This window comes from Streptomyces sp. NPDC038707 (assembly GCF_040636485.1).
Lineage (GTDB): Bacteria > Actinomycetota > Actinomycetes > Streptomycetales > Streptomycetaceae > Streptomyces.
Map to the genome: position 1 here is coordinate 54,722 of NZ_JBEZUP010000009.1, position 56,883 is coordinate 111,604.

The 56,883-nt window shown below is 73.9% G+C and carries 49 protein-coding genes and 1 pseudogene (2 of these 50 only partly in view); 26 read left to right on the forward strand and 24 right to left on the reverse strand.

All coding sequences use genetic code 11. From position 1 onward, the window contains the following. On the forward strand, window positions 1-185 hold the final stretch of the coding sequence (gene fabF, locus AB0E62_RS14740; protein ID WP_362192359.1) for a beta-ketoacyl-ACP synthase II. Its footprint begins 1,078 nt before the window's first position; only the last 185 of its 1,263 coding nucleotides appear in the window; the start codon falls outside the window, past its left edge; the stop codon is at window positions 183-185. A 96-nt stretch (window positions 186-281) separates the two neighbouring features. On the opposite strand, the gene AB0E62_RS14745 is transcribed toward fabF, so the two are convergent. Then, window positions 282-776 (reverse strand): DUF3145 domain-containing protein, encoded by a 495-nt coding sequence (locus AB0E62_RS14745; protein ID WP_362192361.1) that lies wholly within the window; start codon window positions 774-776, stop codon window positions 282-284. 257 nt (window positions 777-1,033) lie between these two features. Between AB0E62_RS14745 and AB0E62_RS14750 the strand changes: the two genes are divergently transcribed. Both AB0E62_RS14750 and AB0E62_RS14755 read left to right on the forward strand, forming a co-directional pair. Further along, entirely contained in the window at window positions 1,034-1,918 is an 885-nt protein-coding gene (locus AB0E62_RS14750; RefSeq protein ID WP_362192363.1) for an SGNH/GDSL hydrolase family protein, read from the forward strand. A gap of 15 nt (window positions 1,919-1,933) precedes the next feature. After that, entirely contained in the window at window positions 1,934-2,914 is a 981-nt protein-coding gene (locus tag AB0E62_RS14755) for an aldose epimerase family protein (RefSeq protein ID WP_362192365.1), read from the forward strand. An 88-nt stretch (window positions 2,915-3,002) separates the two neighbouring features. On the opposite strand, the pseudogene AB0E62_RS14760 reads toward AB0E62_RS14755, so the two are convergent. From AB0E62_RS14760 to AB0E62_RS14775, 4 genes and pseudogenes are all read right to left on the reverse strand, one after another. Continuing rightward, window positions 3,003-3,164 (reverse strand): annotated as a pseudogene (locus AB0E62_RS14760) (fibronectin type III-like domain-contianing protein); the annotation flags it as partial. 163 nt (window positions 3,165-3,327) lie between these two features. After that, on the reverse strand, window positions 3,328-3,942 hold the full coding sequence (locus tag AB0E62_RS14765; RefSeq protein ID WP_362192367.1) for a LysE family transporter: 615 nt from the start codon (window positions 3,940-3,942) through the stop codon (window positions 3,328-3,330). Further along, window positions 3,939-4,745: an EI24 domain-containing protein gene (locus AB0E62_RS14770; protein ID WP_362192369.1), complete on the reverse strand. Its 807-nt coding sequence runs from the start codon at window positions 4,743-4,745 to the stop codon at window positions 3,939-3,941. The genes AB0E62_RS14765 and AB0E62_RS14770 overlap by 4 nt, the downstream gene beginning before the upstream one ends. 38 nt (window positions 4,746-4,783) lie before the next feature. Beyond that, the gene (locus AB0E62_RS14775) at window positions 4,784-5,221 is read right to left on the reverse strand and encodes a MarR family transcriptional regulator (protein ID WP_362192371.1); all 438 of its coding nucleotides are present in this window, start codon (window positions 5,219-5,221) and stop codon (window positions 4,784-4,786) included. Window positions 5,222-5,312: 91 nt separating this feature from the next. Between AB0E62_RS14775 and AB0E62_RS14780 the strand changes: the two genes are divergently transcribed. Next, a complete protein-coding gene (locus tag AB0E62_RS14780) occupies window positions 5,313-6,347 on the forward strand; it encodes an NADP-dependent oxidoreductase (RefSeq protein WP_362192373.1) in 1,035 nt (344 codons plus the stop codon). A gap of 95 nt (window positions 6,348-6,442) precedes the next feature. Continuing rightward, a complete protein-coding gene (locus AB0E62_RS14785) occupies window positions 6,443-6,862 on the forward strand; it encodes an organic hydroperoxide resistance protein (RefSeq protein WP_362192375.1) in 420 nt (139 codons plus the stop codon). A gap of 70 nt (window positions 6,863-6,932) precedes the next feature. Here AB0E62_RS14785 and AB0E62_RS14790 read toward each other — a convergent pair whose 3' ends face one another. Beyond that, window positions 6,933-7,448: a hypothetical protein gene (locus tag AB0E62_RS14790; protein ID WP_362192377.1), complete on the reverse strand. Its 516-nt coding sequence runs from the start codon at window positions 7,446-7,448 to the stop codon at window positions 6,933-6,935. Window positions 7,449-7,490: 42 nt separating this feature from the next. Here AB0E62_RS14790 and AB0E62_RS14795 point away from each other — a divergent pair, with 42 nt between their 5' ends. The 9 genes from AB0E62_RS14795 (at window position 7,491) to cutA (ending at window position 17,442) form a co-directional block, all read left to right on the forward strand. Then, window positions 7,491-7,817 (forward strand): hypothetical protein, encoded by a 327-nt coding sequence (locus AB0E62_RS14795; protein ID WP_362192379.1) that lies wholly within the window; start codon window positions 7,491-7,493, stop codon window positions 7,815-7,817. Window positions 7,818-8,574: 757 nt separating this feature from the next. After that, entirely contained in the window at window positions 8,575-9,738 is a 1,164-nt protein-coding gene (locus AB0E62_RS14800) for a mandelate racemase/muconate lactonizing enzyme family protein (protein WP_362192381.1), read from the forward strand. Continuing rightward, window positions 9,735-10,739 (forward strand): alcohol dehydrogenase catalytic domain-containing protein, encoded by a 1,005-nt coding sequence (locus tag AB0E62_RS14805; protein WP_362192383.1) that lies wholly within the window; start codon window positions 9,735-9,737, stop codon window positions 10,737-10,739. The genes AB0E62_RS14800 and AB0E62_RS14805 overlap by 4 nt, the downstream gene beginning before the upstream one ends. A 111-nt stretch (window positions 10,740-10,850) precedes the next feature. Continuing rightward, window positions 10,851-11,852: a hypothetical protein gene (locus tag AB0E62_RS14810; protein ID WP_362192385.1), complete on the forward strand. Its 1,002-nt coding sequence runs from the start codon at window positions 10,851-10,853 to the stop codon at window positions 11,850-11,852. A 5-nt stretch (window positions 11,853-11,857) separates the two neighbouring features. Continuing rightward, window positions 11,858-12,967, forward strand: coding sequence for a multiple monosaccharide ABC transporter substrate-binding protein (gene chvE / locus AB0E62_RS14815; RefSeq protein ID WP_362192387.1), 1,110 nt, complete (start codon window positions 11,858-11,860; stop codon window positions 12,965-12,967). 34 nt (window positions 12,968-13,001) lie between these two features. Beyond that, window positions 13,002-14,552 carry a multiple monosaccharide ABC transporter ATP-binding protein gene (mmsA, locus tag AB0E62_RS14820; protein WP_362192389.1) on the forward strand — a complete coding sequence of 517 codons (1,551 nt, stop codon included), beginning with the start codon at window positions 13,002-13,004 and terminating at the stop codon, window positions 14,550-14,552. Then, complete coding sequence (gene mmsB, locus AB0E62_RS14825; RefSeq protein ID WP_362192391.1) at window positions 14,549-15,790, forward strand: multiple monosaccharide ABC transporter permease; 1,242 nt, start codon at window positions 14,549-14,551, stop codon at window positions 15,788-15,790. Before mmsA ends, mmsB begins: the two co-directional genes overlap by 4 nt. A gap of 25 nt (window positions 15,791-15,815) precedes the next feature. After that, complete coding sequence (locus AB0E62_RS14830) at window positions 15,816-16,964, forward strand: aldose epimerase family protein (protein WP_362192393.1); 1,149 nt, start codon at window positions 15,816-15,818, stop codon at window positions 16,962-16,964. Window positions 16,965-17,109: 145 nt separating this feature from the next. Beyond that, window positions 17,110-17,442 carry a divalent-cation tolerance protein CutA gene (gene cutA / locus AB0E62_RS14835; RefSeq protein ID WP_362192395.1) on the forward strand — a complete coding sequence of 111 codons (333 nt, stop codon included), beginning with the start codon at window positions 17,110-17,112 and terminating at the stop codon, window positions 17,440-17,442. Window positions 17,443-17,537: 95 nt separating this feature from the next. On the opposite strand, the gene AB0E62_RS14840 is transcribed toward cutA, so the two are convergent. The 3 genes from AB0E62_RS14840 to AB0E62_RS14850 all read right to left on the reverse strand — a co-directional run bounded on the left by AB0E62_RS14840 (window position 17,538) and on the right by AB0E62_RS14850 (window position 19,633). After that, window positions 17,538-18,494: an arabinan endo-1,5-alpha-L-arabinosidase gene (locus AB0E62_RS14840; protein ID WP_362192397.1), complete on the reverse strand. Its 957-nt coding sequence runs from the start codon at window positions 18,492-18,494 to the stop codon at window positions 17,538-17,540. A gap of 373 nt (window positions 18,495-18,867) precedes the next feature. Further along, complete coding sequence (locus AB0E62_RS14845; RefSeq protein ID WP_362192399.1) at window positions 18,868-19,098, reverse strand: hypothetical protein; 231 nt, start codon at window positions 19,096-19,098, stop codon at window positions 18,868-18,870. A gap of 76 nt (window positions 19,099-19,174) precedes the next feature. Further along, window positions 19,175-19,633 carry an Rrf2 family transcriptional regulator gene (locus AB0E62_RS14850; protein ID WP_362192401.1) on the reverse strand — a complete coding sequence of 153 codons (459 nt, stop codon included), beginning with the start codon at window positions 19,631-19,633 and terminating at the stop codon, window positions 19,175-19,177. Between the two features lie 75 nt (window positions 19,634-19,708). On the opposite strand from AB0E62_RS14850, the gene AB0E62_RS14855 reads away from it, so the two are divergent. Continuing rightward, on the forward strand, window positions 19,709-22,657 hold the full coding sequence (locus AB0E62_RS14855; protein ID WP_362192403.1) for a beta-galactosidase: 2,949 nt from the start codon (window positions 19,709-19,711) through the stop codon (window positions 22,655-22,657). Here the strand turns inward: AB0E62_RS14855 and AB0E62_RS14860 are convergent, their stop codons facing one another. From AB0E62_RS14860 to AB0E62_RS14880, 5 genes are read right to left on the reverse strand one after another with little or no spacing between them, the layout of a single operon-like run. Beyond that, window positions 22,658-24,178, reverse strand: a complete 1,521-nt coding sequence (locus tag AB0E62_RS14860) for an alpha-N-arabinofuranosidase (protein WP_362192405.1) — start codon at window positions 24,176-24,178, stop codon at window positions 22,658-22,660. 14 nt (window positions 24,179-24,192) lie between these two features. Further along, window positions 24,193-25,155: an arabinan endo-1,5-alpha-L-arabinosidase gene (locus tag AB0E62_RS14865; protein ID WP_362192407.1), complete on the reverse strand. Its 963-nt coding sequence runs from the start codon at window positions 25,153-25,155 to the stop codon at window positions 24,193-24,195. A 17-nt stretch (window positions 25,156-25,172) separates the two neighbouring features. Then, window positions 25,173-26,012, reverse strand: coding sequence for a carbohydrate ABC transporter permease (locus AB0E62_RS14870; protein WP_362192409.1), 840 nt, complete (start codon window positions 26,010-26,012; stop codon window positions 25,173-25,175). After that, window positions 26,009-26,956 (reverse strand): sugar ABC transporter permease, encoded by a 948-nt coding sequence (locus AB0E62_RS14875; protein ID WP_362192411.1) that lies wholly within the window; start codon window positions 26,954-26,956, stop codon window positions 26,009-26,011. Before AB0E62_RS14875 ends, AB0E62_RS14870 begins: the two co-directional genes overlap by 4 nt. Next, window positions 26,953-28,311, reverse strand: a complete 1,359-nt coding sequence (locus tag AB0E62_RS14880; protein WP_362192413.1) for an extracellular solute-binding protein — start codon at window positions 28,309-28,311, stop codon at window positions 26,953-26,955. Before AB0E62_RS14880 ends, AB0E62_RS14875 begins: the two co-directional genes overlap by 4 nt. A 214-nt stretch (window positions 28,312-28,525) precedes the next feature. Here AB0E62_RS14880 and AB0E62_RS14885 point away from each other — a divergent pair, with 214 nt between their 5' ends. Together AB0E62_RS14885 and AB0E62_RS14890 are read left to right on the forward strand one after the other, a co-directional pair. Continuing rightward, entirely contained in the window at window positions 28,526-29,188 is a 663-nt protein-coding gene (locus tag AB0E62_RS14885; RefSeq protein ID WP_362192415.1) for a toxin-antitoxin system, toxin component family protein, read from the forward strand. Continuing rightward, window positions 29,185-30,390 (forward strand): MAB_1171c family putative transporter, encoded by a 1,206-nt coding sequence (locus tag AB0E62_RS14890; protein WP_362192417.1) that lies wholly within the window; start codon window positions 29,185-29,187, stop codon window positions 30,388-30,390. The genes AB0E62_RS14885 and AB0E62_RS14890 overlap by 4 nt, the downstream gene beginning before the upstream one ends. An 11-nt stretch (window positions 30,391-30,401) precedes the next feature. On the opposite strand, the gene AB0E62_RS14895 is transcribed toward AB0E62_RS14890, so the two are convergent. Next, window positions 30,402-31,247 (reverse strand): SMP-30/gluconolactonase/LRE family protein, encoded by an 846-nt coding sequence (locus tag AB0E62_RS14895; protein WP_362192419.1) that lies wholly within the window; start codon window positions 31,245-31,247, stop codon window positions 30,402-30,404. Beyond that, window positions 31,244-32,017: an IclR family transcriptional regulator gene (locus AB0E62_RS14900; protein ID WP_362192421.1), complete on the reverse strand. Its 774-nt coding sequence runs from the start codon at window positions 32,015-32,017 to the stop codon at window positions 31,244-31,246. Before AB0E62_RS14900 ends, AB0E62_RS14895 begins: the two co-directional genes overlap by 4 nt. Window positions 32,018-32,166: 149 nt before the next feature. Between AB0E62_RS14900 and AB0E62_RS14905 the strand changes: the two genes are divergently transcribed. Further along, the gene (locus tag AB0E62_RS14905) at window positions 32,167-32,724 is read left to right on the forward strand and encodes a hypothetical protein (protein ID WP_362192423.1); all 558 of its coding nucleotides are present in this window, start codon (window positions 32,167-32,169) and stop codon (window positions 32,722-32,724) included. Window positions 32,725-32,786: 62 nt separating this feature from the next. Here AB0E62_RS14905 and AB0E62_RS14910 read toward each other — a convergent pair whose 3' ends face one another. Both AB0E62_RS14910 and AB0E62_RS14915 read right to left on the reverse strand, forming a co-directional pair. Beyond that, on the reverse strand, window positions 32,787-33,617 hold the full coding sequence (locus AB0E62_RS14910; protein WP_362192425.1) for an oxidoreductase: 831 nt from the start codon (window positions 33,615-33,617) through the stop codon (window positions 32,787-32,789). A gap of 102 nt (window positions 33,618-33,719) precedes the next feature. Beyond that, window positions 33,720-34,595 (reverse strand): hypothetical protein, encoded by an 876-nt coding sequence (locus AB0E62_RS14915; RefSeq protein WP_362192427.1) that lies wholly within the window; start codon window positions 34,593-34,595, stop codon window positions 33,720-33,722. 141 nt (window positions 34,596-34,736) lie between these two features. Here AB0E62_RS14915 and AB0E62_RS14920 point away from each other — a divergent pair, with 141 nt between their 5' ends. Beyond that, window positions 34,737-36,185: an acyl-CoA synthetase gene (locus AB0E62_RS14920; protein ID WP_362192429.1), complete on the forward strand. Its 1,449-nt coding sequence runs from the start codon at window positions 34,737-34,739 to the stop codon at window positions 36,183-36,185. Then, complete coding sequence (locus AB0E62_RS14925) at window positions 36,178-37,539, forward strand: carboxyl transferase domain-containing protein (protein WP_362192431.1); 1,362 nt, start codon at window positions 36,178-36,180, stop codon at window positions 37,537-37,539. The genes AB0E62_RS14920 and AB0E62_RS14925 overlap by 8 nt, the downstream gene beginning before the upstream one ends. Here the strand turns inward: AB0E62_RS14925 and AB0E62_RS14930 are convergent. Next, a complete protein-coding gene (locus AB0E62_RS14930) occupies window positions 37,532-41,152 on the reverse strand; it encodes a S8 family serine peptidase (RefSeq protein WP_362192433.1) in 3,621 nt (1,206 codons plus the stop codon). The two genes, AB0E62_RS14925 and AB0E62_RS14930, sit on opposite strands and share 8 nt — an antisense overlap. A gap of 227 nt (window positions 41,153-41,379) precedes the next feature. Here AB0E62_RS14930 and AB0E62_RS14935 point away from each other — a divergent pair, with 227 nt between their 5' ends. From AB0E62_RS14935 to AB0E62_RS14955, 5 genes are all read left to right on the forward strand, one after another. Continuing rightward, window positions 41,380-41,829, forward strand: coding sequence for a CU044_2847 family protein (locus AB0E62_RS14935; RefSeq protein ID WP_362192435.1), 450 nt, complete (start codon window positions 41,380-41,382; stop codon window positions 41,827-41,829). Then, on the forward strand, window positions 41,829-43,736 hold the full coding sequence (locus AB0E62_RS14940; RefSeq protein ID WP_362192437.1) for a trypsin-like peptidase domain-containing protein: 1,908 nt from the start codon (window positions 41,829-41,831) through the stop codon (window positions 43,734-43,736). The genes AB0E62_RS14935 and AB0E62_RS14940 overlap by 1 nt, the downstream gene beginning before the upstream one ends. Before the next feature lie 37 nt (window positions 43,737-43,773). After that, complete coding sequence (locus tag AB0E62_RS14945; RefSeq protein WP_362192440.1) at window positions 43,774-44,808, forward strand: MoxR family ATPase; 1,035 nt, start codon at window positions 43,774-43,776, stop codon at window positions 44,806-44,808. Further along, entirely contained in the window at window positions 44,798-49,267 is a 4,470-nt protein-coding gene (locus AB0E62_RS14950) for an SAV_2336 N-terminal domain-related protein (protein WP_362192442.1), read from the forward strand. Before AB0E62_RS14945 ends, AB0E62_RS14950 begins: the two co-directional genes overlap by 11 nt. A 158-nt stretch (window positions 49,268-49,425) precedes the next feature. Then, window positions 49,426-50,463, forward strand: a complete 1,038-nt coding sequence (locus AB0E62_RS14955; RefSeq protein ID WP_362192445.1) for a rod shape-determining protein — start codon at window positions 49,426-49,428, stop codon at window positions 50,461-50,463. Between the two features lie 66 nt (window positions 50,464-50,529). On the opposite strand, the gene AB0E62_RS14960 is transcribed toward AB0E62_RS14955, so the two are convergent. Both AB0E62_RS14960 and AB0E62_RS14965 read right to left on the reverse strand, forming a co-directional pair. After that, window positions 50,530-51,483 carry an anti-sigma factor RsbA family regulatory protein gene (locus AB0E62_RS14960; protein ID WP_362192448.1) on the reverse strand — a complete coding sequence of 318 codons (954 nt, stop codon included), beginning with the start codon at window positions 51,481-51,483 and terminating at the stop codon, window positions 50,530-50,532. Further along, window positions 51,480-51,863 (reverse strand): STAS domain-containing protein, encoded by a 384-nt coding sequence (locus AB0E62_RS14965; protein WP_362192451.1) that lies wholly within the window; start codon window positions 51,861-51,863, stop codon window positions 51,480-51,482. Before AB0E62_RS14965 ends, AB0E62_RS14960 begins: the two co-directional genes overlap by 4 nt. Before the next feature lie 891 nt (window positions 51,864-52,754). On the opposite strand from AB0E62_RS14965, the gene AB0E62_RS14970 reads away from it, so the two are divergent. Next, window positions 52,755-53,498: an ANTAR domain-containing protein gene (locus tag AB0E62_RS14970; RefSeq protein WP_362192454.1), complete on the forward strand. Its 744-nt coding sequence runs from the start codon at window positions 52,755-52,757 to the stop codon at window positions 53,496-53,498. A gap of 149 nt (window positions 53,499-53,647) precedes the next feature. Here the strand turns inward: AB0E62_RS14970 and AB0E62_RS14975 are convergent, their stop codons facing one another. From AB0E62_RS14975 to AB0E62_RS14985, 3 genes are all read right to left on the reverse strand, one after another. Next, window positions 53,648-54,955 (reverse strand): serine/threonine-protein kinase, encoded by a 1,308-nt coding sequence (locus tag AB0E62_RS14975; protein ID WP_362192458.1) that lies wholly within the window; start codon window positions 54,953-54,955, stop codon window positions 53,648-53,650. A gap of 47 nt (window positions 54,956-55,002) precedes the next feature. Next, window positions 55,003-56,418, reverse strand: a complete 1,416-nt coding sequence (locus tag AB0E62_RS14980) for an MFS transporter (RefSeq protein ID WP_362192827.1) — start codon at window positions 56,416-56,418, stop codon at window positions 55,003-55,005. Window positions 56,419-56,503: 85 nt separating this feature from the next. Continuing rightward, window positions 56,504-56,883, reverse strand: partial view of a M20 family metallopeptidase gene (locus AB0E62_RS14985; RefSeq protein ID WP_362192461.1) — the 3' portion only. Its footprint extends 883 nt past the window's final position; 380 of the gene's 1,263 nt are visible here — the last part of the coding sequence; the start codon falls outside the window, past its right edge; its stop codon occupies window positions 56,504-56,506.

A 56,883-nucleotide genomic window follows, 5' to 3' on the forward strand; every position in this document is an offset into this window, starting at 1 on the left:
CGATCCTGGCGCTGGTGAAGCGTACGGCTCCGCCGACCATCAACCTGGACGACCTGGACCCCGAGGTCAACGCGGACATCGTGAGCGGTGAGGCGCGGGCGCTGCCGGAGGGCCGGATCGCCGCGCTGAACGACTCGTTCGGGTTCGGCGGGCACAACGTGGTGCTGGCGTTCCGTACGGTCTGAGGTCCGTGACGCGTGAATGGCCCGGTCTCCTGGGGGAGATCGGGCCGTCGTCGTGTGCGGTGGCGTTCGGTGGCGGGTGCGGGTTGCCCGGGAAGTTCACACCACCTGGTGCAGCCAGCGGACCGGGGCGCCCTCGCCGGCGTATCTGAACGGCTCCAGTTCGTCGTCCCAGGGCTTGCCGAGGAGCTTCGCGATCTCGGCCTCCAGGTCGGTCTCGCCGCGCTGGGAGCGGGTCAGGGCGGCGCGCAGGCGGTCCTCGGGGATCAGGATGTCGCCGTGGAGGCCGGTGACGGCGTGGAAGATGCCGAGGTCGGGGGTGCAGCTGTAGCGCTCGCCCTCGGCGGTGGGGCAGGGCTCCGCGGTGACCTCGAACCGCAGCAGGTGCCAGCCGCGCAGCGCGGAGGCGAGTTTGGAGGCCGTGCCGGCCTGGCCCTGCCAGGAGAACTCCGAGCGCCAGGTGCCGGGGGACGCGGGCTGCCGGATCCAGTCGAGGCTGACGCGCGTGCCGAGCACCCCGGCGATGGCCCACTCGACGTGCGGGCACAGCGCGCGCGGCGCGGAGTGCACGTACAGAACTCCACGTGTCGTCACCGGAACCTCCGGGCAGAGCGGGACATCTTGCGGACTGGCTGGGCGGCAGTGGCACGACGGCCGCGTTGATGGCGAGGCTACCTTGCGAGGGGGCAAGGAGTGTGACGTACCGTCGGTCCCGGCGCCAGGAAATCGCCGCCATTCACCCAGGGGGACGCTTGTACGGGGGCCGGCCGTTCCCGGGGCTCCGGGCCGGGAACCCTCAGGCGTTGTCCCTAGGGGGAGCACCGGACCGTCGAGCGAGGGGAACAGCAGGGATGCGGAAGCGAAGCCACCGTGTGCGAGCCGCTCTCGCCGTCGCGGCGGCCCTGGTGCTGGGGGTCGCCGGCTGCCAGGGCGCGGACGGCGGTTCGCCGGCGTCCCCGGGGGCGAAGACCCGCGCGGCCCGGCCCCCGCTGTGGGACACCAGCCCGGACTCGGTGGCGGCGGTGGGCGACTCCATCACCCGCGGGTTCGACGCGTGCACGGTGCTGTCGGACTGCCCGGAGGCCTCGTGGGCCACGGGCAGCGACGCCGAGGTGGAGAGCCTCGCGGTGCGGCTGCTGGGGGTGACGGGAGCGGCGGAGCACAGCTGGAACTACGCGATGACCGGGGCCCGCATGGCCGACCTGCCGGGGCAGCTGGCGCAGGCGGTGGCGCACCGCCCGGAGCTGGTGACGGTGATGGTGGGCGGGAACGACGCCTGCCGGGCCTCGGCGTCGGCGATGACGCCGGTGGCCGACTTCCGCGCGGGCTTCGAGCAGGCGATGCGCACGCTGCGCTCGGCGCTGCCGAAGACGCAGGTGTACGTGTCGAGCGTGCCGAACCTGAAGCGGCTGTGGTCCGAGGGCCGGACGAACGTGGTGGGCAAGCAGGTGTGGAGGCTGGGCATCTGCCCGTCGATGCTGGCCGACGCGGACGATCTGACCGGCGCGGCGACGCTGCGCCGTCAGACCGTGCAGCGGCGGGTGGTGGAGTACAACAAGGTGCTGGAGGAGGTCTGCGCCAAGGACCGCCGCTGCCGCTTCGACGGGGGCGCGGTGTACGACTTCCGGTTCGGCACGGACCAGCTGAGCCACTGGGACTGGTTCCACCCCAGCAAGGACGGGCAGGCGCGGCTGGCGGAGATCGCTTACCGGAAGGTCACGGCGGCGCGTCCGTGACCTAGGGTTTCCCGCATGAACGAACTTTTCGGCACACTTTCCGACGGCACTCCGGTGTACCGGTGGGCGCTGGAGCGCGGCGGGGTGCGGGTGCGGGTGCTGTCGTACGGCGGGATCGTGCAGTCGGCCGAGGTCCCGGACCGGGCCGGGCGGACGGCGGACGTGGTGCTGGGCTTCCCGGACCTGGAGGGCTATCTGCGGCATCCGCAGCCGTTCCTGGGCGCCGTGATCGGCCGGTACGCGAACCGGATCGCGGGCGGCCGCGTCCCGCTGGACGGCCGGACGTACGAGGTGACGCGCAATGAGGGCGCCAACTGCCTGCACGGCGGGGAGCGGGGCTTCGACAAGCACGTGTGGGAGGTGGTGCCGGTGGAGCACGGGCTGCGGCTGAGCCGGGTCAGCCCCGACGGCGAGGAGGGCTTCCCGGGGCGGCTGTCGGTGACGGTGACGTACACGCTGACGGCGTCGGGGGCGCTGCGGATCGGCTACGAGGCGGTCACCGACGCGCCGACGGTCGTGAACCTGACCAACCACACGTACTGGAACCTGGGGGGCGCGGGGTCCGGTGACACCGGCGGGCACGAACTGCGGCTGGCCGCGTCCCGGTACACACCGGTGGACGCGGACCTGATTCCGGTGGGGGCGCCGGCGGACGTGACGGGCACCCGTCTCGACTTCCGCGAGCCCCGCCCGACGGGCTCCGGCTACGACCACAACTTCGTCCTGGACAAGGGCGTGACCCGGGACCCCGAGGAGGTGGCGGAGCTGTACGACCCGGTCTCCGGCCGCACCCTGACGGTGGCGACGACCGAGCCGGGCCTCCAGCTCTACACCGGCGACCACCTGTCCGGCCCGTTCCCGGCGAACGCCGGCACCGCCCTGGAGACCCAGCACTTCCCGGACTCCCCCAACCGTCCCGACTTCCCCGCCACGACCCTGCGCCCCGGCGAGACCTACCGCTCGGAGACGGTGTACGGCTTCGGGGTGCGCGGCTGAGAGTGGTGAGCCCCGGTCCAGGGGTCAGGTCCCGGACCGGGGCTGTTCGAGGGGGACTTTGTCCGCGGTGCGCGGGGAGTGTCCCGGATCAGACGTTAATCGGTGCGGTGAGCCGGTGGTCGGTGATCGAGCGGCCGGCGGAGATCTCGTACGAACCCTTCACATACGCCCACGCGTTCGTCGTCGCATCCCGCACCTCGAAGGCGCGGCGGGGCGGTTCGACGGTGGACTCGGCGCTCTCGCCGGGGCCGGGGCAGGACACGGGAGCCCTCGCGGCGGGTCTTCCGGGCGAGCAGCACCCCGGCGCGGCAGGCGGGTTCCGGGTCCCTGGCCGCGGCGAGCGCGGTCGGCGCGGGCAGGGTCCGCATGTCCTGCCCGGCCGGCGGCAGCGCCTCGGCGTCGAGGCCGGGCGGTCAGTGGGAGGGGGCCAGGGCGAGGCTGACGCCGAGGCCGCCCAGGACGGAGCCGATCACCTTGTTGAGGATCTTCTGGCCGCGCAGCATGACGGCGCGCATCCGGGAGTGCGAGAAGAACGCGGCGACCACGCCGAACCACACCAGGTGGGCCAGCGACATGAACAGGCCGTAGCCCACCTGCCGGTACAGCGGGGTGCCGGGGCCGACGACCTGGGCGAAGGTGGAGACGACGAACAAGGTCGTCTTGGGGTTGAGGACGTTGGTGAGGAAGCCGGTGCGCAGGGCGGCGAACGGGGTCAGGTCCGTCTTGTGCGCCAGGTCCACCTCGACGTCGCCGCGGGCGCGGAAGGTGCGGACGCCGACGTAGACGAGGTAGGCCGCGCCGATCAGCTTGATGACCGTGAAGACGGCGGTGGACGAGGCGATGAGCAGGCCGACGCCCAGCAGGGTGTAGGTGACGTGGACCAGCACGCCGGCCGCCACGCCCGCGGCGGCGAGCAGGCCGGTGCGGCGGCCGTGCAGATAGCTGTTGCGGACGATCATCGCGAAGTCGGCGCCGGGGGCGATCACGGCGAGGACCGTGATGACGGCGACGGCGAGCAGTTGGGTCACGAGGTGACGTCCTCCGTGTCGGGCCGCCCGCTCGGGGCGGCGGAGTCGTCGCCGGCGTTCTCCTCTCCCAGCAGGTCACGCGCGAGCAGCGTGGCGCCCGCGACCGCGCCCGGCATCAGGAACACCGCGACGAACGGAACGAGGAAGGCCAGGCCCAGGGGGGTGCCGAACCCCCAGACCAGCGTCTTGCGGGAGCGCAGCAGGGCGAGCCGGGCGCGCAGGTCGACGTCCCGGCGCTGGAGGGCGACGGCGGCGAGTTCCTCGGTGAGGAAGAAGCCGGTGACGAAGAAGCCGATCACGGGCACGACGGTCTGCCCGACGAACGGCAGGAAGCCGAGGGCGAAGAGCAGGACGCCCCACAGTCCGGCCCGGACCAGGATGCGCAGGCTGTCCCGGGCCGAGATCCACAGCTCGTGCCAGAGCGGCCGGCCGGACTCGGGAGCGGTGCCGTCGGGCGAGACGTCGGCGTCGACCTGCTCGGAGAGGGACTCGTAGAAGGGCTGCCCGACCAGCAGGGTGACGGCCGTGAAGGTCAGCACGGCCAACAGCAGGCCGAGCGCGAACAGGACGGCCGTCAGGAAGCCGCGGAACAGGCCCTGCCAGGGGCTGGACCAGTCGTCGGCGAACGGGGTGGCCCAGCCGACGGCGTCGTCGCCCCAGACGGCGAGCGCGGTCAGCGCGGCGGCGTACAGCACCAGTGTGATCAGCCCGGGCAGCAGGCCGAAGCCGTACCGGCGCCCGTGCCGGGTCACCCACCGCTGGCCCTTCAGCAGATAACCGAAACCCACCCCGAGATCGCGCATGCGGAGGACTTTACTGGCTCCGCGGGACCGTCCGTAGGTCAGCCGCCGAGCATGCGGCGCAGCAGGTCGCGCAGGGAGCGGCGCTCCTCCTCGGACAGGCCGGCCAGGGGTTCGCGGGCGAACTGCAGGCCCTCGCGCAGGTCCCGGGTCACCTCGCGGCCCCGCTCGGTGGCGGCGGCCACCTTCACCCGGCGGTCGGCCGGGTCGGGGCGGCGTTCCACCAGTCCCCGGGACTCCAGCCGGTCCACGATCCCGGTCACGTTCGACGGCTCGCACTTCAGCTTCTGGGCCAGCTTGCGCATGGGCAGCGGCTCCAGGGAGAGCAGGCTGAGCAGCCGGGCCTGCGGGCCGGTCAGGGTGTGCGCGCCCGCCGCCTCCTCGTAGTCCGCGTAGAAGCGGGCCACGACCTCACCGATCAGCTCGACGACCTCCATGGTCAGGGGGTCGGGACGGCGGGGGTTCGATGGGGTGGACATGCCGACCAGGATACCCGGTTACTTGACATCATGAAATATTCAGACGCATGGTTGTTTCAGGTAGTGAAGTACCACCCTGAAAGGCTCCGTCATGATCAACCGCGAATGGCACCTCCTCAGCCGCCCCGTCGGCTGGCCGAAGCCCGAGGACTTCGCGCTCGTCGAGTCATCCGTCCCGGCCCCGGGCGAGGGCCAGGTGCTGGTGCGGAACAAGTACCTCTCCGTCGACCCGTACATGCGCGGCCGGATGAGCGCCGCCAAGTCGTACGCCGCCCCCTTCGAGCTGGGCAAGGTCATGCAGGGCGGCGCGGTCGGCGAGGTGGTCGAGTCCAACGCCGAGGGCATCGAGGCCGGCGACCACATCCTGCACTTCTTCGGCTGGCGCGAGTACGCGGTCGTGGACGCGAAGAACGCCGTCAAGGTGGGACCGACGGCCGTGCCCGCCGTCAAGGTCGACGCCGGCACGGAGGGCGTGCCGCTGTCGGCGTACCTCGGCGTCCTCGGCATGACCGGTCTGACCGCCTACGCCGGCCTGCTGCGCACCGCCTCCTTCAAGGAGGGCGACAGCGTCTTCGTGTCGGGCGCGGCCGGCGCCGTGGGCAGCCAGGTCGGCCAGCTCGCCAGGCTCAAGGGCGCCTCCCGGGTGATCGGTTCGGCCGGGTCCGACGAGAAGGTCAAGCTGCTGGTGGACGAGTACGGCTTCGACGCCGCGTTCAACTACAGGAACGGCCCGGTCGCCGAGCAGCTCCGGGAGGCGGCGCCCGACGGGATCGACGTCTACTTCGACAACGTCGGCGGGGAACACCTGGAGGCGGCCATCGGGTCGCTCAACCAGGGCGGCCGGGTCGCGGTCTGCGGCATGATCTCGGTCTACAACAACACCGAGCCGGCGCCCGGCCCGAAGAACCTGGCCCGGCTGATCCAGACCCGCGGCCGGATCGAGGGCTTCCTCGTCGGCGACCACTACGACCTCCAGCCGCAGTTCGTCCAGGAGGTCGGCCCGTGGGTGGCCTCGGGCGCGCTGAAGTACCGCGAGACCGTGGTCGAGGGCATCGAGAACACCCTGGAGGCGTTCCTCGGGGTCCTGCGCGGCGACAACATCGGCAAGATGGTCGTCAAGCTCTGACCTTCCCGGTTTTTTCGCGATGCGGTAACTTCTTTCCGAAATCAAGTGGCGATCGTGGGCGCGAGTCGCCGCGGACCGAGGAGGAAGACAACCGCATGCCCATCACGCAGTCCGACGTCCTGTACACCGCCGTCGCCACCGCCGAGAACGGTCGCGACGGACGGGTCGCCACCGACGACGGCAAGCTCGACGTGGTCGTCAACCCGCCCAAGGAGATGGGCGGCAGCGGCGCCGGCACCAACCCGGAGCAGCTGTTCGCCGCCGGGTACAGCGCCTGCTTCCAGGGGGCGCTGGGCGTCGTCGCCCGGGAGGAGGGCGCCGACATCTCCGGGTCGACGGTCACCGCCAAGGTCGGCATCGGCAAGAACGACGACGGGTTCGGGATCATCGTGGAGATCTCCGCGAACATCCCGAACGTCGACACGGCGACCGCCAAGAGCCTGGTGGAGAAGGCGCACCAGGTGTGCCCCTACTCGAAGGCGACCCGCGGCAACATCACCGTGACGCTGGTCTGACGTTCGTCGTTCACCACGACGGCAGCCGCATCCCTGGACGTGGGATGCGGCTGCCGTCGTTCGGCGCGGCTCAGGAGCACCACCACAGGAAGCGGTCGCAGGTCCTGACGGGCGTGGGCCGGGGGGCGGAGGTCGTCGGCTCGGCGGTGGGCGCGGGCGTGGTGGACGCGGGCGTGGTGGCGGGCGTGGTGGGGGCCGGGGCGGCGGAGGTCGTCGCCGGCGTACCGGAATCCGTGGCACCCGCGGTGGCCGACCGTCCTGCCTCACCGGACTCTCCGGGCGTGGCGGAAGCGGAATCCTTGCCGTCCGTGTCGCCCGGCTCCCCCGCGGAGGGCGAGGCGGAGGCGGAGCCCGGCCCCGGGGCCGAGGGGTCCGGTGAGCCGGAGGCCGCGTCCGGGACGGCGGCGGAGGTCACGTCGGCCTGTCCGGCCCGTCCCGGCGTACGGCCCGGCGCGGTGGAGGCGGCGTCGTCGTCCGCGTCGGTCTCCCCGGCCGTGGCCGAGGGGTCGTCGGTGAACGACGAGAACGGCGAGAAGGGCGCATCCGTACCGAGTTCCGCGAGACTGAGCCCGCCGGCCGCGAGCACGAACCCGGCGGTGACGACGAGGACCCGCCGGCGGCGCCGCCGGTGCCCGGCCGCCTTGCGCTCCCCCCACCGCCGCCCGGCCCGCCCACCGGCAGCGGCGAGGTCACCGGCGGCCCCTTCGCCGGGACGCCCGTCACCGCCGGGGACACCCGCACCCGCGCGGGCACCTTCACCGAGGGACGGACGACGCTCACCGGCGGAGGCATGGCCGCCACCGGCGGAGACATAGCCGCCGTCACCGAACTCCGCGTCCGGGCCGCCGAGTTCACCACCGCCACCGAGGGAGGTGCGGCCGTCATCAGCGAACGCGCGACCGTCACCGGCGAGCGTGTAGTCAACGTCGCCGAACTCCCCTTCCAGACCGCTTAGTCGAGCACCGCCCCCGGCCGACGCGCGACCCGTTCCGGCGGGTCCACGGCCGCCCCGGTCGGGCACACGGCCGTTCCCGGCGGACCCGGGACCGCCCTCGACCGACCCCCGACCACCCCGCACCGGCACGCCGTCGTCCCCGCCGGACACGGGGCCGCCCAGCGGTGACGTGGGGCCGTCCGCAGCAGACCCCCGACCGCCCCGCACCGGCGCACCGGCAGTCCCAGCCGGCCCGGAACCACCCGCCGGGAACGGGAAGCCGTCCGGCCCGGGCCCCCCGCCGCGCTGTGCCGGCACGCGGGCGGGGCCGGGCGGGGCGGGGTGGTTTCCGGGGGGTGCGAGGCCGTCGCCGGAACGCCGGACGTCCTCGGGAAGCATGGCTCCGTTCCCGGCGGACCCCCGGTCGCCCGCGGCGTACGCCCGACCAGACCAACCGCTCCCGTCGGCCTCCGGTATCCCCCGGGGACCGTACGCGTCGTCGCCCGAGGCCGGCATGCCGCAGCCGGGGCAGGCCAGGGCGCCGTTCAGGTGACGTCGGCAGGGGTGGCAGTAGTCCATGACGCGGGAAGACTAGAGTCCGCGCGGGCCCCGTACCAGGCATGGCTGTGAAGGTTCCGTGCGGGAGCGAAACAATCTCGAAAGCCTTGCCGAAACCGTTACCTGTTCGACCCATTGACACTCCCGCCGCCCCGTCCTTACTGTCACGCCAGCATTTCGAACGTGTGACGAAATACCGAACAGCTGAGGGGCAACTGCCGTGCGCATCACCGGAATCAGCACACACGTGGTCGGCACGCCGTGGCGCAACCTGACCTACGTCCAGGTGCACACCGACGAGGGGATCACGGGAGTCGGCGAGACCCGGATGCTCGGGCATACGGACGCGCTGATCGGCTATCTGCGCGAGGCCGAGGTCAACCACATTCTCGGCTCGGACCCGTTCGCCGTCGAGGACCTGGTGCGCCGTATGAAGTACGGCGACTACGGCCGGGCCGGCGAGATCGTGATGTCCGGCATCGCGGTGGTCGAGATGGCGTGCTGGGACATCAAGGGCAAGGCGCTGGGCGTGCCGGTGTGGCAGCTGCTCGGCGGGAAGGTCACCGACAAGGTCAAGGCGTACGCCAACGGCTGGTACACCACCGAGCGGACGCCGGAGGCGTACCACAAGGCCGCCCAGGGGGTCATGGAGCGCGGTTACAAGGCGCTGAAGATCGACCCGTTCGGCACCGGCCACTTCGAGCTGGACCACCAGGAGACCCTGTACGCCGTCTCGCTCATCGAGGCCGTACGGGACGCCATCGGCCCGGACGCGGAGCTGATGCTGGAGATGCACGGCCGCTTCTCCCCCGCCACCGCCGTCCGGCTGGCCAAGGAGATGGCCCCGTTCAAGCCGGCCTGGCTGGAGGAGCCGGTGCCGCCGGAGAACCTGAAGGCGCTGGAGAAGGTCGCCGCCAAGGTCGACATCCCGGTGGCCACCGGCGAGCGCATCCACGACCGGATCGAGTTCCGCGAGCTGTTCGACAGCCAGGCCGTGGACATCATCCAGCCCGACGTCGGCCACATCGGCGGCATCTGGGAGACCCGCAAGCTGGCCGCCACCGCCGAGACCCACTACATGCTGGTGGCCCCGCACAACGTCGGCGGTTCCGTGCTCACCGCCGCCTCCCTCCAGGTCGGCTTCACCTCGCCGAACTTCAAGATCCTCGAGCACTTCAACGACTTCGCGGACGCGGAGATCAAGAAGGTGGTCAAGGGCGCCCCGCAGGTGAACCCGGAGGACGGCTGTTTCCACCTCTCCGACGCGCCCGGTCTCGGCGTCGAGCTGGACGTCGACGCGGCGGCCGAGTTCCCGCAGCAGCGGGCCCACTTCGACCTGTGGGCCGAGGGCTGGGAGAAGCGCAGTCCGAAGGACACCCAGTGAGTTCCCAGGTCCTCGTCGAGGCGCCGGGCGTGCACCGGGTCGAGGCGCACACCCCGCGTGAGCCCGGCCCCGGTGAGGCGCTGGTGGCCGTGCACGCGGTCGGCATCTGCGGCAGCGACCGCGAGGTGTACCAGGGCAACCGGCCGGAGGGGTACGTCAGTTACCCGCTGGTTCCCGGGCACGAGTGGTCGGGGACGGTCACGGCGGTGGGACCCGGGGTGCCCGCTTCGCTGGCCGGCCGCAAGGTGGTCGGCGAGGGGTTCCGCAACTGCCAGGTGTGCGACCGCTGTCACGCGGGCGAGACCACGCTGTGCACCGCCGGGTACGAGGAGACCGGGTTCACCCGGCCCGGCGCCATGGCGGCCACCCTCACCCTGCCCGCCCGGCTGCTGCACGTCCTGCCGGACGGCGCCGACCTGACCGCCGCCGCGCTGCTGGAGCCGGCCGCCTGCATCGCCGCGGCCGCGCTGAAGGCGAACGCCCGGCCGGGCGAGCGGGTCGCGGTGGTCGGCACCGGCACCCTCGGGATGTTCGCCGTGCAGTTCCTGGCCGCGGGTTCGCCGGCCGAGCTGCTGGTCGTGGGCACCCGGAACGACCGGGAGGCGCTGGCCCGGCGGTTCGGGGCGAGCGACTTCCGGCTGCGGGACGGGGAACTGCCCGGCGACTTCGACGTGGTGATCGAGACCGCCGGGTCCGCCTCCGCCGCCCGTACCGCCGCCGCGCTGCTGCGGCGCGGCGGGCGCCTGGTCCTCACCGGGATCCCGGCGCCGGGCGCGGACGGGCTCGACCCGACCGATCTCGTCGTACGGCAGCTGGAGGTGCACACCGTCTTCGGGGCGCCGCCGGACGCCTGGGCGCACGCCGTGCGGGTGTTCGGTGCCGGGCTGCTGGACCCGCTGCCGCTGGTCACGCACGAGGTGCCGCTGACCGAGTTCCCGCGGGCCATCGAGCTGGTGGGGGCCGGCGATCCCACCGTGGGCAAGGTGCTGCTCCGCCCCTGAACGTACGCCGGTCAGGGGGTGTCCTGACCGCGCCCTGACCGGCGTACACCCACGTTTTCGTTCCCCAGAGCCGCGAACCCCGTCCGACATACCGAACACGAAGGACAGCTTGTGACCGACGCTTCCGCCCCGGCAGCCCGCAGGCCCGGCGAGCAGGTGCTCGCCGCACTCGGCCTGGGCGCGCCCGCCCTCGACCCCGCCGACGCCTCCGTCCACACCTTCCCGGGCGGCGGCCGCTGGCGCACCGAGATCCCCTCGTGCGAGGGTCCCGAGGCGCTGGCGGTCGTCCTCAAGGAGGCCTCCCGCCTGGACGTGCCGATCCACCGGATCAGCCAGGGCAGCGGCGTGTGGATGCTCACCGACGCCGAGATCACCGAGATGGTCGAGGCCACCGCCGAACGCGACATCGAACTGTGCCTGTTCACCGGCCCGCGCGGCACCTGGGACACCGGCGGCTCGGTGCGGACCGACTCCCGGGGGGCCGGGCTGCGCGCCCGGGGCCACGACGCGGTCGCCGGCTGCGTGGAGGACGCCGTCCGGGCCACCGAGCTGGGCGTCAAGTGCCTGCTCGTCGCCGACGAGGGCGTGCTGTGGACCCTGCACCGGGCCCGCAGCGCCGGGATCATCCCGGCCGACACCACGCTGAAGGTGTCCGCGCTGATCGGCCCGGTCAACCCCGCCTCGTACGCCGTGTACGAGCGGCTGGGCGCCGACTCCGTCAACGTGCCCAGCGATCTGACGCTGGACCACCTCACCGAGATCCGCCGGGTGTCCGGTGCCCCGATGGACATGTACATCGAGGCCCCGGACGACCTCGGCGGCTACGTCCGGATGTACGAGGTCGCCGAGCTGATCCGGCGCGGCGCCCCGCTGTACCTGAAGTTCGGCCTGTCCAAGGCCCCCGGCATCTACCCGTGGGGCCGCCACCTGCGGGACGTGACCCTGGACACCGCCCGGGAGCGGGTGCGGCGCGGCCGGCTCGCCCTGGACCTGCTCGCCCGGCACGGCGCGGACGGCGACATGGCGCCGCTCGGCTCCCGGCTGCCGGGGACGCTCCACCGCTTCCCCGTCGAAGCCTCCGCCCCTCTCCACGACGAGAACGACAAGGACTGATCCCCATGCGCAACCGCAGAGCCGCCCTCGCCTCCATAGCCGGCGCCGCCTCGCTCGCGCTCGCCCTGACCGCCTGCGGGCAGAACGGTGAAGGCGGCAGCAAGGAGAAGTCGGGTGACGTCAAGGGCGCCACCATCGGCATCGCCATGCCGACCAAGTCCTCCGAGCGCTGGATCAACGACGGCAACAACGTCGTCAAGGACCTTCAGGCCAAGGGCTACAAGACGAAGCTGGTCTACGGCGAGGACGACCCGGAGACCCAGGTCTCGCAGATCGAGAACCTCATCACGCAGGGCGTGAAGGGCCTGGTCATCGCGGCGATCGACAACAAGTCGCTGAACAGCGTGCTCCAGCAGGCCGCCGACGCGAACATCCCGGTCATCTCCTACGACCGGCTGATCCTCGGCACCAAGAACGTCGACTACTACGCCTCGTTCGACAACGAGAAGGTCGGCACCCTCCAGGGCACGTACATCGTCGACAAGCTCGGGCTGGACAAGGGCGCGAAGGGCCCGTTCAACATCGAGCTGTTCGCCGGGTCGAACGACGACAACAACACGAAGTACTTCTTCGGCGGGGCGATGAAGGTGCTCCAGCCCTACATCGACAAGAAGCAGCTGGTCGTCAAGTCCGGGCAGACCCGGCTCAACCAGGTCGTCACCCTGCGCTGGGACGGCACCACCGCGCAGAAGCGCATGGAGGACATCCTCACCTCGTCGTACAAGACCGGCCGGGTCGACGCGGTCCTGTCGCCGTACGACGGCATCTCCATCGGCATCCTGTCCGCGCTGAAGTCGGACGGCTACGGCTCGGGCAGCAAGCCGTTGCCGGTCATCACCGGCCAGGACGCCGAGCTGGCCTCGGTGAAGTCGATCATCTCCGGGCAGCAGACGCAGACCGTCTACAAGGACCTGCGCAAGCTCGCCGAGGTCGCCGCCACCATGGTGGACGAGTCCCTCAAGGGCAAGAAGCCCGAGGTCAACGACACCAAGACGTACGACAACGGCTCCAAGGTCGTGCCGGCCTATCTGCTCCAGCCGGTCAGCGTCGACAAGTCGAACTACCAGAAGGTGCTGGTCGACGGCGGTTACTACACCGAGTCCCAGCTGAAGTGACCCGCCCTTTTCCTACGGAGTGAAAGGCACGACCATGGCGGGACCCGTCCTGGAAATGCGCTCGATCGTCAAGACCTTTCCCGGTGTCAAGGCGCTGTCGGACGTCACGCTGACCGTCCGGCGGGGCGAGGTCCACGCCATCTGCGGGGAGAACGGCGCCGGCAAGTCCACCCTGATGAAGGTGCTCTCCGGCGTCCATCCGTACGGCAGTTACGAGGGAGACATCCTCTTCGAGGGGGAGGTCTCCCGGTTCAAGGACATCCGGGCCAGCGAGCAGCACGGCATCGTCATCATCCACCAGGAACTGGCGCTGGTGCCGCACCTGTCCATCGCCGAGAACCTCTTCCTCGGCAACGAGCACGCCACCCGCGGCCTGATCAACTGGCGCGAGACCCTGCGCCACGCCACCGAACTGCTGCGCCGGGTCGGCCTGGACGAGCACCCGGAGACCCGGGTCGCCGACATCGGCGTGGGCAAGCAGCAGTTGGTGGAGATCGCCAAGGCGCTCTCCAAGCAGGTGAAGCTGCTGATCCTGGACGAGCCGACGGCGGCCCTGAACGACGAGGACAGCGACAAGCTCCTCGATCTGATCCTGGAGCTGAAGAACCAGGGCATCACCTCGATCATCATCTCCCACAAGCTCAACGAGATCCGCAAGGTCGCCGACTCGGTGACGATCATCCGGGACGGCCGGTCCATCGAGACCCTCGATGTGAAGGCGCCTGAGACCACCGAGGAGCGGATCATCGCCGGCATGGTCGGCCGCGATCTCGACCACCGCTTCCCCGAGCGCACCCCGCACCGGCCGGAGCAGGGCGTCGCACCGGCGCTGGAGATCCGCGGCTGGACCGTGTTCCACCCGGTCGACCAGCAGCGCAAGGTCGTGGACGACGTGTCGCTGACCGTGCGCCGCGGGGAGATCGTCGGCATCGCGGGCCTGATGGGCGCGGGCCGCACCGAACTCGCGATGAGCGTCTTCGGGCGGGCCTACGGCCGGTACGCGGGCGGCACGGTCCTGAAGGACGGCCGGGAGATCCGGACCAGGACGGTGCCGGAGGCGATCGGGCACGGCATCGCGTACGTCACCGAGGACCGCAAGCACTACGGCCTGAACCTCATCGACACCATCAACCGGAACATCTCGCTGACCGCGCTGGACAAGGTCGCCAAGCGGGGCGTGGTGGACGAGCACGAGGAACGGCAGGTCGCCGAGGGCTTCCGGAAGTCCATGAACATCAAGGCGCCCACGGTGTTCGAGCCGGTGGGCAAGCTCTCCGGCGGCAACCAGCAGAAGGTCGTCCTCAGCAAGTGGATCTTCGCCGGTCCGGACGTGCTGATCCTCGACGAACCGACCCGCGGCATCGACGTGGGCGCCAAGTTCGAGATCTACACGGTCATCGACCAGCTCGCCGCCCAGGGCAAGGCGGTCGTCTTCATCTCCTCCGAGCTGCCCGAGCTGCTCGGCATGTGCGACCGCATCTACACGATGGCCGCCGGGCGGCTGACCGGTGAGGTGCCGCGGGCCGAGGCCACGCAGGAAGTGCTGATGCGCCATATGACGAAGGACAAAGAGGTAACGCGATGAGCACGGATGTGACCGCCAAGAGCCCGGCCCCCGCGCCGCCGGGCGGCAGCGGACCGGCCGCCGGCGGACTGCTCGGCGTGATGCTGGCCGGGCTGCGCCGCAACATGCGCCAGTACGGCATGCTGATCGCGCTCGGCCTGATCGTGGTCCTCTTCGCCGTCTGGACCGGCGGGGACCTGCTGCTGCCGCGCAACGTCTCCAACCTGGTGCTGCAGAACAGCTACATCCTGATCCTCGCGATCGGCATGATGCTGGTGATCATCGCCGGGCACATCGACCTGTCGGTCGGCTCGCTCACCGCGTTCACCGGCGCCTTCGCGGCCGTACTGACCGTGCAGCACGGGGTGTCCTGGCCCGTCGCGCTGGTGCTGTGCCTGGTGGTGGGCGCCGTCGCGGGTTCGATCCAGGGTTATCTGATCGCCTATCTCGGCATACCGTCCTTCATCGTCACCCTCGCCGGAATGCTGCTGTTCCGCGGCCTGACCGAGATCCTCCTCAAGGGCCAGACCCTCGGCCCGTTCCCCGACGGCCTGCAGAAGCTCGGCAACGGCTTCCTCCCCGAGGTCGGCCCGAACACCAACTACCACAACCTCACGCTGCTGCTCGGGCTGGTCCTGATCGCGGCCGTGGTGTGGCAGGAGTTCCGGGACCGCCGCCGTCAGCAGGAGTTCTCCCTGGACGTCCTGCCGGCCCGGCTGTTCCTGCTCAAGCTGACCGCGCTGGTCGCCGCGATCCTCGTCGTCACCCTGCTGCTCGCCAGCTACAAGGGCACCCCGATCGTGCTGATCGTCCTCGGTGTGCTGGTCGTCGGCTACGGCTACATCATGCGCAACGCGGTCTTCGGCCGGCACATCTACGCCATCGGCGGCAACCTGCCGGCGGCCAAGCTGTCCGGCGTGAAGGACAAGAAGGTCACCTTCTACGTCTTCCTGAACATGGGCGTGCTCGCGGCCCTGGCGGGTCTGGTGGTCGCCGCCCGGCTGAACGCGGCCTCGCCGAAGGCGGGCGTCAACTTCGAGCTGGAGGCCATCGCCTCCTCGTTCATCGGCGGCGCGTCCATGAGCGGCGGTGTCGGCACCGTCCTCGGCGCCATCATCGGCGGCCTGGTCCTCGGCGTGCTGAACAACGGCATGAACCTCCTGAGCGTCGGCACCGACTGGCAGCAGGTCATCAAGGGCCTCGCCCTGCTGGTGGCGGTCGGGTTCGACGTGTGGAACAAGCGCAAGTCCGGTTCGTAAGCGCGCAAGAAAGCGGAGCCGCACCATGGAACTGAACAGACGCACGGTCATCGCCTCGGCCGCGGCGGCGGGTCTCGCCGCCACCACGCTCGGCGGCACGGCACACGCGGCCTCGGGAAGGAAGCCGGTGAAGGAACACTTCGGCACGCTCGCCGACGGCACCGAGGTCCACCGCTGGTCGCTGGAGAACGGCGGCACCCGGATGAAGGTGCTCTCCTACGGCGGTGTCGTCCAGACCCTGCAACTCCCGGACCGGCACGGCCGGTACGCCAACGTGGTCGCCGGTTTCGACAACCTCGCCGACTACGCGGCCAAGAGCCCGTACTTCGGCGCGCTGATCGGCCGCTACGGCAACCGCATCGACGCCGGACGGTTCACCCTCGACGGCAAGCCGTACCAGCTCGACGTGAACGACGGCGGCAACAGCCTGCACGGCGGCGCCAAGGGCTTCGACAAGCGCGTGTGGGACGTCGAGCCGTTCACCGAGGGCACGGACGTCGGCCTGCGGCTGCGCTACACCAGCGCCGACGGCGAGATGGGCTACCCCGGCACGCTGCGCGCGCGGGTGACGTACACCCTCACCCGGCACGGCGACTGGCGCATCGACTACGAGGCCACCACCGACAAGGCCACCGTCGTCAACCTCACCAGTCACGTCTACTGGAACCTGGCCGGCGAGGGCAGCGGCGGCATCGAGGACCACGAGCTGTCCATCGCCGCCGCCCGCTACACCCCGACCGACGCCGGCCTCATCCCCACCGGCGAGCTGGCCAGGGTCGCGGGCACCCCGTTCGACTTCCGGCACGCCAAGCCCATCGGCCGGGACCTGCGGGCGGGCCACGAGCAGCTCGTGCTGGCCAAGGGGTACGACCACAACTGGGTGCTGGACAAGGGGATCACGGCCCGGCCCGAGCACATCGCGACCCTGCGCGACCCGCGCTCCGGCCGCACCCTGAAGATCGCCACCGACCAGCCGGGGCTCCAGTTCTACTCCGGCAACTTCCTCGACGGCACGCTCACGGGCACCTCCGGCCGCACCTACCGGCAGGGCGACGCCCTGTGCCTGGAGACCCAGCACTTCCCGGACTCGCCGAACCACCCGGCGTTCCCGTCGACGGTACTGCGCCCCGGCCAGACGTACCGGACGACGACGGTCCACCGCTTCGGCGCGTGACGTCACCCGGCGCGCGGGTGAGCTGAACGCACCCTCCGGCACCTCCGTGTCCGAGAACGGCCGACCCGGCCGCGCTCGGGTACGGAGGTGTCCTTTTCGGTACCGTCCGTTCGGCACAGGCCCCGTCCCGGAAGGAACACCGACCATGGCAGAGCACCGTCACCTGACCGTACTGACGACCACGGACAGCGAGGAGAAGGCGAAGGCCCTCGCCGCGGGTGCGGTGGAGGCACGGGTCGCCGCGTGCGCGCAGATCAGCGCCCCCGTCACCAGCGTGTACCGCTGGGAGGGGGCGACACAGACCGAGCAGGAGTGGCAGATCCTGTTCAAGACCACCACGGCGCGCTACGAGGACCTGGAGACCTACATCAAGGGGGCGCACGACTACGACACCCCCGAGATCATCGCGACCCCGGTCGTCGCGGGCAGCGGGGCGTACCTGGCGTGGCTGGACGAGGAGACCAGGCCCGCCGGGTGATGGACCCGGTGCTTTCCGCCGCTCCGGCACAGGTGCACGTCGGACTCGGACTCGGACTCGGACTCCGGGCCGGTACGGCGCGGCGGCTGTGCGGCTCAGTAGGCCACCGGCCAGCCCGACGACCAGTTCAGCAGGTTGACGCCGAGCTTCGGGGTGCCGCCCGCGTTGCCGTCGTAGTAGTGGTAGACGATCAGGTCGCCGTCGGTGTCGTGCATGACGGACTGCCCGCCGGGACCGATGACGTTGCCGTGGGACTCCAGGACCGGGGTGCCCCCGTTGTTCGTCATCGCCACGCCGTTCTTGTCGTAGTACGGCCCGGTGACCGAGGTCGCCCTGCCTACCTTCACCTTGTACGTCGAGCTGGTGCCCTGGCAGCAGACGTCGTACGAGGCGAACAGGTAGTAGTGACCGTTGCGCTTGACGAGGTACGGTGCCTCGACCGCCTTGCTGCCGGTGGGCCGGGCGGCGAGGGAGTAGCGCCTGGTGTCGCCCGCGTACTGCTTCCCGGTCGCGGGGTCGATGCGGATCATCTTGATGCCGGTCCACCAACTGCCGAACGTCAGCCACCACTTGCCGTCGTCGTCCACGAAGAGGTTGGGGTCGATGGCGTTGTAGTCGCTGCTCGAGGTGGAGGTGTAGACGACGCCGTAGTCGGTCCAGGAGCCGGGCAGCCCGGTCGTGGAGCCGGCCAGGCCGATCGCCGAGGTGTTCTCGCCGAACCTGGAGACGGCGTAGTACATCAGGTACTTCCCGCCGGCGTAGGAGATGTCCGGCGCCCAGGCCTCGGTGGCGTACGACGACCACCAGGACGGCTTGGCGGTGAAGGCGTCGGCGCCGGCGGTGAAGGAGATCCGGTCGGTGGAGGTCCGGTAGCCCAGGCCGCCGCCGGTGGCGTAGAGCAGGTAACGGCCGCCGGAGGTACGGATCATCGTCGGGTCGTGCACGACGGTACTGCCGGTGACCGTGCCGGGGTTGGGGTACGCGCCGGCGGTGCCCGGCACGAGCGCGAGCAGCAGGGCGGCGGGGACGGCGAGGAGTGCGGTGCGCTTCATTGCGGGCTCCCTCTTCCTGGCGGCGTTCGCGATATCGAACATCGATCGCCCATTCGGACGGGACCGTAGAAGCGAATGGTCAACGAGTCAACGGTTCCGACAGGAACTCACAGGGGGTGACACCGGCTCCGCCCTACCCCGCACGCCTGACCCTGCCCGGACCAAGTCCCCTGCCTGTCCTGGGGTGCACTTCTGTCATCTGAGGAGAGATTCCGAACGCTTTCTCAAGAGCCTCCTCCGCCCCGGCGTGATCTTTGACGTCCAGCCTGGCCGTAGCTCACCGACACGGTCGCGCGCACCACCCGCATCGGCACGCTCACGGCCGCGGTGGGAGGGGGCACCCGCGTCCTCCCACCCCGGCCGGGGGACGCGTTCAGTGGCCGAGGACGCCCGCGGGGAGCAGGGTGTTCAGCGAGGTGGGCGGGTTGCCCGTCTCCAGTGAGCCGAGGAGGCCCGACAGGAGGGAGGCGCCGGGGGCGCCGGGGGCGGGAGACCGGACGGCGTCGGCGGCCCCGGCGGCGGGGGCGGCGCAGGCCAGCAGCGCGGCGGCCAGGGCGGAGGCACAGGTGAGCTTCTTGATCATGCCCGCCCTAACGAACGGCACGGGCGGGGGGAAACGCGCCGGTCCCCCGGTCGGCCGAGTCCCGCCCGCCCGAGGCCCGATCGGCCGGAGCCGTCCCTCACGGGTTCTCCCACGCCCCCGGTTCCGCCGCCAGGGCCCGGACCGGCTCCGGGAGGGTGTCCGCCGCGAGGTCGGCCACGGTGACGCCCTCCAGGATGCGGCGGACGTTGGCGCGCAGGGCGATCCACAGCGGCAGCAGCGGCCGGGCCGTGCCCGTGTAGGCAAGGCCCGTCGGGCGTTCGCCGCGTACCGAGACGATCGGGCCGTCCACCGCCCGGATGACGTCGGCCACCGTGAGGGAGACCGCCGCCCGCGCCAGCTGGTAGCCGCCGCCCCCGCCACGCCGGCTGTCCACGATCCCGGCCCGTCTGAGGTCGCCGAGGATGCCCTCCAGGAACTTGTGCGGGATGTCCTGCACGGCGGCGATTTCCTCTGCTTTCACCGGGCCGTTACCCTGCCGTACGGCCAGCTCCAGTACCGCCCGTACCGCGTAATCCGCCCGCGCCGAGATCCTCATGGATCCATTGTGGGGCGTCCCGCCGTGGAGAATGGCCGGACCCTCGCCCCCTAGGACCGCCCGGGAGGACCCACCTTGGCGCTCAGCAGACGTTCCTTCAGTGCCCTGGCCGGCTCCGCCGCGCTCGGGCTGGCCCTGGGCGGCAGCGGCGGCCCCGGGGCGCCCTCCGCGTACGCGGGCGGCAGCGCGCCGACCGGGCCGGCCCCGGCCCCGCCCGGCGCCGACGGCGCGCGGCACACCATCGGGTACGACCGGTACTCGCTGCTCGTGGACGGGCGGCGGCTGGTGGTGTGGTCCGGCGAGCTGCACCCCTTCCGGCTGCCGAGCCCGTCGCTGTGGCGCGACGTGCTGCAGAAGATGCGGGCGCACGGCTACAACGCCGTCAGTGTCTACGTGGCCTGGAACTACCACTCCCCCGCACCCGGCCGGTACGACTTCTCCGGCGTCCGGGACCTCGATCTGTTCCTGCGGACGGCGGCGGAGACCGGGCTGTACGTCATCCTGCGGCCGGGCCCGTACATCAACGCCGAGGTCGACGGCGGCGGCTTCCCGGGCTGGCTGACCGCGACCGAGGGCACGGCCCGCACCGACGACCCGGTGTACCTGTCGTACGTGGACGAGTGGCTGACCCAGGTGAACCGGATCGCCCGCCGGCACCTGTTCACCCGGGGCGACGGCACGATCCTGCTGTACCAGATCGAGAACGAGTACGACGCCCACCCCGCCGACGCGACCGGCCGGGCCTACATGTCGCACCTGTACAAGAAGGTCCGGGCCGACGGGATCGACGTCCCGCTGTTCCACAACGACAAGGGCCGCAACGGCTACTGGGTCCCCGGCGCCTTCGACACCGGCGGGGAGAAGGGCGGCTGGCTGTACGGGTTCGACGGATACCCCTCGCCGTTCAAGACCCCGCCGGACTGGGGGCACTTCGGGCCCGGCGGGCCGAAGGGCGGGGCCACCGCCTCGCCGGGTACGCCCGGGTTCGTGCCCGAGTTCGGCGGCGGCTGGTTCGACCCGTGGGGCGGGGCCGAGTTCGACGGCAAGGGGTACGCCGAGTCGCGGCGCACCCGGGACGCGGCCTACGAGCGCCGCTTCTACCTGACCAACCTGGCCAACGGCCTCACCCTGCACAACGTGTACATGACGTTCGGCGGGACCTCGTGGGGCTGGCTGCCCGCGCCGGTGGTCTACACGTCGTACGACTACGGCGCCGCCATCGACGAGGCACGCAACGTCACCGAGAAGATCGCCCCGATGCACCAGCTCGGGCATCTGCTCCAGCGGGTGCCCGACTTCGCCAAGCTGGACCGGGCGGCGGACGTGACGGCCGAGGGGCTGAGGGTCTACCACCTCGCCAACCAGGACACCGGCACCCACGTGTACATCGCCCGCAACGACGGCGCGGAGGCGGTCACCACCGATCTGCCGACCGAGGCCGGGACGCTGCGCGTCTCCGTGCCCGGCAAGGACGCCAAGCTGCTGACCACCGGGCTGGCGCTGGGCGGGCGGCGGCTGAAGTACTCCACCGCCTCGCCGATGCTGTGCCTGACGGCGGGCCGGCAGGACGTCGCCGTGTTCACCGGGCGCCGCGGCGAGATGGCCGAGCTGGTGCTCGAGTCCCGGGCCGAGCCGTCCGTGCAGCGGCTGGACCCGGAGGGCGGCTGGGCCTACGACCGGGGGGAGCTGCATGTCAACGCGCCCCTGGGAGAGGCCGGGCTGACCCGGTTCCTGGTGCAGGGGGGCGACAGCGACACCCCGCTGGTGCTGCTGTTCGCCGACGACGCCACCGCCGTCCGCCTGTTCCCGTACGACACCCCGTCCGGGACCCTCCTGGTGTACGGCCCGGCGCTGCTGCGCCACGCGGAGCTGCGCGGCTCGGAGGTCCACCTCACCGGCGACATGAAGGAGTCGTACGGCCTGGAGGTGTGGGGGCCGCGCGGGATCGACACCGTGGTGTGGAACGGGCGCCGGCTGGCCGCCCGGGTGACCCTGTCGGGCAGTCTGTCCACCGACCCGCTGCCGGGGGTGCCGGAGGTGCGGCTGCCGGAGCTGGGCGGCTGGCGGATGCGGCGGGAGAACCCGGAGGCGGGCCCCTCCTTCGACGACTCGTCGTGGAAGAAGGCCGACAAGACCTCCTCGTTCTCGACCACGGCCGTCCCCGAGGGGCAGCCGGTGCTGTTCGCCGACGACTACGGCTTCCACTACGGCGACGTCTGGTACCGGGGCACCTTCTCCGACAGCACCGGCATCGAGAAGGTCGCGCTCGCCTGCAGCACCGGCACCCAGGGCCTGCTGATGGCGTGGCTGGACGGCGAACCACTGGGCACGCACCGGATGCCCGTGCCGGACAAGAGCACGGTCCGCCAGGGAAGTTGGACGGACACCGCCGTCTTCCCGGTGCGCGAGCGGCTGCGCTCCCCCGGCCGGCATGTGCTGTCGGTGCTGGTCCGGCGGATGCAGCACGACCAGGACGGCAAGGCGCTGGACACCCACAAGGCGGCCCGCGGGCTGACGGCGGTCACCTTCGAGGGCGCGTCGCCGCGGGTGCGGTGGCGCATCCAGGGCGAGGGGCCCGCCGATCCGGTGCGCGGCCCGCTGAACAACGGCGGTCTGTACGGCGAGCGGCACGGCTGGCACCTGCCGGGCTTCGCGGACCGGGACTGGGAGCGCACCCGGTTCCCGCGTGCGGCCCGGTACCAGGGCGTCACCTGGTACCGGACCACGTTCCGGCTGTCGGTGCCGGCCGGCGTCGACGCGTCGGTCGGTCTGACCCTGGACGACGATCCGTACCGGGCCTACCGCGCCCAGATCTTCCTCAACGGCTGGAACCTGGGCCAGTACATCAACAACGTCGGTCCGCAGCACACGTTCGTGCTGCCGAACGGCATCCTGCGCACCCGGGGCACCAACACGCTGGCGCTTGCGGTCCTGTCGGAGTTCACCACGCTGTCGGGCCCCGGGTCGGTACGGCTGTCGCTGCTCGGCGCCGCGAGCGGCGGCGTACCGGTCACACCGGTGTGATCACGCCAGCCGGATCACGTTCCAGGACAGCGGCTCCAGTACGGCGGTGAGGGTGCCGTCCGCCAGGACGGTGCCCCCGACCGGGTGCGGGGTGACGCGTTCCGGGTCGGCGAGGGTGTTGCGGGCGTCGGGGTCGGCGTCCGCGAGGGCGGTGTGCTCGGTGACGGCAGTCAGTTCCAGCCCGTTCAGGGCGACTTCCAGGGGCAGCGGCTCGGTGCGGCTGCGGTTGACCGCGAACACGGTGACCGTGCCGTCGTCCGCGCGGACGGCGGTGGCGTGCAGCAGGTCCGTCTCGCCGTACTTCTTCGTCTCGTAGGTCGGCGACTCCACGCGGACGTCCAGCACCTGGCCGCGGCCGTACTTGGAGGCCTGCGCGAAGGGGAAGAACGTCGTCTGCCGCCAGGCCGGGCCGCCCGGCTCGGTCATGATCGGGGCGATGACGTTGACGAGCTGGGCGAGGCAGGCGACGGTGACCCGGTCGGCGTGCCGGAGCAGGGCGATCAGCAGCGAGCCGAAGACGACGGCGTCGGTGACGCTGTAGTTGTCCTCCAGCAGGCGGGGCGCCTCGGGCCAGTCGGACAGGTCGCGCGTCTCGGAGAACTCCACCCACTTGGTGAGGTACCAGACGTTCCACTCGTCGAAGGAGAGGTTGATCCTCTTCTTCGACTTCAGCAGCGCGCCCACGTGGTCGGCCGTGGCGACCACGTTCTCGATGAAGGACTCCATGTCGACGGCCGAGGCGAGGAAGGAGTCCACGTCGCCGTCGACGGGCTCGTAGTAGGCGTGCACCGAGATGTAGTCGACGAGGTCGTACGTCTCCTTCAGGACGGTGGCCTCCCACTCGGCGAACGTGGGCATGGCCTGGGTGGAGGAGCCGCAGGCGACCAGTTCCACGCGGGGGTCCTGCTGGCGCATGGCGCGGGCGGTCTCGGCGGCGAGCCTGCCGTACTCCTCGGCCGTCTTGTGGCCGGTCTGCCAGGGGCCGTCCATCTCGTTGCCGAGGCACCACAGCCGGATGCCGAAGGGGTCCTTGTCGCCGTGGGCGGCGCGCAGGTCGGACAGGGCGGTGCCGGCGGGGTGGTTGGCGTACTCCTGGAGCTCCAGGGCCTCGGCGACGCCCCGGGTGCCGAGGTTCACCGCCATCATGGGCTCCGCCTGGGGGCCGACCTTCTTCAGGAACGCGATGTACTCGGACAGGCCGAAGCGGTTGGTCTCGGTGGAGTGCCAGGCCAGGTCGAGCCGGCGGGGACGGTCCTCCACCGGGCCGACGGAGTCCTCCCACTTGTAGCCGGAGACGAAGTTCCCGCCGGGGTAGCGGATGGCGGTGACGCCGAGTTCGCGGACCAGCTCCAGCACGTCGGTACGGATGCCCTCGGCGTCGGCCGCGGGGTGTTCCGGCTCGTAGATGCCGGTGTAGACGCAGCGGCCGAGGTGTTCCACGAAGGAACCGAAGAGACGGGGGTCGACCTCGCCGACGGTGAAGGCGGGGTCGAGGGTGAAGCGGGCGGTGTTCTTGCTCATGGGTTCCTTCCGGATTACTTGAAAGCGGGCCGTCCCGCGTGCCACCGGAGCTCGTTGAGCCCCAGCTTCGGGGTGCCGGCGTCCGTCGCGTCGTAGTAGTGGTAGGCCAGCCAGGTCTTGCCGTGGGTGCGGAACACCGACTCCCCGCCGGGGCCCGTGTAGCGGCCGTGGCCGGCCAGGAGGAGGTCGCCGCCGCCGTTCAGCATCGGGGTGCCGGTGCTGTCGCTGTACGGGCCCGTCACCGACTTGGCGCGGCCCACGCGGATCTTGTAGGTCGAGTCCACGCCCGCGCAGCAGGTGTCGTAGGAGGCGAAGAGGTAGTAGTAGCCCCCGTGGTGGACGATCGCCGGGCCCTCCACGGCGTACGGGGCGTCGGGGCGGGTCGCCAGGTGGTGGACCGGTGCGTCCGGGAGGGCCTTGCCGGTGGCCGGGTCGAGTTCGGTCATGCGGATGCCCGTCCAGTACGAGCCGAACGCCAGCCAGAGCCGTCCGCCAGCCCGGATCACGGCGGGGTCGATGGCGTTCCAGGTGTCGGTCTTCTCGGAGGTGAACGCCGGTCCGTGGTCGGTCCAGGTGCCGGGCAGGCCGGTGGGCGAGGTGGCGACGCCGATCGCGGAGTGGTTGGTGCCCCAGGAGGAGACGGCGTAGTAGAGCCAGTAGCGGCCGTCGCGGTAGGTGAGGTCGGGGGCCCAGGGGTCGGCGGTGGCGTTGTAGTCGTACCACCAGGCGGGCGGGGTGGTGAAGGCGTTGCCCGCGTCCGTCCAGTGGCGCAGGTCGGCGGAGAGGCGGGCGCCGAGGACGCCGCCGGTGGAGTAGGCGACGTACCGGCCGTCCTTCAGCCGGTGGACGGTGGGGTCGTGGATGATCTGCTGCCCGGTGAGGGGCAGCGGGTCGGGGTACGCCGGCTCGGCCGAGGCCGTGGTGGGCAGCAGGGCGAGGGCGGCGGCCGCGAGGACGGCGGCGAGTCGGGTTCTCAAGGCGGGGGCTCCTCGCGTCACTGGCCGGCCAGGCCGGTGTGGGCCACGCCCCGCACGATCTGGCTCTGGAAGAAGACGAAGACGATGATCAGCGGCAGTCCGGCGATCAGTCCGCCGGCCATCAGCTGGGGCCAGACGATGCCGAAGGCGTTCTGCACGGTGGCGATGCCGTTGGGCATGGTCATCAGGTCGGGGTTGTTGGTCACCATGTACGGCCACAGGAAGTTGTTCCAGGACGCGATGAAGGTGAAGATCCCGACCGCGGACAGCGAGGGCTTGGACAGGGGCAGGACGATGGTGAAGAAGATCCGCCAGCGGCCGGCGCCGTCGATGAACGCGGCCTCCTCCAGTTCCCGGGGCAGGCCCTGGAAGAACTTGTAGAGGATGTAGACCATGGCGGCCGGGGCGCACTGGGGCAGGATCATGCCCCAGTAGGTGTCGACCATGCCGAGCGACTGGACGGTGGTGAACAGCGGGACGCCGAGGATCGCCGGGGAGAACATCAGGCCGGCCATGGTCAGGCCCATCAGGGCGCCCTTGCCGCGGAACTCGGTGCGGGCGAAGCCGTATCCGGCGAGGGCGGCGGTCAGCAGCACGATCACCGTGACGCACACGGAGACGACGACGGAGTTCACGAACCAGTTGGGGATGTCGCCCGCCCGCAGGACCTCCGTCCAGGAGTCCAGGGTGATGTGCTCGGGTATCCAGTGCGGCGAGGTGACGGACTCCGTCGGGGACTTCAGGGACGTGGACAGGGCCCAGGCCAGGGGGGCGAGCCAGATCAGGGAGAGGGTCGCGGCGACGGCCGTGAGCGCGATCTGGGCGGGGGGCCAGCGGCGGGCGGAGCGGGTGGTCATCGGGTGGCCTCCTCGCGGCTCTTGAGCAGCCACATCCGGGCGAGCGCCACGGCCGCGACGATGACGAACAGGACGAAGGAGATCGCGGAGGCGTAGCCCACGCGGTAGGTGGTGAAGCCCTGTTCGAGGGTGTACTGGACGAAGGTGCGGGTCGACTCCTCCGGTCCGGGGCCGAACTGGTACATGACCACGGCCTGGTCGAAGACCTGGAGGGAGGCGAGGACCTGGAGGGCGACGACCAGGCCGGTGATGGAGCGCAGGTTGGGCACGGTGATGTAGAGCATCCGCTGGAGGGCGTTCGCGCCGTCGAGTTCGGCGGCCTCGTACAGGTGCTGCGGGATGTTCTGCAGGGCGGCCAGGTAGAGCAGGAAGGAGAAGCCGACCGTCCACCACAGGGTGGCGACGACGACGGCGAGCATGGCCGTGGACTTCTGGGTGAGCCAGGGGGTGTCCAGGCCGAGGACGTGGTTGACCATGCCGTTGGTGGGCTGGAACAGCCACCACCACAGGTTGCCCACGACGGCCGAGGGCAGCAGGAAGGGCGCGAAGAAGCACAGTCGCCACAGCCACTTGAAGTGCGTGGTGTGGTGGGCGATCAGGGCCGTCAGCAGGGCCACGAGGACGATCAGCGGGACGACGTAGAGCGTGAACTGCGTGCTGTGCCACAGGGAGTCCCACACGAGCGGGTCCGTCAGCGCCTCGCGGTAGTTGGCGAGGCCGACGAAGCCCGTGTGGTCGCCGGAGATGTTGGCGTCCGTGAAGCTGAGGTAGAGGCCGCGGACGACGGGCAGGATGACGAACAGCCCGTAGAGGACGAGGAACGGGGCGACGAACCAGCCGCCGTGCTGGAGGCGGCGGGACCAGCGCAGCCGGGCCGAGTCGGTGCCGGCGGCGGCGCGGGGGCGGACCGTGCGGCCGGCCGTGGTCAGGGTCGTGCTGCTCATGCGGCGGCTCCCTTCAGCTCCTGGGCGGCGGTGCGCCCGGTCATCGGGTTCTTCGCCGCGAGCAGCCGCTCCAGCAGGGACTTCATGCGGCGGGCCGCCTTGTCGGGGGCGGTGGAGCCGAGGTTGGAGGAGGCGATGACCGGGCCGAGGCGCTGGGCGAGGATGCCGGTGGAGCCGGCGAACCAGATGTGCGGCTCGTTGGCCTGGTGGTCCATGGCGGGCCGGGAGTACTCGCTCTGCGGGCTGAGCTTGCGGTAACCCGGGTCCTCGAAGGTGGGCAGGTAGGCGGGGATGTGGCCGCCGAGGGCCCAGGTGGTGGCGTGGGTGACCATGTAGGCGGCGAGCCGGTAGGCGCCCTCGTCGGCGGGGCCGCCGCGGCCGGCCTGGTGGGGCAGGACGAAGGAGTGGGACTCGGCGTGGGTGGCCGGGGTGCCGAAGACCGGGGGGAGCGGCTGGGCGCCGAAGTCGACCTTCTCCCCGTTGAAGTAGGGCACCGACCAGTTGCCCTCCCAGGTGAAGGGCGAGCCGGCCAGGAACGCCTCGGCGTCGGTCTCGCCGGGGACGACGTAGCCGTCGGTGACGTGCTTGCGGAAGAACTCCAGGACCTCGGTGGCCTTGTCGGTGTCGAAGGTCAGGACCGTCTGGGCGGCGTCGAAGTAGGTGCCGCCGAGCTGCTGGTAGAAGGCGACGAAGAACCACCAGCAGAAGTTCTGGTCGTTGGCGTGCAGGCCGAGGGTCTGCTGCCCCTTCTTCAGCTGCTTCCTGGCCTCCTTCAGGAGGGTGAACCAGTCGTCGGTGGAGGTGGCGGCGGGCAGCCGGCCGGCGGAGTCCAGTAGTCCGGCCCTGCGGCACACGTCCTTGCGGTAGAAGCAGAGCTGGACGTGGATGTCCAGGGGCAGGGCGTACAGCTCGCCGTCGACGACGCCGCGCTTCCACAGCACCGGGTTGAAGTCGGCTTCGCGCACGCCGTACTTGGCCAGCAGGCGGGTGTCCCAGGGGTCGAGGAGGCGGCCGGGGGCGAAGCCGGGGACGCGGCCCTGGTGCATGACGGCGAGGTCGGGGGCGCGGTTGCCGGCGGCGGCCATGGCGAGCTTGGTGTAGTAGGGGCCGCCCCAGGTGAGGGTGGAGTCCTTCACCGCGATGCCGGGGTGCGTCGTGCGGAACCCGTCGACCATGGCGACCTGGTTGGCGCCGTCACCGCCCTGGAAGAGGTTCCAGTAACGCACGCGGGTGCGGTCGCCGGTGGCGAGCGCGTCGGCCCCGCTGCCGAGGGCCGCGAACCCGAGGCTCGCGGCCGTCACCAACCCGCCCGCGGCGCCGAGGAAGTGCCTGCGGTTCAGGCCAGGTTGTCCCATACCTTGCCCCTACGTTCGATATCCCGAATGATGCCCGTAACTTCGAACGGGACCGTAGATTCCCCGCGCGTGCGCGTCAATGGGTTGGACAAAGCTCATAGGTCGTTTCCTGTTGAACAAGGGACGGGGGAAGACATGACGCGGGCACATCCGGGCGCGTACCCTCGGACCAGCCATGACCGGGCCCGACAGGGTGCGAAAGGGGGGGGAACCGATGGGCGTCTCGGGCGCGCGGCCGCGACTGGACCGGCTCGCCTCGCGGCTGCTCCGTCCCCGCACCGGACGGGCCATGCGCACCCTCGCCGGCGACCTCGCCGCCGCCGTCCGCGCCCGCCCGGAACCGCCCGGTGACGTACGGCAGTTGTGCCGTGCGCTGTGCGAGGAGATGTCCGTGCTGCGCGCCGGCCGGCCGGTGGAGCTGCGGTTCGAACGGTTCCCGGACGAGCTCGAGGTCACCGGGCTGTGGGTCGAGTTCGCCGACTTCGACCTGATCATCGTCGAGGAGCGGGCGGAGGACGTGCAGCGACTCGTCATCCTGGGGCACGAGCTGTGGCATCTGCACGCCGGTCACCGCCACCACCACCTGGCCGGCGCCGCCGCGGCCCGCGCCCTCGCCGACGCGCCCGGCTGGCGGGAGGCGGCCCTCACGGTGGCCGCCCGCAACGGCTCCCGGGAGGCCGACGAGGCCGAGGCGGACGACTTCGGGCACCGCCTGGCCACCCTGTTCCGCGACCGGCTGTCCGGGCCCCGGCCCGCCCCGCCGGACGCACTCCAGCGCTCCCTCGGCTATCGCGGACGCGAACGGCCGGGCCGGCCGGACGGGCGCGCCGCACCGCCGGCGCACCGGCCGTCCGGGAAGGGGGGAGCCGCGCGGTGAGACCGCCGGGCTTCCTCTGCGAGTTCTCCGTCTCCTTCTGGACCCCCGCGGCCGTCCTCGTCACCGCCCTGGCGATCAAACTGCCGTCGATCATCCGGCTGTGGCGGGACCCCCTGCTGCGCGCGGTCGGCACCCTGCTGCTGCTCGCCTGCGCGGTGTTCGTCTTCAGCGCCCCCTCCACCATCGCCCTGGTCAACCGGCTGACCGGGGTGCCCAACATCTCGGCGCCCTGGTGCTACTCGCTGATCACCGCGCTGTGCGCCAACGGCCTGCTGCTGCTGATCACCTGGCGCAACGGCCCCGTCGGCCGCCCGGCCGCCCTCCGCCGGGCGCGGCGCTGGGTGCTCTCGGTGTACTCGGGCGTGATCGTCGCCCTGTGGGTGCTGTTCCCGCTCGCCGACACCCCCGCCGAGCGGCTGCGGGACCTGGACACCTACTACGCCACCACGCCGTTCGTCCGCGAGGGCATCCTGCTCTACCTCCTCGCGCACGCCGTGGCCTGCCTGGTCAGTTCCCGGCTGATCCGGGCCTGGGTGCGCGTCCCCGGCCTCGACGCCTGGCTGCGCCGGGGCCTCAGGCTCCTGGGCGCCGGGTACGCGCTGGACCTGGCGTACAGCGCGGCCAAGCTGACCGCCGTCGGGGCGCGCTGGGCCGGGCGGAACGCGGACTGGCTGAGCACCGACCTGGCGCCGGCCGTGGCCGCCGTCGCCGCGATCCTCGTGGCCACCGGGTTCGTCCTGCCGCACGCCGGCCAGTATCTGCGCGACCGGTGGCGGGTCCGGCTCGCGCACGGCGAACTGCGGCCGCTGTACCGGCTGTTGCGCTCGGCGAGCGGGGCGGGACTGCCGTTCGTGCTGCGCGCCACGCCCGAACTGCGGCTCACCCGGCGCGAGACGTTCATCCGCGACGTGCTGCTGCCGCTCGGCCGGCGCATCGACACCGGGCTGGGCGGGCGCGCGTACGACGCGGCGCTCGGACTCGGCCATCCGCCCGAGCGGGCCCGGGCGCTGGCGGCGGCGGTGTGCGTGCTGGACGCCGTCGAGACGGGGGCGCGGACGCGGCCCGGGACGGGTGACGGCGGGGCCGACACGGCCGATCTGCTGCGGGAGATCGGGGCCGTGTCGCGCGCGCTGCGCAGGCCCGCCGACATCGAGGCGGTGCGGGCCCGGGCGGCGGGAGCCCGGGTGGAGACGCGGGTCTGAAGAGGGGGACCTCAGCCCTCGAACGCCGGCTGCGGCAGACCCTTGCCCGCGTTCGGGATCACCAGCAGGGAGCCCGACAGGGGGTGCGGGGCGTCCAGGCCCGTGCGGGCCGTGGTGACGTAGAGGTCGGTCAGGGCGGGGCCGCCGAAGGCGCAGGCCGTGGTGCGGGGGGTGGGCAGGGGGATGACGCGGTCCAGGGTGCCGTCGGGCGTGTAGCGGCGGACCGCCCCGCCGTCCCACAGGGCCACCCATACGCAGCCGTCGGCGTCGACCGTGAGCCCGTCCGGGTAGCCCGCGCCCTCCTCGATCTCGGCCAGCGGGCGGCGGTTGCGGACGCCCTCGGCGTCGTGGTCGAAGACGTCCACGCGCCGCGTCGGGGTGTCGACGTAGTACATGAGGCGGCCGTCGGGGCTCCAGCCGGTGCCGTTGCTGACCGTGACGTCGTCCAGCACCGTCCGGGCGCTGCCGTCGCCGGCCAGCCGGGACAGCGTGCCGCCGCCGGTCGCCTCGTCGTAGCGCATCGTGCCCGCCCACAGGGACCCGTCCGGGGCCACGGCGGCGTCGTTCCCCCGGCGGCCCGGGACCGGCTCGTGGTGCAGCCAGCGGAACGTGCCGTCGGGGTCCAGCAGGCCGATGCCGTCCCGCAGGTTCAGCACCAGGCCGCCGCCCGCGCGGGGCTTGGCGGCGCCGACGTGCTGGGGCGTCGTACGGACCGTGCGGCGGCCGGTCACCGGGTCGTAGGTGTGCAGCCGCATGCCCAGGATGTCCAGCCAGAGGAGTGTGCCGGTCGCCGGGTCCCAGGTCGGGCCCTCGCCGAGCGTCGCCTGTGCCGCCACCGCCACCTCGTACGCCGTCATGCCGCGCTCCTGTGTCCCAGCCGCTCCGACAGTTGTGCCGCGCCCTTGGCGGCCAGTTGCTCCAGCTCGGCCCGGCGCTCGTCGCTCCAGCGAATCATAGGGACGGAGATGGACAGCGCGGCGACAACCTGGCCGGTGCGGTCGCGGACCGGCGCGGCCACGCAGGAGACGTCGGGGTTGGACTCGCGGCTCTCCACCGCGATCCCGCGCTGCCGGATCTCCGCGAGGGCCTCGCGCAGCGCGGCCGGTTCGGTGATGCTGTTCGGCGTCATCGCGGCCAGCCGGGCGTCGTCGGGAATCCGCGCGGCCAGTTCCGGGCCGGGCAGCGAGGCCAGCAGCATCTTGCCGACCGAGGTGCAGTGGGCGGGCAGCCGGCGGCCGGCGGCGGAGACCATGCGGACGGCGTGGGTGGAGTCGACCTTGGCGATGTAGATGACGTCGGTGCCCTCCAGGATGGCCACGTGCACCGTCTCGTCACAGGTCTCGGCGACCGAGCGGGCCACCTGCTGGCCCTCGGCGGCGAGGTCGAGCTGCTCGGCGTAGCGGCTGCCGAGCTGGTACGGCCGTACGCCGAGCCGGTACCGTCCGGGCTGGCCGGGTACCTGCACGATGTACGACCGGGCGGCGAGCGTGGTGACCAGCTCGTGCACGGTGGTGCGCGGCAACTGGAGCCTGCGCACGATGTCGGGGGCGGAGAGCGTCCCGTCCCCGTCGAGGAACAGCTCAAGAATGTCGAGAGCCCGGGTCACGGCAGGCACGAGGCGTCCCACGTCCGGCCCCCTCCTTGGTGTAGGCGCCCGTCGGCGATATCCGCGCGGAGTTGTTCGAGATATCAACAGGCGATCGGCATGACGAACACAGGCTAGTCAGGGAAGGTTGCGCGGGCAATGGGCGGAACCGGCCGGGCACGATGGGCCCCATGGAACTCGACTTCCAGCTCGTGCTGCTGCGCCGCATGGCCGACCACAACCCGGGCCTCGTGGAGGATGCGCGGCGGCGGCTCGGCGCCTCGGCAGCGGACCTGCGGGAGGCCAACAAGCGGTGGCAGGCGATGGTCCGCTCGCCGCGGGGCCGGGGCGCCGCCGCCCGGTACCGGGCCGTCCTCGGTCCCCCCGAGTCGGTGGCGCCGCGCCGGGTCGGCGACCTGGACTGCGAGGCCCGGCGGTGGGCCCTGCCGCTCTGGCCCGACCTGCGGTTCGAGGTGCTGGCCGGGCCGGACGGCGGGGTGTGGCACGAGTGGCTGGTACGGGCACCGGGCGCGCCGGCCCCGCGCCTGCTCACCCTGGAGGACCTGACGCCCTGGTCGTGCACGGTGGACGAGGCCGCCCGCGCCTTCGCCCCCGCCCGGCCGCTTGAGGGCACGGCCCCCACCCGCTCGGGCCTGGCCCTCACCGCCCCGGACCGCGACGGCACCCGGCACGACCTGGTCGCCGAGTTCACCTGGGGTCTGCTCCAGCGGACGGCCGTCGTCGGTTAGCGGGCACGGAGTGCAGGTCGCCGGGGGGCTGCCTTCCCCCGGCGACCTGCACTCCGTGGGACCTACGCGTCGAAGCCGGTCGCCCGGGTCTGCTTCTCCCACTCGGTGACCTCGGCGCGGACCTGGTCCAGGTGGCCGAGGACCGCGTTCACCCCGTCGTCGCCCAGCGGCAGCCGCAGCGGGGTGCGCTCGGCCTCCAGCGCGGCCAGGATGAGGGCCGCCGCCTTCGCCGGGTCGCCGGGCTGGGTGCCGTCGGTGCCGGAGATGAACCCGCGGGTCTCGCTGACCTTGGTGTACACCCCGCTGTCGGCGCTGGCGCCGGCCCGCCCGGTGCCGAACAGGGAGGTCCGGAACGCGCCCGGCTCCACGATCAGCACCTTGATGCCGAAGTCGGCCACCTCGTCGGCGAGCGCCTCGGAGATGCCCTCCAGCGCGAACTTGGTGCCGCTGTACGCCCCGAAGCCCGCGAAGGACATCTGCCCGCCCATGCTGCTCATCTGCACGATCGCGCCCGAGCGCCGCTCGCGCATGTGCGGCAGCACCGCCCGCACCAGGGCCGTCGGGCCGAAGACGTGCAGTTCGAACAGGTCCCGCAGTTCCTCGTCCGTGGTCTCCTCGACCGCGCCGACGTGCGTCCGGCCCGCGTTGTTGACCAGCACGTCGATCCGGCCGTGCCGGGCCAGGACGTCCGCGACCGCCGCCTCGATCGCGGCGCCGTCCGTCACGTCGAGCCGCAGCGCCTCCACCTTGCCCGGGTGGGCGGCCACCAGGTCGTCCAGCGCCTCCGGACGGCGGGCCGCGCCGACCACCAGGTCCCCGGCGGCGACGGCGGCCTCGGTGATCGCCCGGCCGAATCCGCTGCTCGCCCCGGTCACCAGCCATACCTTGGACATGTAACTCCCCCATCGCTAAGTGATCTTGACGGGCACAGATTGCGGCACAGGACCCGCCGGCGTCCAGCCTCGGCGGTCAACCGTCCAGCAGGCGGACGCAGTTCAGCCGTCGTGGGCCGCCCGGAGGATCGCCTGCGCCACCCGGGGCAGGGAGTCCGGGTGCAGCCACAGGAACAGGTTCGGTTCGACCAGCTCCAGTTCCATCAGCAGGGGTTCGCCGTCGTCGCCGTCGACCAGGTCCACGCGCGCGTACAGCAGCTCGGGCGTGCCGGGCACGGCGGCCAGCGCCCGCTTCGCGACGGCGAGTTCGGACGGGGCCGGCTGCCATTGCTCCAGGCCGGGGTGGGCGACCTTGTCGGCGTCGTAGGGGATGCCGGGGGACAGCACGGCGCTCTTGCGGCTGGCGTGCAGCAGCCGCCCGCCGAAGAACTGCAGGGCCCGCTCCCCGCGCACGTCGATGCCCCGCAGGTACGGCTGGACCATCGCGGTGAAGCCCTCGGCGTGCATCCGGGCGAGCTGCCGCAGCGCGGTGTCGTGCTCGGCGGGGGTGTAGCGGGCGGCGAACCGGGCGCCCGCGCCCGAGGCCGGCTTGACGACGAACTCGTGGCCGGTGGGCAGGCCGGCCTCTTCTCCGGGGGCTATGTAGCGGGTGGGGACGGTGGGCACGCCGGCCGCCGCCAGCTCCCCCAGGTAGCGCTTGTCGGTGTTCCAGCGCACGACGGGCGCCGGGTTGGCCAGCCGGGTCAGCGTCCCGGTGCGCTCCACCCAGGCGGCGAACTCGGCGGCCCGCCAGCTGTAGTCCCAGGTCGAGCGGATCACCACCAGGTCGTAGCCGGCCCAGTCGGCCGCCGGGTCGTCCCAGTGCCGGGCCTCCGCGTCGGCGCCGGCGTCCCGCAGCGCCCGTACCAGCACCGGCAGGTCGGTGTCCTCGCTGCGGCCTGGTCCGGGGTCGTAGGTGGCGAGGGCGATACGGGGCACGGCTGACTCCCTGTCGTACGCGGGTTCGATGAGGGGTGCGGTGGCGAGGCTAACAAGGCCCGCCGGACGCCGTTGCGCTGGTGTAGGAAGGGTCTGTCGATCCCGGCGGTCGGCAGCCGTCGACAGTAAGGAGTGCGCCGCGTGTCCTCTCTCTTCCCCGCCCTGGCGGACGGTCCCCATGAGCAGGCCGCCGCCCTGCGGTTCGGGCCCCGCGCCCTGACGTACGGCTCGCTCGCGGGCGCCGCCGGTGCCCTCGCCGCCCGGCTCGCGGGGGCGGACCGGGTCGCGGTGTGGGCCGAGCCGGAGCTGGAGACCGCCGTCGCGGTGACCGGCGCGCTGCTCGCCGGGGTGGCCGCGGTGCCGCTCAACCCGAAGTCGGGCGAGAAGGAACTCGCGCACATCCTCGCCGACAGCGCGCCGTCGCTGATGCTCGCCGCGCCCGGTGCCGCACTGCCGCCCGTGGCGAGCCGTCTGCCCCGGATCGACGTGGACGTCTGCGCCGCCGGGCCCCTTGCCGAGGAGCGGGCGGCGGACGGCGATCCGGCGCTGATCGTGTACACCTCCGGCACCACCGGCCCGCCCAAGGGCGCGGTCCTGCCCCGCCGGGCCCTCGCCGCCACACTGGACGCGCTCGCCGACGCCTGGGGGTGGACCGCCGACGACGTGCTGGTGCACGGGCTGCCGCTGTTCCATGTGCACGGGCTGGTGCTCGGCGTGCTCGGCCCGCTGCGGCGCGGCGGCGGCGTGCGGCACCTGGGCCGGTTCTCCCCCGAGGGCGTGGCCCGCGAGCTGGCCGACGGCGCGACCATGCTGTTCGGGGTGCCGACGATGTACCACCGCCTCGCCGAGGCGCTGCCCGGCGACCCGGAGCTGGCCGGGGCGCTGGCCCGGGCCCGGCTGCTGGTCTCGGGCTCGGCCGCGCTGCCGGTGCACGACCACGAGCGGATCGCGGCGGCCACCGGCCGGCGGGTGATCGAGCGGTACGGCATGACCGAGACGCTGATGAACACCAGCGTGCGGGCCGACGGCGAGGCCCGGGCCGGCACGGTCGGCGTGCCGCTGCCGGGGGTGGAGCTGCGGCTGGTGGAGGAGGACGGCACGGAGCTGACCGCCTGGGACGGGGAGAGCGTCGGCGAGATCCAGGTGCGCGGCCCGAACCTGTTCACCGAGTACCTGAACCGGCCCGACGCCACCGCCGCCGCGTTCACCGCCGACGGTTTCTTCCGCACCGGGGACATGGCCGTACGGGAGCCCGACGGCTATGTCCGCATCGTCGGCCGCAAGGCCACCGACCTGATCAAGAGCGGCGGGTACAAGATCGGGGCCGGGGAGATCGAGAACGCGCTGCTGGAGCATCCGGGGGTGCGGGAGGCGGCGGTCACCGGGGAGCCGGACGCCGACCTGGGCGAGCGGATCGTGGCCTGGATCGTCCCGGCGGACCCCCAGTCACCGCCCGGCGCCGGGGAGTTGGCGGACCACGTGGCCCGGCGGCTGGCCCCGCACAAGCGCCCCCGCGTCGTCCGCCACCTGGACGCGCTGCCCCGCAACGACATGGGCAAGATCATGAAGCGGGCCCTGACCGATGGCTGAGCGGCGCTCGGCGCGGGAGACGCTGGCGCTGCTCGCCGACCCCGGCGGCTTCCGCGAACTCCCCGCTCCCGCCGGGGAACCCGCGCCGGACGGCCCGCTGGGCTGGCAGGGCTACGACGCCTCGCGCGCCCGCGCCGCCGAGCGCACCGGCGAGGCCGAGTCGGTGGTCTGCGGCACCGCGCGCGTCGCGGGCACCGAGGCGGTGCTGATCGCCTTCGAGTTCGGCTTCCTGGGCGGCTCGCTGGGCGAACGCACCGGTGACCGGCTGGTGGCGGCCCACGCCCATGCCCGTGCGCACCGGCTGCCGGTGGTCTCGCTGATCGCGACCGGCGGCAGCCGGATGCAGGAGGGCATGCTCGCGCTCACCCAGCTCCAGCGGGTGGCCCGCGCCTCCGCGCTGACCCGGCGGGCCGGGCTGCCCCAGACAGCGGTGCTCAGGGACCCGACGACGGGCGGCGGCTGGGCCACGCTCGGCGCGGGCGCGGACGTGGTGCTGGCCCTGCCCGGCGCCCAGGTGGGCTTCGCCGGCTCCCGGGTACGCCCGCCGGACGCCGACCCGGCCGCGTACACGGCCGAGGCGCAGGTGGCGGCGGGCTCGGCGGACGCGGTGGTGGCGCCGGACCGGCTGAAGGAGGTGCTCGGCACCTGGCTGCGGCTGCTGACGGCCCCGGCCGCCGGGGCACCCGTGCCCCGGGCCCTGGGCTCGGCCCGGCTGCCCGCCACCGGGTGGGAGGCCGTCGTACGCGCCCGGGACCCCGGGCGGCCCCGGGCGCGTGCCTATCTGGAAGACCTCTTCGACCGGTGGGTGCTGCTCGGCGGCGACCGGTGCGGCGGCACGGACCCCGAGGGGATGCTGTGCGGTTTCGGCGAACGGGACGGCCGCAGCGTGGCGTTCGCGGCGCAGACCGGGACCGCGACCCGGCCCGCCGGGTACCGCACCGCCGCCCGGCTGATCCGGCTCGCGGACCGGCTCGGCGTCCCGGTGCTGACGCTGGTGGACACCCCGGGCGCGGCCAATGGCGCGGACGCGGAACGGCAGGGGGCCGGGGCCGCGATCGCCGAGGTGTTCCAGGCGGTGGCCGACGCCCGGGTGCCCCTGACGACCCTGGTGATCGGCGAGGGCGGCTCCGGCGGGGCGCTGGCGCTGGCCGCGCCGGGCAACACCTGGGTCACCCCGGACAGTTACTTCTCGGTGATCGCCCCCGAACTCGCGGCGGCCATCCTCAAGCGCCCGCCGGAGCAGGCGGAGGCGACCGCGGACCAGTTGCGCGTCCGGCCGCAGGACCTGGTGGAGCTGGGGGTGGTCCGGGGCATCGCGGTACCCGCGAACCACCCCCGCTCTCCCGCTACTTGACCGCCGCCGCCCGGATGATCTCCTGGGTGACCGAGCCGCCCCGGTCGTCGCGGGCGGACGCGCGCAGGGAGAGGTGGGCGGCGCCGCCCGGCACGGTGAGCGTGCCGTGCCAGGAGGCGCCCGGTCCGGCGGTCAGCGGGACCGTCCGCCAGGTGGCGCCGTCGTCGTACGACACCTCCAGCCGGCCGCCGCCGAGCCTGCCGGTGCCGGTGGCGCCCGCCACGTACGCGGCGGCGATGCCGACCGGCACGCGCCGGCCCGCGGGCACCCGGCCGGCCAGGTCGGTGCCGAGGTCGAAGGCGAGGTTGACCAGCGGCAGATACGTCCAGTGGTCCGCCGGGGTGGCCGCCGACCGGACGGTCCACTCGGTGTGGCCGCGGGTCGCGGGCCGCCACCGGCCGGCGTCCAGGGCGGTGTCGGTGACCACCTTGTAGGTGTGCTCGTCGGCGGGCGCGTCCAAGACGTAGGCGGCGGAGCCGGTGTTCTCGTCCACGAGGGTGCCGTCCAGGTAGACGGCGGTGGTCTGGCTCAGTCCGCTCTCCTCGCTCCACACGTCGCCGAAGCCGGTGTGGTCGGGCCCGGAGTCGCCCCAGCCGGGCGTGTTGAACTGGAGCCGGTCACCGGCGCGTTGCTGTCCCCAGCCGAGCCCGGTACCCAGCCACGGGTGCCACACCGGGCGGAACCAGTCCAGCTCCGGCCGGGTGCCGCCGGTGTACCGGACCAGCCCGCCGCGCTCCTCCAGCGCGCCGTCGCGGACGGTGACGGACTCGTGCCACAGCTGGCCGGGGCCGGTGGAGACGTAGTCGGTGCGCTCGGCGGGCAGTGAGACGCGCTCCTGGAAGCCGATGCCGAGGGGGAAGGTGCCGGTGAGCGAGTAACGGAACTCCCCGCCGGAGACGGCCTCGGCCGCGTGGAACTTCACGCGTACGGCGGCCAGTTGACGCTCGTCGGGCGCATAGGTGAGGTCCCGGTCGGGGATCCGGCCCGGGTGGCCCTCGGACAGGTCGTAGACGTACGGGGAGTCGGCGGTGCCGGTCATGTCGACGCGGCCCGCGGCGCGCAGCCGGGCGGCGTCGGCGCGGTTCAGGGTGGCGATCGTCAGCGGCCGGCCGGCGTTGTCGTCCGTGCCCCACCAGGCCGTCAGCCGCCCGGGGGTGTCGTCCGTGACGAACAGGGCCTTGGCGCCGGCGTCCTGGGCGGCCCGGGCGAGCGCGGCCGGGTCGGCGCCGGCGGCGAGGTGCGCGAGGACCGCCTTGCCGGACACGCCGGTCAGGGGGCCGTCGCCGACGTCGGCCAGCGGCAGCCGGGTGCGGCCCTCGGCGAGGGTGCCGCCCGGCTGGACGGTCGCCTCGCCGACGCCCCTCACCTCCAGCCGGGGCCTGGCCAGCCGCCACACGGTGCGGTACTCGAAGGTGCCCTGGGTGACCCCGCGGGTGGGCGCGGCGAAGACGCTGTCGTAGGCGAGGGGGACCTGGACCGCGCCGAACAGGTCGGCGCCGTTCGCCCGGCGGTCGTACTCCATCAGCAACTGGCGCGTCTCGGTGCGCCGGCCGACGGCGGCCTTCACCTCGCGCAGCGTCCGGCCGTCCAGGGTGACCTCCTGGTCGTGGTCGAGGCGGATCTCCGGGGCCGCGAGGAAGCCGAGGCCGAGCGAGTCGGTGCCGTGGGCGCCGCGTACGTCGAGGAAGCCGGCGAGGGTGTAGGTGCCCGGCTCCAGGCGCAGCTGAAGGGTGCCGGAGTCGCCGACGTGCGCGGGCCGGGCGTCCTCGCCCCCGGCGAGCCGCTGCACGGTGAGGTCGGCGGGCACGGGGGCGCCGTCACGGTCCTTCACGTGGACGGTGAGCGTGTACCGCTCCTCCTCCTTGACCAGCCCGAACGCGGTGTGCGCGAGGGGGGTGCCGTCCTCGGCGGAGGCGACGACCCGTCCGCTGGTCTCGCCGACGGGCGCCCGGGCGGCGTCGCCGGTGACGGTGGTGGACGCGGTGGAGCGGGCGGGCACGGTGAGCGTGTCCCGGGCGAGGGTGACGACGCCGTCCGCAGCGCCCTGGACGGACAGCTTCAGCCGCACGTCGGTGCCCGAGGCGTTGCGGTAGGTGAGGGTCCGGGTGACGGGCCGGTCGGTGTCGTGGGGCCAGCGGTGGTAGCCCAGGTCGGCGCTGCCGGTCGCGGTGAGGTCCGCCCGTACCGCGTCGGGGACGCTGACCCGGCCCGCGCCGAGCACGTAGGCGGAGGTGCCGAGCTGCCGGGAGGTGGACAGCAGCGCGTCCTTCAGCTCGGGGCCGCTCCAGTCGGGGTGCTTCTGGGCGAGCAGCGCGGCCACCCCGGCGACCTGCGGGGTCGCCATCGACGTACCGCTCATGGAGGTGTAGTCGCCGGTGCCGGGGGCGAGCCGGGAGCGGGCGGCGAGGATGTCGACGCCGGGCGCGGCCAGGTCCGGCTTGAGGGCGTTGTCGCCGAAGCGGGGTCCGGCGGAGGTGAACCAGGCCGGCTGGTCGGCGGAGTCGACCGCGCCGACGGTGAGGGCCGCGTCGGCTGCGCCGGGCGAGCCGATGGCGCCGGGCGCGCCGGTGTTGCCGGCGGCGACCACGAACAGCGCCCCGGTCTCCTCGGAGAGGGTGTTCACCGCCTGGGCCATCGGGTCGGTGCCGTCGCTCGGCTCGGGCGAGCCCAGGCTCATGGAGACGATGCGGGCGCGCACGTCCCGGGCCGCCCACTCCATCCCGGCGATGATCTGCGACTCGCTGCCCGAGCCCTGGTCGCTCAGCACCTTGCCGACGGCGAGGTCGGCGCCGGGCGCGACCCCCTTCTCGGTGCCGTCGGAGGCGGCGCCGCTGCCGCCGACGGTGGAGGCGACATGGGTGCCGTGCCCGTTGCGGTCGGCGACCTCCTCGCCCGCTGTGAAGCTGCGGCTGGCGCTCACCCGGCCGGCCAGGTCGGGGTGACCGAGGTCGGCGCCGGTGTCCAGGACGGCGACGGTGACGCCCTTGCCGGTCAGCCCCGTGTCCCAGGCCGCCGCCGTGCCGATCTGGGCGTTGCTGTCGGCGAGGCCGGCCGTCACCCGCCCGTCGAGCCACACCTTGCCGATGCCGGCGCCCCGGGTGAACGACCGCCAGAAGGTACGGCCCCGATCCGCCGCCAGGGCGGCCCCGCGCAGGCTGGGCAGCGCCCGGATCCGCCGGGCCCCCGCCGGGGCGGCCACCCGGACCCCCTTGCCATAGGTCACGATCAGCGGCAGCGCACCGGCCCCGGTGTCGGTGAGCCCCTGCCGGATCAGTCCGGTGACGTCGAACAGCCGCCGGTCCAGGGTGCCGGCCCGCAGGTACGGCAGCGCCTCGTCCGGTACGACGGTGAGGTGCCCGTCGCTCCGCTGGGTGCGGACGGCGCCGGTGGCGCCCTGGGGCCGCCGCACGGTGACGGTCTGCCGGCCGTGTCCGAGGTCCGTGACGGTCACCCGGTCGCCGGTGACCAGGGTGACCGTCGAGGGGGCGGCGGGGCCCGGGGCGGGCGCCGTGGCGGGGGCCGCCCGGGCGACCGCGGGGCCGGCCGGGAGCAGGGCGCTCACCAGCGCCGCCGCCAGCAGTGCCGTGCCGCGTCTGACTGGTCCTGTGCTCATCCACGCCTCATCTCGTGTGGGTCGCGCGTGTCATGTGCTGGGACGAGGGAGATCTAACCGGTGCGGTGAGGGAGTTGACCACCGATGGCGCAGAGGCGCCTGGCGGGTTCTCCCCGGCGGGCACGCGCCGTGCGCCGTGTCCGCTGTCCGGCGTGGCGCGCCAAGCACCCTCCGTACCATGGGGCTTGCACGAGCCACGCACGGCACAAGGGGGAGCGAGCGGCGCCATGGACGACGGACTGGTGGAGTTCAGGACCGAGGACGGCGCACTCGTCGTGGTGGACGGCGGGGGCCCCAGATCGGGTGCCCGTCTCGTCTCGCGCGGCGACGGTCCGGCGCAGGCCGCGCGCACCTTCGAGGGCGCCCTGGACAGCGTCCGGGCGGCGGCGGACGCGGCGCTGCGGGTCTTCCGGGACGGCAGCCTGCGCCCCGACGGGGTGGAGATCGAGTTCGGCGTACGGCTGTCCGCCGAGGCCGGCGCGGTCATCGCCAAGGGATCGGCGGAGGGCCATCTGGTGGTGAAGCTGAGCTGGTCCCCGGAGCGGGCCGAACCGGCACCCGCCGCGCCGGCACCCGCCGGACCCGCGGTACCGGCGCCCGCCGTGCCGGGGCAGAACCCGCCGGGACAGAACGTGCCGGGGCCGGGCGCGCCGGGGCCGGAGTCCGGGGGCCGGTGATGCGCGGCTCCGCCTGGCAGGCCCGGATCACCTGCGGCGGCGAGGTGGGGGCCGGCTTCCTGGTGACCGGCCGTCTGGTGCTCACCTGCGCCCACGTCGTCCACGGCGGGGCCCCGGTGAAGGTCTGCTTCCCGCACGCCCGGGAGCTGGGCGAGCTGTCCGCCAGGGTCGTCGCCGAGGGCGGCTGGGCGGGCGGGGTCACCGACCCCGGCGACGTGGCCGTGCTCGAACTCGCGGTGGACCAGGACCTCCCGCTCGCCCCGGCCCGGTTCGCGCCGCCCGACGCCGCGTACACCGAGCCGTACCCGAAACTGGTCTCCTACGGCTTCCCCGAGCACTACGACGAGGGCACCCTCGCCGAGTACCAGGCCGTCTCGGCGCAGTTGATCGCGGGCGAGTGGCTGGAGCTGGTGACGTGGCACGGGCACGGCCAGCCGATCGTGGAGGGCTTCAGCGGGGCGGCGGCGACGCTGCCGGACGGCACGGTGGCCGGCATGGTCACCGCCGCCCTGGGGACGTCGCCGCAGGTGCGCAAGGGCCGGATGCTGCCGCTGGACGTACTGGCCCGGTACTGGCCCGGCCTGGACGAACTGGTACCCGTCCCGGGCCTAGGGGAGGAAGGCCGGCGACGGCTGTACGACCTGCTGGACCGGGCCGCCGCCGACGGGGGCTGCGACCCGGACCGGCTGTACCTGGACGCGGTGGGCCCCTTCGGGCCGCCCCTGCCCCCGGGCGGCTTCCCCTCGCTGCGGGCGGCGGCCCGCTATGTGCGCTGGGAGGTCCCGGACCCGGACGCGCTGCTCCGGTTCACCGAGCGGCTCGGGGAACTCGTCGGCGGGTCCCCGGTGTTACGGGGACAGGCGGCGCCGGACGCGGCGACCGCGCAGGCCGGGCCCGCCTGGTCGCCGGTCGTCGTGGAGATCGACCACAGCGGCGCCGGCCCCGACCAGGTGACCGTGGAGGTGTCCGCGTACCGCGACGGCCGGCGCCGGCCGGTGGGCGCCCGCCGGCTGCCCCGCGCCGGGGTTCGGGCCTACGTCCAGAGCCGCATCGACGAGGCCGTGGCCCATCTCGCCCCGGACGCCGACGAGCTGGTGACGTTCGTGCTGCCGCGCGAGTGGCTCAACGAGGCGGTGGCGCACTGGGAGTGCGGCGCGGACGACAGCACCCCGCTGGGCTGCGCCTACCCGCTGGTGGTGACCGACCGCGCCCGTCACCACAGCGGGCGGCTGCGCCGCCAGCTGCGCAAGAAGTGGCAGAAGCTGGACACCGGGGGCGGGGTCCAGGTGCACCGCGTCGAGTGCGGCACGCGGGAGCGCCCGCCGAGCCTGCGCAAGAGGCTGTGGGACGGCGACGCCCCGCTGGCGGGCTTCGCCGCTCCGCCGACGGTGGCCCGCCCGCACTTCGAGGTCGGCCTCAACGTGCCCGTGCCGGTCCTGCTGTGGTCCCGCACCGGCGGGCCCTGCGCCGTGCACGGGGACACCTCCGGCGCGAGCACCGCGGCGGAGGACGCCTCCCGCCCCGGGGCCGCGTGCCCGGACCCGCCCCGCACCGGGAACGGGCACGCGGATCCGCCCGGTAGCGGCACCGGCCGCGCGGACGCACCCCCTGCCGGGAGCGGGCGCGCGGACGCACCTCCTGCCGGGAGCGGGCGCGCGGACGCACCTCCTGCCGGGAGCGGGCGCGCGGACGCATCCTGCCCCGGCACCGCGTTCCTGGACCGGCTCACCGCCTCCGTCGCCGACGTACCGCCCGCCGAACTCCCCCGGCACCTGATGGAGTTGCGGCTGACCGCGGAGGCCGCCGACGATCCCGAGGGGCACTGGGCGCGCCACGTCCAGCTGCTCTGGGACGACCCGCGCTGCTTCCCCGAGACCGGCGCGAGCCTGCACTCGCCCGTCGCCTGACCGACCGACGCCCGACCGCCCCACGGAGAAGAAGCCCATGCCCCTGTGGCCCGTCTACACCGGCACGAACGAGCCGCACGACGGCATCACCGAGCTGCCCGCGCCGCCGCCCTGGCGGGCCTTCGACGGCGGTCCGGTGCTCCCGGTACCGGACGCCGCCGCCGACACCGCCGCCGTCTCCCCCGACCGCACCCACCGCGCCGAGACCTACCAGGCCACCGAGGAGACCGTCGAGCTGGTCAACGCGGCCCTCTATCTGCGCCGCCCGCTGCTGGTCACCGGCCCGCCCGGCACCGGCAAGTCCTCGCTGGTGTACGCGGTCGCCCGGGAACTCGGGCTCGGCCCGGTGCTGCGCTGGAACATCACCAGCCGCAGCACCCTGCACGACGGCCTCTACCAGTACGACCCGCTGTCCCGGCTGTACGCGGCCCGGCAGGAGGCGGCCGGGGAGGGGCGGACGGACGGCGCGGCCGACGGGTCGGGCATCGAGGACCACCTGCGGCTCGGCCCGCTGGGCACCGCGCTGCTGCCGTACGACCGGCCCCGCGCCCTGCTCATCGACGAGATCGACAAGAGCGACCTCGACCTGCCCAACGACCTGCTGAACGTGCTGGAGGAGGGGCAGTACGAGATCCCCGAGCTGGTGCGCGCCGCCCGGCTGACCCCGGACGGCGTGACCGAGGTGCTGGCCGACGGCACCGACGAGCGGGTCCCGGTGGTCCGCGGCCGGGTCCGCTGCCGGGCCTTCCCGTTCGTCGTCCTCACCAGCAACGGCGAGCGCGAGTTCCCGCCGGCCTTCCTGCGCCGCTGTGTCACCCTGCACCTCAGGCAGCCGGACGACCGGCACCTCGCCGGGATCGTCCGCGCCCACCTCGGCGAGCCCGACGCCTGTGCGCGGTCGCTGATCGACCGTTTCCTGTCCCGGTCGGGCGCCGGCGACCTGGCCACCGACCAGTTGCTGAACGCGATCTACCTGGCCCGCTCCGCCGACCTGGACGCCGAGTCCCTGGACCGGCTGGCCGAGCAGCTGATGCCGTACCTGGGGCAGAGCGCGCGGTCCGATGTCTTCTGAGCCGGACCCTTCCCCGGATCCCGTGGCCCGCCTGGCCGACGTACTGGCCCGGGCGGGCCACGGGGTGCGCCCGACCCCGCTGGAACTGGCCGAAGTGCTGTGGCTGGCCCGGCACATGCGTCCGGCGGCCGCGCCCGCCGGGCGGGGGACCGGGGAGGAGGAGGCCGCCGGGCGGGAGAGCGGGGAGCGGGCGGCCGAGGAGCCGGAGAGCGGGGAGCCGGAGAGCGGGGAGCCGGAGAGCGGGGAGCGGACACCGCCGTCCCCGGAGCCGTCGCCCCCCGCGGAACCGCCGCCCGCACCCGAGCCGCCTCGGGAACCCGCCCGGGTCCCCGTGCACCTGCCCGCCCGGCGGCCCGCCCCGGCGTCGGCCCGGCCGCACGCCACGCTCCTCGCCCCGGCGCCCCCGATGCTGCGCCACCGGCTCGCCCTGCACCGCGCGCTGCGTCCGCTGGCCCGCCGGACCGACGCGCCCGTGGGCCGGGAGCTGGACGAGCGGGCGACCGCCGACCGCATCGCCCGGCTGGGCGCCGACCCCGCGTGGTGGCTGCCGGTGCTGCGCCCCGCCCGGGAACGCTGGCTGCGCCTGAACCTGGTGTACGACGCCGGCCCGACCATGCCGGTCTGGCGTCCCCTGGTGCGCGAACTGCACGCGGTGCTCGGCGAGTCGGGCGCGTTCCGCACGATCGGGCTGTACCGCGCGGACCCCGACGGCCGGGTGTGCGGCCCCGGCACGCCCGCCCCCGCCGACGGCCGTACGGTCACGCTCCTGATCAGCGACTGCATGGGCCCGCAGTGGCGGGAGGGCCCCGCCGGGGAGCGCTGGTACGCCACCCTGCACCGCTGGGCGCGCCGGATGCCCCTGGCCGTCGTACAGCCGCTGCCGGAGCACCTGTGGCGGGACACCGCCCTGCCCGCGGACCCCGGCCTCCTGTCGGCCCCGCACCCCGCGGCCCCGTCGGCGGCGCTCACGTTCACGCCGTACGAGCGGTCCGCCGAGCCCGGGCCGGGCGAGCGGGTCGGCCCGGGCGGCACCGTGCCGCTGCCCGTACTGGAGCCTGAGCCGCGGTGGCTGGCGCACTGGGCGGGGCTGCTGGCCACGCCCGGCGGCGCGGAGTTCCCCGCCGCGGTCGCCGGGCTGGGCCGCCCGCTGCCGGCGGACGCCGAGGACCGGACCGACGTCGGACGGCTCACCGCCGAGGAACTGGTGCTGCGGTTCAGGGCGACCGCCTCCCCGGAGGCGGTCCGGCTGGCCGGGCACCTCGCGCTGGGGCGCCCGGATCTGCCGGTGATGCGGCTGGTCCAGGCCGCCGTCGAGCCGGATCCGCGGCCCCGGCACCTGGCCGAGGTCGTCCTCAGCGGCATGCTCACCACCGTGCCCGGCGGCCCGCCCGGCTGTTACGCGTTCCGGGACGGCGTCCGCGAGCTGCTGCTGCTCGGCCTGCCCCGCACCGAACGCCACCGCACCACCGAACTCCTCGGCCGGATCGGCGAGTTCATCGACCGCAGGGCGGGCCGGGCGCCGGGCGAGTTCCGCGCGTCGGTGCCGTCCGCACGGGGCGCGGGGACGGCGGTGGAGGACGACCCGTTCGCCACGGTCCGCGAGGACAGCGTGCGGCGCCTGTCGGCGGACGCCACCGGCGGGCCGGCGGTGGACGGCACCGGGGAGCTGTTCGCGGGGCGGTACCGGCTGCTGCGGCCGCTGGGGGGCCCGGGCCGGCTGGCGGAGGATACCCGGGAGGGAGGCACCTACGTCGTCGTGAACAGGTATCCGGGCAGGCGGGACCTCCCCGGTTTCCTGGACCTGGGCCGGGAGCTCGGCGCGCTGCGCCACCCCGGGATCGCGCCGGTCCGCGACCACGGTGTCGAGGACGGGGTGCCGTACCTGGTACGGGAGTTCGTCACCGGCCCGACGCTCGCGGGGCACCTGGAGGACCCCTCCGGCCGGCTGTCCGCCGACGAGGTCCGCGCCCTGCTCGTCCGGCTCGCCGACGCGGTGCTCGCCCTGCACGCGCAGGACGGCCCACGCGGCAGGCTGGAGGGGTCCGAGGTGGTCCTCACCCCGGACGGACCCGTGCTGACCTGTCTGGACACCGCGCCGGTCGCCGAGGAGGGCCTCGCGGACAACCTGCGGGCGCTCGGGTACCTCGTGCGCGGCCTGCGCCGCCACCACGACGCCTCGCTCGTCGTGGAGCTGGGCGCGCCCATGTCCGCGCTCCTGTCCGACGACCTGGAACGGCAGCTGCGCGGCGCCGACGGCCTCCGCCGCCCGAGGACCGTCGGCTTCTCCCTGCTCGGCCCGCTCCGGGTGACGCTCGACGGCCACCCGCGCCCGCTGGACGACCCGTACGAGCAGGCCGTCCTGTGCATGCTGCTGCTGGGCGCCGGACGGCGCGTCACCCGGGACGAACTGGCCACCGGGGTCTTCGACGGCCCCCTCACCCCGGAGACCTCCAACCGCCTGACCACGTGCCTCCACCACCTCGGCCGCTTCCTCGGGCCCGACTCCCTCTCCACCGAGTACGCCGCCAACTACGTGCCGGCCCTCCCGTATGTGTCCGCCCGTGACAACATCGACGTCTTCCAAGCCCGCCAGCTGGCGAACGAGGCCGAGCGGGCCCGGGCCGGCGGCGACCAGGAACGCGGCCGGCAACTGGCCCGCCGCGCACTGGCGCTGTGGCGGGGCGAGCCGTTGCAGGGTGTCCCGGGCCCGGCCGCCGAGGCCGCCCGGAAGGACCTGGAGGCACTGCGCCGCGCTCTCACGGCCCTGGCCGAGGACGAGCCCCCCGCCGACCCCCCCGGCATCCGCTTCACGGCCGACGACCTGACCGGGCGCCCGGAGGCCCGGGTCACGCTCGAGGCCGCGGTGCACGAGATCCTCGCGCGCGGTTCCGCCGGCCCCCGCCAGTACGAGGTGGCCGTGCGCCCCGACGGTTACCTGGTGCGGACCGGACCCGGCGCCTATCTGCTGCCCGTCCTCGTCGCCGTGCTGCGCGAACTCCCGCACGCGCTCACCCGGCTGAGCGATCCGCCCCGGCTCACGGTGACGTTCGGCCAGCCGTCCGTCCGCCCGCCCCACACGGCCGCGGACGTCACGGTCGTCGTACCGCCCGCGCTGTACGACGAGTTCGCCGCCAGCTCCGCCGCCCAGCGCGCCCGCCCCTTCCGGCCGCTGTTCGCCGACGGCGCCCCGGACAGCCCGCCCGCCGCCTGGTACTGCCTGCTCGGGCCGAAGGCCGCCGAACCCCGCGAACGCGACCTGGTGCAGGGCCCGTTCATCGCCTCCGACCTGCGCGAGCTGGGCGTCCCCACCCCGGGCCGCACGGCCGTCGTGCACACCCGCCCCGACGGCCCGCTGACCCTGCTCGACCCGATCCAGCCCTACGGCACACGGCCGCCCCGCCCGGAGACGTACTACCAGGTCGACCTCACCCCGCACGAGACGCGCCGGATCGTGTCCCTGCCGAGTTCCGGCAAGGGCACGTTCCAGGCCGCGGTGCTGCTGTCCTGGCGGGTGACCGACCCGGTCGCCTTCGTGCGCGCCGAGGTCACCGGCGTCCCCGGGCTGCTGCTGCGGCACCTGAGCGCCGCGGCGGTCCCCCTCACCCGCCGGCATCCGCTGCGCCGGGCGGGCGCGGCCCAGCGGGCGGTGAACGCGGAGGTGGCCGACTGGCCGGTGCCGGGGCTCGCGGTGTCGTACACCGTGCAGCTGGTGCCCGAGTGGGCGCCGGTCCCGGCGGCGGAGCCGCCCGTGCCGTCCCGGCGGCGGCTGTCCGCGCTGCTCGGTGACGCGGAGACGGTCCTGGTCGGCTTCGAGGGGCCGCTGGCACGGCTGTTCACGGCGCACTCGGCGCGGGAGGCGGTGCTCGACCTGCTGTCGGTGGTGGCCGACCACCGCGACCCGCAGGACGCGCTGTCGGGCCGGCCGCTGCCGGTCACGGGCGCCGCCGGCCGGGAGGCGTTCGCGCACCCGCTGGACCTGCTGCGCGCCTTCGCGCACGACCGGCTCGGCCCGCTGCTGCGGGCCCGGCTCGACACCCTGGAACTGGCCGCCGTGCCCGACGCGCCCATGACCCACCGCTCGCTCGCGCTGGTCCGCGCCCTGTACCGGTCCGGGCGCCGGGTCAGCGTGGTGACGGACGTGTCCGGCGCGGCCGTCCACCGGTGCCTGCTGCCCCACCGGCTGCCGCTGGCGGGCGTCCACGGCCGCCGCGAGGACCTGGGCCTGCTCACCCCGCACCCCGACTGCCTGCTGCGCGCCCTCGACGCCGTCCGCACGCCGCCCCGCGGCGGCGTGCTGATCAGCTCCTCGGTCGCCGAACTCACCGCCGCCCAGCAGCTCGGTGTCCGCTTCATCGGCTACGCGCCCACCGCGGCCGGGCGCCGCCGGCTGCGCGGGGAGGGCAGCGAGGTCACCGTCTCCACCCTGGAACCGCTGCTGGAGGCCGCCCAGGTGCTGTGACCCGCCGACACACCGGTACGGTCCGCAAGACCGCCCGTTCGGCGGCACCCCGCCCGGCCGTGCCCAGCGGGCGCCCGCTCCCGGCCCCGCGTCAGGATGCCAGTGGGCCCGCCGGCCGGCCGGGCACCGCAAGGCCCGCGCACTCGGGAGGATCCGCCGTGACCGTCAGCCTGGAGCAGTTGCGCCGCTGCCACTTCGCCGTCGACCTGGGCGCGGCGCGTACCCGGGTGTATGTGAAGGGCGCCGGTCTGGTCGTGGACCAGCCCTCGGCCGCCGCCGTGAACACCCGCAGCGGCGCCCTCATCGCCGTGGGCGAGTTCGCGGAGCGGATGACGGGCCGCACCCCCGACTACATCAAGGTGGTCCGGCCCGTCGCGGGCGGCACGGTGGTCGACATCGACATGGCCCAGCGCATGCTGCGGCATCTGCTCGGCGACAAGATGCGCCGCATGCTGCGCCGCAAGCCCCGGCTGCGCGCGGCGGCCTGCGCCCCGCACGACGCGGACCCGCTGGCCCGGCGGGCGACCGTCGAGACGCTGGTCGGGCTGGGGGCGCGCCGGGTGGAGCTGGTGGACACGCTGATCGCCGCCGCGGTGGGGTGCGGGCTGCCCGTGGAGCGGCCCGAGGCCACCATGGTCCTGGTGTGCGGGGCGGCGGCGACCCAGGTCGCGGTGCTGTCGCTGGGCTCCATCGTCGCCGCCGAGCGGATCCCGGTGGGCGGCGAGGCCGTGGACCACGCGATCGTGCAGCACCTGCGGCACGCGCACAAGCTGATGCTGCCCACCCAGTCGGTACGGCCGCTGCACCTGGCCCTGTCCGGCAACGGGCTGACCCCGCACGGCCCGGCGTCGGCCGAGATCCACGGCCGGGACGTGGCCACGGGGCTGGCGCGCAGCGTGCGCGTGGACACCGCCGCCGTACGGGACGCGATCGAGACCCCGCTGACGGCCGTCCTGGACGGCATCGGGCAGGTGCTGCGCGACTGCCCGCCCGATCTGGTGGCCGACCTCGCCGACCGCGGGGTCGTGATGGTCGGCGGCTCGGCCCTGCTGCCCGGCTTCGACCAGATGCTGCGAGAGGCCACGGGGATGCCGGTGCACATCGCGCAGCGCCCGGACGTGTGCGCGGCAGAAGGGCTGGGGGCGATGCTGGAGGGGCGGCTCGAACCGCTCCCCCACCCTCCGCCGGCCGCCTGAGGGGCCGTACGCCTCAGGGCGTCCGGCCGGCCGGCCCGGCGGCCGGGGTGTCGCCGGGCCCGGTTCTCAACGGCTCAGGTAGGCGCGGATGGTCGTGCCCTCCGGTCCGGTGTGGACGCGTACCAGGTCGGACAGCAGGTTGACCATCAGCAGACCGCGTCCGCCGCGCTGGTCGCGGGCGGGGGGACGGCGGCCGGCCAGCGGATCGGCGAGGCGGCCCTTGTCGCGGACCTCGCACAGCACGTACCCGTCCTCCGCCCACACCGTGAGGGTGCCCGTGCCGCCGCCGTGCACCACGCTGTTCGTGGTCAGCTCGGCGGTGATCAGCGCCAGGTTCTCCAGGGCGGTCCCGGCCAGGCCCAGCCGGGCGCCGTGGTCGGTGGCCAGGTGCCGGACGGCGGAGAGCGAGTCCTCGGCGAAGGCGGTGCGGAGCACCCCGGGACCGGCGCCGGGGGCGGCCGGCAGCGGCAGGTTGTAGCGGGCCACGACGCCGTCGGGGTCGTACGCCGCGCTGGCCACCGCGGCGGCGGAGCCGGCCGGGATGACGACCGGGTGGGTGGCGTGGGCGTCGGCGAGGACGCTCTCCTCCAAGCGGGAGGTGTCGTAGGGACACAGGATGGTGACGTCCCGGCCCTGGAACGCGGCGTTGATCAGCGCCTCGTGCTGGGCGCAGGCCGGGTACTCGGCCGGGCTGCGGCCCGCCCAGATCGGCTCGCCGATGATCCGGACCCGCCGGCCGGCCGGCTGCTGGTCGGCGAAGGCGCGCAGCACACCGGGGATGATCCGGCCGGGGTTGCGGCCGGCCTCGCGCATGTCCAGGAACCGCACGGCGGCGCCGTCGGCGCCCAGCGCGTCCTGGATCAGCGCCAGGTTCTCCTTGGGCACGGAGACGGCGACCGGCTCGCCGGCCGCCAGCCCCTCGCGGATGAAGGGCACGGTGCCGGCCAGGTACTCGTGCGAGTCGGCGTAGAACAGGGCGGGGTGGACGAACGGGTCCACGGGGTGGGTGGCCGTGGTCATGATGCCGACACCTCGACCCCGGGAAGGCCCGGCCACAGCAGGCCCAGCATCCGCGGCAGGGAGTCCGGTGGCCGGTCCAGCACCAGCCGGCGCCGCCCCTCCAGGCTCCGGGCGGTGTCCGCCAGCGCGTCCGCGCCTGCCACGTCGATGAAGGTCACCGCGGAAAGCTCCAAGTAGTACACGTCTTCGCCCCCGACGTCCTCGGCCTCGCGCACGACCCGCTCCAACGCGCGCTCCCATATCCCCCGCGTGGGCAGGATCACCTCGCCGACGGCGCGGAACCCGCTCCGCCCGGTCAGCGGGTACACGTCCAGCCGCGGCGCCGCCTGCTTCGGCACTGCGGTGGCCGACAGCGGCCGGGCCGGCTCGGGTCGGCTCATGCCATCTCCCAGTCGCACGGATACACAGCTGCCCAGTATGCGCCCTCCACCACCCCACCCAGCACGCACCGGCCCCACCGCCCACGACTGGAGCCACCGCCGGACCCCGCCCACACCGACGGCGAGACGGCCCAATCCCACCGGGGAGGGGGCGCCCGGGGAAGGGGGACCGCACGGCGGGGAGGGGGGAACGCACGGCGGGGCGCGCACTCGCCCCGGCGGGCACGACTCACCCCGGCGGATGCGGCTCGCCCCGGCGAGTGCGGGTGGAGCCCGGCCGGTGCCGCTCTCCCCGGTGGGTACCGGGTGGAACCCGGCCGGCACCGCCCACGCCCGGCGGACACGCACCCGGACCGACAGACACGAACCCGCACCGACAGACCCGGCCCACACCCGACGCGTACGACTCGCGCCCAGCGCATACCGGTAGAGCCCGGCGCGTGCCGCTCCCCCGGCGAACACCGGATGGAGCCCGGCCGGCACCGCCCACGCCCGGCGGACACGCACCCGGACCGACAGACACGAACCCGCACCGACAGACCCGGCCCACACCCGACGCGTACGACTCGCGCCCAGCGCATACCGGTAGAGCCCAGCGCGTGCGCTCCCCCGGCGAACACCGGATGGAGCCCGGCCGACACCGCCCGCGCCCGGCGGACACGCACCCGGACCGACGGACACGAACCCGGACACCCACAGGCACGGCCCGCACCCGGCGCGCACGGCTCCCGTCCGAGCGCACACGGGTGACCACCCGGCCGGCCCCGATCGCCCCGGGTCTGGCGCGGCCCGGCCGATGCGGCTCGCGCCGGGGGGAGACCGGCGGGTGTAGGGCGCGGGGTCGGGGGCAGGTGAGGGGCTACGGAGGATCGGCGGACCGGGAGGGGAGACATGACCACGGCGGCACGCGGCCCGCACGGCGGGCGGTCGGCGCCCCTGGCCGTCGGCGTCCGTACGGAAGGCGGCCGGGCCCTGCTCGGCGCCCGCGGCGAGCTGGTCCACGGCTGCGCCGACACCCTCGCCGGGACCCTGGCCGCGCTGCCGCCGGGCACCGCCCGGGTCGATCTGGACGCCTCCGAGGTGGTCTTCCTGGACACGGCGGGCCTGACGGCCCTGGTCACGCTGCGCGAGTACGGCCGCCGGCGCGACGTACCGGTCTCCGCCACCGGCTGGCGCGGGCAGCCGCGCCGGGTGCTGGAGCTGATGGGCCTGGACCCCGCGGACCCGCTCAGCGGCACCCTGCCCACCGCTCTGACCGACCGCGCGGCCTCCGCGGTGGCCCAGGAGCGCGCCGAGCAACTGGACACGCTGCGCCTCGAGATCGCGCAGCTGCGCCACGCGATCGACTCCCGCCCGGTCATCGACCAGGCCCGGGGCATCCTGATGGCGGCCCACACCTGCACCCCCGACCAGGCGTGGGAGATCCTGCGGGAGGCGTCCCAGCGGACCAACACCAAGCTGCGGCAGGTCGCGTCGGCGGTCACGGCGAGCGCCGCGCCGGACGGCACGCCGCCCCCGGAGCCGCTGCGGTCCGCGCTGGCCGCCGCGGTCCGCCGGGTCAGTACGGCAGCACGCGCCCCGAGGGAGTCCTGCGGTCGATCTCCTGCCCGCGCGGGGCGGCGGGCCGCCGGCTGACACGTACCCGGATCCGACGGTCCATGACGCCCTCCTCCTGCCGGCACCCGGTTCGGCACGCCGGTAGGAGGTCCGTGCCCAGCACGCGACCGGTTCACGCCTGAACGAGCTCAGTTCATGGCATCGTTACGGCCGAGGGCCGCCCTTCGTCACCGGTTCAGATAGTGCGCGAGGACCGGGTCGAGCCGGGCCACCCACTCGGTGAGCCGGGCCCTGCGCCGGGCGTTCAGCTCACAGGAGTACACGCCGCCGTCCCACAGTCGTACGGTCAGCGTCAAGTGGTGGCCACGCCGGCCGCGGTCGACGCGCGCGACCTCGTGCCACGGGAAGTCGGCGGCGACACCGCCCACTTCGAGCTGCACACCGGTCGCGTTCACGACGGCACCGGAGTCCCCGTCGGCGAGCGCGACCTCCGGACCGGCGTACGGGACGGGCGGTCCGAAGCCGTACGCGGTGGGTGTCTGATGGGGCGTCAGAGGCGCCTGTGGAGGCGCCGGTCGGGCCTGCGGGGCGGCGGCGTACGGCTGCGGGGGCGTGGCGGGCGCCGGGGGCACGGGGAACGGCTGCGGCGGGGTGCCGGACGGCTGCCGGGGATCGCCCGCCGGCGGATACGGTGGTGCCGCCGGTGTCCCCGGCGCGTACGGCGGCGTGGCCGGCCCGGGCCCCCATCCGGCCGGTCGCGGGGCCGGGCCCGTCAGCCGGTCCAGGAGCGCGGCGGGCGTCGGCCGGGCCGAGGGCTCCTTCGCCAGGCACTGGGCGACGACGTCCCGCAGCCCCGCGGGCACGGTGGACAGGTCCGGCGGCTCGTGCACCGAGCGGTACATCAGCCCCATCGGCGTCCCCTCCCCCCAGGCGCTGCCGCCCGCCGCCGCGACCAGCACGGCGCCGAGGGCGAAGACGTCGGCGGCACCGGTCACCTCGTGGCCGAGGGCCTGTTCGGGGGCGAGGAACCCGGGGGTGCCGAAGGCGGTGCCGGTGGCGGTGAGGCGGGTGGACTCGACGGCGCGGGCGATGCCGAAGTCCAGGACGCGCGGCCCGTCGGCGGCCATGATGATGTTGCCGGGCTTGAGGTCGCGGTGCACCAGGCCGCAGGAGTGGATGGACTCCAGCGCCTCGGCGAGCGCGGCGGCCAGCGCCCGCAGTCCCGCCTCGTCCATCGCGCCCTCGGCGGCGAGCCGTTCGGCGAGGGTGGGCCCGGGTATGTAGGCGGTGGCCAGCCACAGCGGGTCGCCGTCCACGTCGGCGTCCACCACCGGCGCCGTGTGGAAGCCGCCCACCGCGCGGGCCGCCTCCACCTCGCTGCGGAACCGCTCCCGGAAGACCGGGTCGGCGGCCAGCTCCGCCTTGGCGACCTTGAGTGCGACGGCCCGCCCGCCGCGCGTGCGTGCGAGGTGGACGGTTCCCATGCCGCCCTCGCCGAGCCGCCGTTCGACGAGGTAACCCCCGATGCGTTCCATGCGGACAGTATGGCCGCCGCCGGGCGGGCCGCGTCCGCCGCCCGGGCTCAGTCGCCGCGGGCGCGGACGGCGAGCAGGGCGACCAGCAGGGGCGGCAGGAGCAGCAGGGCGAAGGCCGCGCGGTAGCCGGGGAGCGGCCCGGCGCCGGCGGCGAGGCAGGCGTTCAGGACGGCGGAGGCCAGGGCGAGCACGACGACCTGGCCGAGGTTCATGTTGGTCTGCAGGGCGCTGGTGGTGTGGCCCTGCCGGTGCGGGGGGCTGTGCTTCAGGGAGAGCACGGTGACGCAGGGGTCGAGCAGCCCCATGCCGACGGCGGACAGCGGCATGGCCGCCGCCGCCGTGACCGGGGGCAGGCCGCCGGAGCAGCCGGCCGCCGCGAGGGCGACGGCGGCGGCCATCACCAGGGCGCCCGCGGTGACCAGGCGGTGCCGGGCGATGTGCGGGAGCACCCGGCCCTGCACCCAGGAGGCGGCGGCCCACAGCACGGCGGAGGCGGTGAAGGCCGCGCCGACCACCACCGCCGCGACCCGCCGTTCGGTGATCAGCATCAGTGGCACCAGCGCTTCCACGGCGAAGTAGGTGCCGGAGGTCAGCCCGCGCAGCAGCACCGTGACCGGCAGTCCCCGGGCCCCGCGCCAGGTGCCGCGCGGCAGCAGCCGGGGCGCGAGGACGACGAGCAGGATGACACCGGCGGCGACGGCGGCCAGGTGGCGCGGGTCCCACGCGGAGGCCCCGTACTGCCCGAGCGCCGCCCCCAGGCTGAGCAGGGCCGCCACCAGCAACGGGGGCCGCTCGGCGGGGACTTCGGCCACCCTGGAGGCCGCGCCGGGGGCCGTTCCGGGGGCCGTGCCGGGGGCGCGGCGCAGGACGAGGACCAGGGCCACGGCGGGCAGGGCGGTCAGCGCGGCCAGGCCGTAGAAGACCGCGCGCCACGACCACCACTGGACGACCAGGCCGGCCAGCGGCGGTCCGAGCAGGGACGGCAGGACCCAGCCGGCGCTCAGCAGCGCGAGCATCCGGGGCCGCAGGTGCTCGGGGTAGCACTGGCCGACGGCGGTGGTCACGGACACCGCGACCAGGCCCGCGGCCAGGCCGTCCACGAACCGGCCGGCGGCGAGCTGCCAGACGGACCCGCTGGACGCGGACACCAGCAGGGTGAGCACCGACAGGACCATGCCGAGCGCGAGGGGCCGCCGGGCACCCGACCGGTCCGCCCAGTGCCCGCCCAGCACCCCGCCGAACAGACCGGCGGCGACGAAGCAGCCGGCCACGACGGGGAACAGGGACACGCCGTCCAGGTCCCGGGCCGCCGTCGGCAGGGTGGGCACCACGGCGAGGGCGGCGAACCCGGTCAGGAACATCACCACGGCGAAGGTCAGGGTGGCGGCCAGGTGCGGCGGCGAGAAGATCCCGCCGGAACCGGCGGCCGTGGCGGGCGGGGTGTGCACCGAGCTGGGTGCCACGGGTTCGCGCACGCCGATCCCCCGACCTCTGGTCTGGACCAATGAGCTGGACGGCACGGGAATCTACGGCCCGTCCGCCCCGGGGTCAACCGTCCAGGCGTCCGCGGCCGGCCAGGAAGGCGAGGGCCACCGCCGCCTCGCAGGCGATGCCGGTGGCGATCACGTCCTCGTCGACGGTCATGCGGGGCGAGTGCAGGGACGGGGCCTCGTCGGGGGCCCGGTCCGGCGGGCAGGCGCCGAGGAAGGCCAGGGCGCCGGGGACGGCCCGCAGGACGTAGGAGAAGTCCTCCGCCGTCATCTGCGGGGCGGGCAGGTCGTGCACCGCCCCGGCACCGAGCGCGCCGGCGGCGGCGCGCCGGACGAGGGCGGTCATGCCGGCGTCGTTGACGGAGACCGGGTAGCCGGGGACGACGGCCGCCTCCGCCGTGGCCCCGTGCGCGGCGGCCACCCCGTGGGCGACCCGGG

Excerpts from the sequence above, each read along its gene's own strand:
- AB0E62_RS14785 (WP_362192375.1), top strand. The coding sequence starts at position 6,443 with ATGCCCATCACGCAGTCCGACGTCCTGTACACCGCCGTCGCCACCGCC.
- AB0E62_RS14870 (WP_362192409.1), bottom strand. The coding sequence starts at position 26,012 with ATGACCACCCGCTCCGCCCGCCGCTGGCCCCCCGCCCAGATCGCGCTC.
- AB0E62_RS14860 (WP_362192405.1), bottom strand. The coding sequence starts at position 24,178 with ATGAGCAAGAACACCGCCCGCTTCACCCTCGACCCCGCCTTCACCGTC.
- AB0E62_RS14895 (WP_362192419.1), bottom strand. The coding sequence starts at position 31,247 with ATGACGGCGTACGAGGTGGCGGTGGCGGCACAGGCGACGCTCGGCGAG.
- AB0E62_RS14830 (WP_362192393.1), top strand. The coding sequence starts at position 15,816 with ATGGAACTGAACAGACGCACGGTCATCGCCTCGGCCGCGGCGGCGGGT.
- AB0E62_RS14960 (WP_362192448.1), bottom strand. The coding sequence starts at position 51,483 with ATGACCACGGCCACCCACCCCGTGGACCCGTTCGTCCACCCCGCCCTG.
- AB0E62_RS14975 (WP_362192458.1), bottom strand. The coding sequence starts at position 54,955 with ATGGAACGCATCGGGGGTTACCTCGTCGAACGGCGGCTCGGCGAGGGC.
- AB0E62_RS14875 (WP_362192411.1), bottom strand. The coding sequence starts at position 26,956 with ATGAGCAGCACGACCCTGACCACGGCCGGCCGCACGGTCCGCCCCCGC.
- AB0E62_RS14770 (WP_362192369.1), bottom strand. The coding sequence starts at position 4,745 with ATGCGCGATCTCGGGGTGGGTTTCGGTTATCTGCTGAAGGGCCAGCGG.
- AB0E62_RS14775 (WP_362192371.1), bottom strand. The coding sequence starts at position 5,221 with ATGTCCACCCCATCGAACCCCCGCCGTCCCGACCCCCTGACCATGGAG.
- AB0E62_RS14930 (WP_362192433.1), bottom strand. The coding sequence starts at position 41,152 with ATGAGCACAGGACCAGTCAGACGCGGCACGGCACTGCTGGCGGCGGCG.
- AB0E62_RS14935 (WP_362192435.1), top strand. The coding sequence starts at position 41,380 with ATGGACGACGGACTGGTGGAGTTCAGGACCGAGGACGGCGCACTCGTC.
- AB0E62_RS14970 (WP_362192454.1), top strand. The coding sequence starts at position 52,755 with ATGACCACGGCGGCACGCGGCCCGCACGGCGGGCGGTCGGCGCCCCTG.
- AB0E62_RS14925 (WP_362192431.1), top strand. The coding sequence starts at position 36,178 with ATGGCTGAGCGGCGCTCGGCGCGGGAGACGCTGGCGCTGCTCGCCGAC.
- mmsB (WP_362192391.1), top strand. The coding sequence starts at position 14,549 with ATGAGCACGGATGTGACCGCCAAGAGCCCGGCCCCCGCGCCGCCGGGC.
- mmsA (WP_362192389.1), top strand. The coding sequence starts at position 13,002 with ATGGCGGGACCCGTCCTGGAAATGCGCTCGATCGTCAAGACCTTTCCC.
- AB0E62_RS14880 (WP_362192413.1), bottom strand. The coding sequence starts at position 28,311 with ATGGGACAACCTGGCCTGAACCGCAGGCACTTCCTCGGCGCCGCGGGC.
- AB0E62_RS14780 (WP_362192373.1), top strand. The coding sequence starts at position 5,313 with ATGATCAACCGCGAATGGCACCTCCTCAGCCGCCCCGTCGGCTGGCCG.
- AB0E62_RS14840 (WP_362192397.1), bottom strand. The coding sequence starts at position 18,494 with ATGAAGCGCACCGCACTCCTCGCCGTCCCCGCCGCCCTGCTGCTCGCG.
- AB0E62_RS14755 (WP_362192365.1), top strand. The coding sequence starts at position 1,934 with ATGAACGAACTTTTCGGCACACTTTCCGACGGCACTCCGGTGTACCGG.
- AB0E62_RS14905 (WP_362192423.1), top strand. The coding sequence starts at position 32,167 with ATGGAACTCGACTTCCAGCTCGTGCTGCTGCGCCGCATGGCCGACCAC.
- AB0E62_RS14965 (WP_362192451.1), bottom strand. The coding sequence starts at position 51,863 with ATGAGCCGACCCGAGCCGGCCCGGCCGCTGTCGGCCACCGCAGTGCCG.
- AB0E62_RS14940 (WP_362192437.1), top strand. The coding sequence starts at position 41,829 with ATGCGCGGCTCCGCCTGGCAGGCCCGGATCACCTGCGGCGGCGAGGTG.
- cutA (WP_362192395.1), top strand. The coding sequence starts at position 17,110 with ATGGCAGAGCACCGTCACCTGACCGTACTGACGACCACGGACAGCGAG.
- AB0E62_RS14910 (WP_362192425.1), bottom strand. The coding sequence starts at position 33,617 with ATGTCCAAGGTATGGCTGGTGACCGGGGCGAGCAGCGGATTCGGCCGG.
- AB0E62_RS14885 (WP_362192415.1), top strand. The coding sequence starts at position 28,526 with ATGGGCGTCTCGGGCGCGCGGCCGCGACTGGACCGGCTCGCCTCGCGG.
- AB0E62_RS14750 (WP_362192363.1), top strand. The coding sequence starts at position 1,034 with ATGCGGAAGCGAAGCCACCGTGTGCGAGCCGCTCTCGCCGTCGCGGCG.
- AB0E62_RS14850 (WP_362192401.1), bottom strand. The coding sequence starts at position 19,633 with ATGAGGATCTCGGCGCGGGCGGATTACGCGGTACGGGCGGTACTGGAG.
- AB0E62_RS14950 (WP_362192442.1), top strand. The coding sequence starts at position 44,798 with ATGTCTTCTGAGCCGGACCCTTCCCCGGATCCCGTGGCCCGCCTGGCC.
- chvE (WP_362192387.1), top strand. The coding sequence starts at position 11,858 with ATGCGCAACCGCAGAGCCGCCCTCGCCTCCATAGCCGGCGCCGCCTCG.
- AB0E62_RS14945 (WP_362192440.1), top strand. The coding sequence starts at position 43,774 with ATGCCCCTGTGGCCCGTCTACACCGGCACGAACGAGCCGCACGACGGC.